The sequence below is a fragment of the Enterococcus xiangfangensis genome (assembly GCF_005405365.1).
In the GTDB taxonomy this organism is placed as follows: domain Bacteria; phylum Bacillota; class Bacilli; order Lactobacillales; family Enterococcaceae; genus Enterococcus_A; species Enterococcus_A xiangfangensis.
This window is the reverse complement of sequence record NZ_BJDX01000010.1, coordinates 1-56,642: the sequence shown is the minus strand read 5'-3', so window position 1 is coordinate 56,642 and position 56,642 is coordinate 1. Positions and strand designations below refer to the sequence as shown.

The window sequence follows — 56,642 nt, the reverse complement described above, 5'->3', positions numbered from 1 at the left end:
GTCATTCCTAATTTGATGAATCAGTTGCGCCAAGTTTACCCGCGGATTATTCAAGTTGAACGCGCAAACGGGTTTGAGACTGCGGTGTCTACTCGTTTAAAAGCCGAAAACATCAAAGAAAAATCACCAATCGCTTTAACGGAAGACTTTTTTACCGAAGTAGCCCAAACCGACTTAACGACGCAACAGAAGAAATGGATCGAAATGGGATTACAGACGAGTTTGCAACAAGGGGGTGCTAGTTGATGCTTCCTAAAAAAATCATTATGGATAATTTTGGCCCATTTTTGCATGAAGAAGTTGATTTTGAAGAGATGTCAGAAGCGCCGTTGTTTTTAATCAGCGGAAAGACCGGGGCAGGAAAAACGACGATCTTTGATGCGATTACATTTGCCTTATACGGAGATGCATCCGGTGGGGTTCGTTCTTCAAATGAGATTCGGTCTTCTTTTGCTGAACCAACGGAAGAAACTAGAATTCAATTTCTTTTTGAACACCAGGGTAGAAATTATTCAATCGAACGTTGGCCGAAACAGACCTTAGCGAAGAAAAATGGAAAAGGCGAGACGACCAAAAATCAAAAAGTCCAATTGAGCATTTTTGATGATACTGGTCAAGAAGCTGAAGCGTATACAAAAGTCGATGCGGTGAATGAAGTGATCTATCAAATCCTGCATTTGCAAAAAGATCAATTCCGCCAGATCGTGATGCTGCCACAAGGAGAGTTTCGGACATTTTTAAATGCGAACAGCACAGAAAAAGAAACCGTCTTGCGCAGTTTATTCGGAACTAGTTTCTATCGCAATTTTACCGAACGTTTGAAGTTTCAAAAAATCGAATTGGAAAAATCTGTCGGTGACTTGACGACGCGAATCGACCAACTTTTTCAGCAAGTAGCCGCTGAAAAAGGGGCCACGTATGAGGAATCCTTAAAACTTGCCCAGTCCTATTTGATAACAGAAGAACAGACTTTACAGACAAATAGAGCTGAACTTTTGGAAAAACAAGCTGTACAAAAAGAGTTACAGCAGCAAGTGCAACAAGCGCAAGAACTTTCTGAACGTTTTTTACAAGCGCAAGCAACTCAGCAGCAGTTGCAGCAATTAAAAGAAAATTTGCCGGAACAAACAGAAAAGAAAAAACAGTTGGCTCGGGAAAAAGCCATTGAAAATTTGCGGCCGCTTTATGAGCGTGTACAGGAACTAGCAATGCTTCAAACGCAGCAAGACCTGTCAATTGTTGAACAGCAGCGCCAGTCAGCAGAGTTGGAACAACGATATGTGGACTGTCAAAAACAGGAAAAAGAATTTGAACAACAACGTTCCGACCAGCAGGCGCAGGAAAAGGAATTGCAAAGCTTAGAATCATTTTTACCGCTAGTAAAAAGAAAAGCAGAACTGGAGCAACAACAAGCTGAGTTGATGCTCAAACAAACGCATTATCAAACACAGTCAGCTAAAATCAGCGAGCGTCTGCAAACGGCTGAAAAGCAACAGCAATTATTGGCAAGCAGACTGAATTCGGAACAAAGTTGGCAAGATCGCCGGTATAAAGAATTGCAGCTGAAACAACAAGTAGAACAATTACAAACATTGGACAAACAGATCTTTGATCAGCAAGAAGCGGAAGAAAATCAGCAGATCAAATTGGCTCAGCTAGTTGAACAGGCCAGCCAGATTAGTAATCAACTAACCGGTGAAACGGCTGAGTATAAGAAATTGAAGAGCCGTTGGGCAGCCGCCGAGATCGCCCGCTTAAGTATGGATCTGCTTCCCGGCGAACCGTGTCCGGTTTGCGGCTCAAAAGAACATCCTGAGCCGGCGCCTCACAGTGTGTTGGCACTAGAGGACATAAGTCAATTACAGGCTACCCTTGAGACACAGGAAGCTCGAATCAAACAATTGGAACTGCTGCGCGAACAGACAGAGGCCCGCTATGAAGTTGCTATAAAAAATTTTGATGATGCGCAAAGTGAGCGAGTCCGTGCACAAGAAACATTTAACCAGCAGCTCATTCAACTTCAAACAGACATCCAAGCAGATTATCAGCAAGAAGTTGCGGCTGAATTAGCAGAGTTAATCAATTTCCTTATCGTTTGTCAAAAAGAAACAACTGAAGCGTTAGCCGAGATCGCCGAGGCGAGACAGTCATTGGAATTATTGACAGTAGAAATTGCTAAGGATCAAGCGGAGAAAAAAGAACTCGAGACTAGTGGGATGAATCTGACAGAGGAACTGCAACTAGTCGTCGGGCGTTTGACTAGTATCAAAGAACAGACAGCCGATTGGCAATTGCCACAATTAGAAAAACGAATCGCTGAATTGAACCAAGCATTAGAAAAATATCAAGAGCAGTTGTATGCGCACCAAACAGTGACCAAAGAGCTGGAACAGCAACAAATTCGTCTGCAAGAACAACAGCGCGTTTTAACAAAACAACAGCAAGAAACAGCTGAGAATTTGGGGAAATATCAAACGTCGCTGGAAGAAAAATTGTTAGAATCTGGCTTGGTATTTGATCAATTACAAGCACCATCAGCAGATCTTTTGTTATTAGAAAAAGAAATTGCAGAGTTTGATCAACAGCTTTTGATTTTAACAGATCGCCATAAACGTTTGCTTACAGCAATAGAAGATCAGGAAAAACCAGAAACAGAACCGTTGCAGCAACGATTGGCAGAGTGTGAGGCAGAAGTTGTTCAATTGCAGCAACACTATTATGCAAAAGAGAACCAGCTACAGCAACAACGTGAATTGATTGGAGCAATCACAACACTGCAAGAAAAAAGCCAAGAGCAGCTTGCTGAACTGAGTCAGATGATCCAGTTGTATCAAACGATGAACGGTGACAACCCGCAAAAAATCAGTTTGGAACGTTATGTCTTGCAGTGGTATTTAGCAGAAGTGTTGCAAAGTGCCAATCAACAATTGAATCAGCTGACAAAAGGCCGCTATCGGTTTGAACTGGAACATGAAGCCGGTCGTTCCAAAGGCAATACTGGATTAGAAATAAATGTTTATGACGACAATGCCGGTGCAAGCCGCAGTAGTCATACATTGTCCGGTGGTGAAAGTTTTATTGCGGCGCTATCGTTGGCATTAGGGTTGGCTGAAGTCATCCAAAATCAAGCTGGTGGGATTGCGATTGAGACATTGTTCATTGACGAAGGATTTGGCTCATTGGATGAAGAAGCGCTGGAGATGGCGATGGAAGCATTAGAAGGAATCGAAAATGCTGGACGCATGATCGGTATTATCAGCCATGTAAGAGAATTGAAAGAACGTATTCCGCAACAAATTATTGTGGAGACTAGCGGAACGGGTCGCAGCAGCATTCGTTATCAGCTAGAAGGATGGAGTGAAACGTAAATGAGATGGAGTATTCCAGAAAAAGTGATCGAACGCGGCAGAACGTATTTAAAAGAAGGACGGGTCTTATCTGTTGAGGCAGATCTAGCGCGACGTGTTTGGCACGGTGAAGTATTAGGTAGTGAACTTTATCTGGTTGATTTAGACGGTAGCGGAAAAGAAAATGATATTTGTGCGTGTCCTTATTGGGAAGAACATAGTTATTGTAAACATACTGTCGCAGTTGAGTTGTACTTGCGGGAGAAAGGTTTGTCGCGGGTAATTAAACCAGAGACAGTCTTACCGAAAAAAATGGAGAGCAGTGTTTCTTTCGCAGATCTATTGAACCAAGGTTTTTCACGTTTAGAAAAAGAATCTGAGCCGCTGCAATCTTTATTTGTTGAATTTGTCGTTGAAGCGATCCCGACAAATCCGTATCATCCCGAGTTAGATGTCTTAGCGGTCTCATTAAGAATTGGCAGTAATTTAACTAAGCGCAGTTATATCGTAAAAAATTTATATGATTTCCTACACGCCTATCAAACAGATTCAGCTTATAGCGTCAATAAACAATATCGTTTCCAAATCGAGGCTGGAGCATTTGATCCGAAGTGTCGTGATTTGATTGAAGATTTAGTAGGAGTCAGCGAGACGTATCAGTTATTAGGAAAAGCCGGGCTACAAGTCAAAGGCAAGTTGGATAAACGTTACCTTCTATTACCTGTCCATCGGATTCAAGAATTGTTAGAAGGCATGGAAAAAACGGGGCAATTGAGTGTCAAACTAGGTGAAAAGACTTATTCCGAGGTTCATGAAGGCCAAGAACTGCCGGTATCCTTTGCGTTAGAAAAACGGGGCGAAAATGATTTTGCACTAACAATCGAAGACGGGTTTACTAACTACTATAGTAATTATTTCTTGGGGTTTGTGGAAAATTCTTACTATTTGATGACTCGCGAACAGCAAGATACGTACATCACATTGAAACAGCTGATGAAGCGCTTGAAAGAACCTGTGATCGCTTATGAGCAGCGCCAGTTGTCACAATTATTTACAGAAGTTTTTCCGTACTTAAGAAAGATCGGCCGAGTAAAAATTACTGAGGATGTCGCGGAAATCATGAAAGAAGAACCATTGCGGGCAGTGGTGATTTTTCGAAAAATCAAAGGAATGATCAAAGCTGAAGCAGAATTTCATTATGGGAATGCTTATTTTTCTACTAATGAGACCCATCAGCCTAAGTTACCAAACAATGTCGAAATTTTGCGCGATCGAAAAAAAGAAAAAGAGATTCTGGATCTATTTGATACATACCGTTATCAAAAAATCGATACCGGCTTTGAAAAGAAACTGCCGGTCAAAGATAATCTTTATTATTTTTTCAAAGTTGAAGTGGAAGAGTTTAGAAAATATGCCGAAGTTCGTATGGGTAAAAAACTACGTCAATTATTCTTAGACGGCGAAGAGTTTCAGCCAACCATTGAAGTGGATCAATCAGGTTCATGGTTGGATATCAAATTCGATGTTACCGGGATCGAAGATAATGAGATTGATCAAGTTTTGAATAGCTTATTGCGAAAAGATCGTTTTTATACATTAGACAATGGAGAAGTTCTGTCTTTTGACTCGGAGGCTTTCCAACAAACGAGTGAAATGATCGGTCAATTACGGGAAAAAATCAGTGCAAAAGACGGCTTAATCCGTTTGCCGAAGAGTCAAGGAATAGCGTTAGAACAGCGCTTGAAAGACAATCCGCAAGCGCAATTTAGCGAAAGTTTCACTGCGATGGTGCAAGATCTGACGCATCCAGAAGATTATCAAGTCACTTTACCGACGGATCTGCAAGCCACATTGCGGCCATATCAAGCAGAGGGATTTCGTTGGTTGAAGATGTTGAGCGATTATGGATTTGGCGGAATTTTAGCGGATGAGATGGGGCTAGGTAAAACAATCCAAGTTATCACCTTTTTGTTAGCTGAAAAAGCACAGCGGCCAATCAAAGCTTTGATCGTGACACCGGCAAGTCTTGTTTATAACTGGCAAGCGGAGATCAAAAAGTTTGCACCAAGTTTGCATTCGATCGTCATTTCAGGGAATCGAAGCGAACGAGAGCAACAACTTGCTGATGCTGAAGAAATCGTAATAACTTCTTATGCTAGTTTGCGCCAAGATATTTCATTACACGAAAACGTAGGATATCAGTATATGATTTTGGATGAGGCGCAAATGGTGAAAAATGCCTCTACAAAAACATCTAGTGCACTGCGTAATTTATCGATTCCGCATCGAATCGCTTTGAGTGGGACACCGATCGAAAATAATCTAGAAGAATTATGGTCATTGTTCCAAACTGTTATGCCAGGCTTTTTCCCACCAATTGGCCGCTTTCGTCAAATGGCGGTTCCAGAAATCGCCAAGATGATCCAGCCCTTTGTTTTACGACGGGATAAAAACACTGTCTTGCAAGAATTGCCAGAACGGATCGAATCCAATGTGTTAAGCAGCTTGACAGAAGAACAAAAGACCGTGTATTTAGCCTATCTTAAACGGATGCGTCAAGAAGTCGATCAAATGGACTCTGCAACATTCCGTAAACAACGAGTGAGTATTTTAGCGGGGCTTACGCGGCTGCGTCAAATTTGTGATGATCCGCGGCTGTTCATAGAAGGGTATGAAGGCGGCTCAGGAAAATTGGAGCAAGTAAAAGATCTAGTCCGAGCAGCAAAAGAAAATGGACGACGCGTATTACTATTCTCTCAATTCACTAGCATGCTTTCTATTATGGAAGAAGAATTTGCAGAAAATGGCATTTCGAGTTTCTATTTACGCGGCAGTACAAAGGTTTCTGAACGCTTAAAAATGGTCGATGCTTTCAATGCAGGTGAAAAAGATGTCTTCTTGATTTCGTTAAAAGCCGGTGGAACCGGTTTGAATTTAACTGGGGCCGATACTGTCATTCTTTATGATTTGTGGTGGAATCCAGCAGTGGAAGAACAAGCAGCCGGTCGAGCACATCGAATCGGTCAGAAAAAAGTTGTAGAAGTATGGCGGATGATCGCTGAAGGAACAATTGAAGAGCGAATGAATCAATTACAGCAAGAAAAACGCGAATTATTCCAAAAAGTGATCCAAGGCAATGAAGAACAAACTAATAAATTGACCGAAGAAGATATTCGGATGATTTTGAGTATAGGGGAATAAAAAAGTTTGCAGCGCTTAGCGTTGCAAACTTTTTTTTGTGATGAAGGCGTTGTTCAATTCTTTAAAACTTGTGAGTTCGTCATCATAAATTGCTGTTTGATCACTTGGGATCATTCGTCTTTGATGATTGAACCACCAAACAGACCAGCCGGCAGCTTTTGCGCCGAGTACATCGTTATCAAAACTATCACCCACGTATAAAAGCGAATCAGGCGTCAAGTTCAATTTTGCTTCCATTAAACGAAAAATACCAGGATCCGGTTTTTGGATCTGTACGCCATCAGAGATGATGATATTTTCTTGATCGATCCAATTGGTCAGTTGTAAGGCGTTGATTTTATCTGTTTGCCGATTTACGGGTCCATTAGTAATGATTCCGATCGGAGTTCCTTGTTGATTCAAATAATCTAGCGAAGCACTGATTTCGGCTGGCAGGACGATCGATTGCAGCGCACGATCATAGGCTCCTTGAAATGCATCCAACTCAGAATCGGCCGGGACAAAATCAAAATCAGCAAATGCAAGTCGGATTCTTTCATAGCGCATTTTTGCTAAAGACCATTCGCCGGTGATCGATTTTAAGTAATGCAAATCACTGTAGTGACGAAAGCTGATGAATAATGTATTCATTTTTGTTTGCGGGAAAGTTGGAAATAAGGCAGTAATTGCGGCAGCAAACGGCGCCTGTTGTTCATATAAGGTATCATCTAAATCAAATACAATTCCTTGAATCAATCGACTCACTCCTAAATTTTGACTAGTTTTATTATAGCAAAAATCTACTGGTTTTGATGAAATCAAATGAAAAATGTATCATCTAAGGTATCACTTGTTATGTTATGTAGGATTTAATTTATTGAAAAAAACATGATTCTTAATCAATCAAAAATATTCTTAAGGAGAAAAATAATGATTGGAAGGGTGAAAATCGGTAAAAAAAGAGTGTTTTAATTTTATTTAATGAACGAATTTATTTTTTATTTTTTTGGCTAATTGAAAACTGTATCTATTCTCAGAAAGTTGTCTCAGCAAAACAGCTAGTACAGGAAAACGATGGCGAACATAAAATAAAATAACTATAAAAAGCTGATTGCAATATTTCAAGTGTTGTTCTATTTTAAAATAATTCTAAAAAGAGCTTGATATATAAAGTTTTATATATGGTTTTTCTGTTTTTACAAAAAAATATTGTTCCATTTTGAGAAGATAAAAAAATTCAAAAAAAAATAAAATCGATTGTTTGTTAAAAATGAAACAAAAAATAGTACAGATATACGATGTGTTATATCACATTATTAAATGAAAAATATGCCACTGTTTTCTCATCTTAAAACAGCCGAAGTGTCGTGATAGCTTATATTTGGTCGCTTTAGATTAAATAACGTTAATATTTGTAAAAAAAAAGCAAGACAGCTCTTTTTTTTGTTACCTTTTTTTTGTATAATAGAAACAGATAGCAGGAAGTGGTAATTACCTGTTACAAAAAAATTGAGAGTCAAGAAAAGGAGTGATATGTATGTTAACGCTATATACTTCCCCTAGTTGTACATCATGTCGGAAAGCACGTGCTTGGCTGCAGGAACATGAGATTCCTTATGTTGAACGTAATATCTTTTCTGAGCCATTGAATATTGATGAGTTGAAGGCCATCTTACAAATGACTGAAGACGGAACGGAAGAAATCATTTCGACTCGTTCAAAAGTTTTCCAAAAGTTGAATATGGATTTAGATGAATTGTCACTGAAAGAATTATTGGATTTAGTTAAAGAGAACCCTGGATTGTTGCGTCGTCCGATTATGATAGATGAGAAACGTTTGCAAGTTGGTTTCAACGAAGATGAAATTCGTCGATTCTTACCACGTGACGTTCGCCAATATGAATTACGTCAAGCCCAATTGATGGCTGGATTATAAAAGTAGTGCCCCGCTGAGTCGGGGTATTTTTTTGTCTGCCGTTATTGATTCATGGAAAGTGAACGCTAGTTAGGATTCAAAAAGGCCAGTATATTTTTTTTCACTCGATGAGTTAGAGAAAACAGGTGAAATGGAAGATTTTTCATTGATAGAAACTGATTTGTTGCTTTTATTTATAGTTTTCAATAAAATTCAACGGCTTTCTTTACTTTTAGAAGTAATCAGTTACAATGAACATATAATCTATCTTTAAAGTGAGGTGTGCCAATATGGAGATGGAACACATCAATGAGAATACGATCCGAGTTATTATTGAGAATGAAGATCTAGCTGAACGTGGAATTACTTTCTTAGATTTACTAGGAAACCATCGCGAGATCGAATCTTTCTTTTACAGTATCTTAGAAGAAGTCGATATTGAAGATGAGTTCAAAAGCAGTGAAGCAGTTACTTTTCAAGTGCTTCCCAAAAATGACGGTTTAGAACTATTTATCAGTAAAAATCTGACGCCAGAAGATCTTAATAAGATGAATGATTCTGCCGAGTTCGAGTCAAATGATTTTGATCAATTGATTCGTCAACAAATCTTAGCCAACTCTGAAAGTCTGGATGACAGCGGAGAAGCAAGCCGTTTACGCGTTTTTCAGTTAGGTAGTTTTGAAGATATGATCGAATTAGCAAGCTATCACTTTTTAGATGATGCCTGGTGTGATTTGTATCTATTAAATGAGACGTACTATTTGCAGGTTTACTTTGATCCTGAAACGTTTGGTGAGTATACGCTTTCCGATGTTACAGCAGAGATTTTAGAGTATGCGCAAGATTCTTCTGTATCTACAGAAATGTTGGAAGAATACGGGAAACTTTTAATGAAGCAAGATGCGATTGAGACGACTCGTTTGTATTTCAATTAAAAAATTTAACTAAAGTATCTTTCAGAAAAATAGTTGTTGAAAGATGCTGAAGGTCTGCGGCTCAAGTCGCAGACCTTTTTTCATTAAAAAATCAGATCAAAGATAATGAATAAAAATTTTTTTCAGCTGAGAAATTGCGTATCTTTTTTTGAGGTGAAAAAAATGTTGTTTGCTTACACGGAGGAAAAAAAGCTAATCACGGCTTCAGCGCGGCGTGATGAAAAGAACTGTTTTTGTCCGGATTGCGGCGAGCCAGTGATTTGTAAAGCGGGAAAAATAAAGATTCCACATTTTGCTCATATTAGCGGGTCTAATTGTTTTGGTTTGAGTGAAGGCGAAACACAGGAACATTTACAGTTGAAACAACTGTTTTTAGACTGGGGCAGCCGTTTTGAATGCGGTTGGAAAATGGAAGAACCGCTAGCTGATCTGGCACAGCGACCAGATTTATTGCAAGGAAATTTGGCTGTAGAAATCCAATGTTCCGTGATAAATGGTTCGCGCTTGGCTAAACGGATCAATGGTTATAAGCAAAAAGGGTATCAAAATTGGTGGCTGTTGGGGCAGAAATTATGGCCGGCAGATCGGCTGACACACTTGCAACGGCAATTTTGTTCATTCGATCAAGTAAAAGGGATCCATTTATGGTTGTTGGAAAAAGATCAGCTTCGACTGCTTTATCATATTTATGAAGGGGAGCAGTTTAGTTATCGAGAAACTTGCTGGCCTAGTTATTCACAGTCGCTAAATGAAATTTTTCAGTCGACTGTTTTTGAACGGCCAATCCCGCTTTTTCCTACTATTGAGAAAAGAAATAGCTGGAAGTTGGCGTTGAGTATGAAGTTAGTTCAAAAAAATCCCAAAATTCGGGGATTGCAGCACTACTTCTATCAGGAGCACCGTCACCTGTTGTTTTTGCCTGAGTGGATGTATTTCCCCAGTCGCTATTTCTTTTTTTATCAAGAAGATCTCTTGGTCTTCCGTTATTTGTTTCAAAAAGAGGCAAAGAATGCTTCGCTTATTTTCCAAAAATTTTTAGCCTATCGTGCCGAAAATCAAAAAGAATGGATCTTTCATCAGGTGGATCAGCAAGAGATTTTAGAAAGACTTTATCTTGAAGCGATTTTTTGTCAAAAAAAAGCTAAAATTTCAGCGATCCGCTGAGCTTTTAAAAATACTTTTTCCTAAATTGTGGTAAGATTGAGATTGAAAATCAATGCGGTATTTGTTCGACATTTGTGGGAGAGCAACGACTGCCAGGAGAGTTATGCTTAAAAAGCAAACGAGTAAGGAGTGTTTTTATGAGTGAAGCAAAACAATTGCCAAAACGCCAAGAAGTACCGGCTGAATTGACTTGGGACTTGACTAAAATTTTTGCAGATGATGCTGCGTTTGAAGAAAAATTTCAAGCGTTGTCTAAAGAATTAACAGAAGTCGATACGGTCAAAGGCAGCTTGGGACAAGGAGCAGCAGAATTTTTAGCTGCGATCGAATATGTGTTAGATATTTATCGCAAAGCAGAAGTAATTTATGTTTACGCCCATTTAAAAAATGATGAGGATACTGCCAATACAGGCAATCAAGCACTTTATGCGCGAGCATCCAGTTTAATCGCTCAAGTTAGCGAAGCTGTTAGCTGGTTTGAACCAGAAATGTTGCAACTGTCAGATCAAGAGATTCAAGACTTTTTTGAAGCAGAACCTAAACTAGCTTTGTATCGTCATTTTGTTGAACAAATTATTTCTGAAAGAGCACATATTTTACCAGCCGAACAAGAAGCGTTACTAGCAGGGGCTAGTGAGATCTTCGGCAGCTCAGCGGATACTTTTTCTGTTATGAATAATGCAGATTTGAAATTTCCTGTAGTCAAAAATGAAGCCGGCGAAGATGTCCAATTGACGCATGGTGTTTATGGTCAGTTACTAGAAAGCACGGATCGTACCGTTCGCAAGCAAGCATTTCAGGCTTTGTACACCGTTTATCATCAATTCCGCAATACATTTGCGTCAACATTGAGCACCCATATTAAAGGCCATAATTATAAAGCAAAAGTCCGCGGGTATCGATCAGCGCGCGAAGCGGCATTAAGCGGGAACCATATCCCAGAAGACGTTTATGAAACACTGACGTTAGTAGTCAATCAATACTTACCGCTGCTGCATCGTTATGTAGAATTACGAAAAGAATTGCTGGGAGTAGAAGAACTTCACATGTATGATCTATACACACCGCTTTTGGCTGCTTCACCGATAAAATTCACTTACGAAGAAGCACAAGAAAAAGTTCTCGCTGCGTTGAGCCCATTAGGTGAAGAATACTTAGAAGTTGTAAAGAAAGCTTTTGCAGAGCGTTGGATCGATGTTGTTGAAAATCAAGGCAAACGCAGCGGTGCATATTCTTCCGGAGCCTATGACACCCAACCCTATATTTTATTGAATTGGCACGATCGACTAGATGAACTTTATACATTGGTTCATGAGATGGGACACAGCGTCCATAGTTATTTCACACGTCATTCTCAACCGTATGTCTATGGTGATTATTCGATTTTCTTAGCTGAGATCGCCTCGACGACGAATGAAAATTTGTTAACAAGTTATTTGCTAGAAACAGAAAAAGATCCCGAAGTTCAAGTTTATATCATCAATCATTATTTGGATGGTTTCAAAGGGACGATTTTCCGCCAAACACAGTTTGCAGAATTTGAACATTTTATTCATACTGAAGATGCAGCGGGTAATCCGTTGACTAGCGAACATTTGAGTGAGTTCTATAGCGAATTGAATGCGAAATATTATGGTCCTATCGTAGTAAACGATGAAGAAATCAAAGATGAATGGTCAAGAATTCCGCATTTTTACTACAACTATTATGTCTATCAATATGCAACTGGTTTTTCAGTGGCAAGTGCGTTAGCAAAAAGAATCGTTGAAGGGGAGCCTGAGGCATTAGAGAAATACTTGACTTACTTAAAATCAGGCAGCAGCGATTATCCAATTGAAGTTATGAAAAAAGCTGGCGTCGATATGACCCAGCCAACTTATATCGAAGATGCGATGGAAATTTTTGCTCGTCGGTTAGATGAATTAGAAGAGTTAGTAGGCAAATTAAAGAACTAGCAAAATAAGGTTATGATAGGTAGGGTGGCTTCAAGAAACAAGAAGGGATTTCTAAAAATTATTTTCAAATTTTTGTGAGATGTCGGCATCTTTTCGAAGAAGCTGCTTCTTACCGTTTATTCGGAAAAAGGGAGCGTGACAAGACTTTTGTCACGCTCCCTTTTATTTTTTAGATGTGGAAACATCGTGTAAAATGCGATCGATGAGAATCCCAAGTGCTGTCGTATCTTCTGTCAGCGTTAGAAAAAGGCTGGAAATATCTTTAAACCAGTGACAAATGATGATCAAACTCAGAGCGCCTGAATGACGCATTTTTATTTTGCAGCTCTAAAAAGGCGAGCAATGATTCTTTTGTATTGTAGGTGTCTAAAATATGATGAATCATGTCGCACCCTTCAATGAGAATTCCTGTGTCACACCCTTCACCATAATTATAAATCACCGCTGAAGGATGAGAGGTAATCTTCATTTCATGGGCAATTTGCTGATCGGCTAAGAATGCTTCTTGAACAAAGTCCGAGTGGCGATCTTCTAAAAACATTTCTAAATCGCCGCCGACCTTATTGAAAAGCTGAATAGCTAATTTTTTTGAATAAGGTTGTTTTTGTTCACCAACGACTTTTTGCAGCTCAATCAGGAAGTCGCGCCCACGTTTTTTTCCTTGCAAATGAGCGGCTTTGGCATCGAGTGTCGCAGAATGAATTTCTTGGGATAATTCTGTTCGTAATTGAGTATCTTTTTCCGATACACCCAGCCGATTCATGAACTCTGAAACTGTCTGTAAATTCATAATAGGGATCAGACGCAGCTGGATATTTATATCGTAGGCTTTGATTAAATCAATGATTCGTCGTTCAATCGATAAACAACTTTTGCCAATTGGATTAACAAACAAATAAATCTCTATCACTGGAATCCCTCCGTCTTTTTATCCCGTTTCTGTTGTGCAGCGACGGCACGAACAATTTTATTTTGTGTTTTTCGATAAGGCAGCTGAAATTTTTTCAGCAATTGTTTAAATTCAGCTTCACCATAACTAGCATCGGCAACTTCTATTTCCAATTCAAAGTCATGCTGGTCACTGTACCAGCTTTCATCTAAAGCTAGTTTTCCTTCTGGGATCATGAACTCGACTCTTTTCGTCGTCAATTGTCCAATCAACTGCAAGTCAGTTAAGGAAATAGCCAGATTGCGCAGTTGCGCTAATATTTCTGTAGCCTGGGAGGTGAATTGATTATTTTGCAACGCTTGCTCTGTATCAGCAAGGGTGAGTGTGTCGGTGATTTCTAAAAGACCGATCGTTTGGGGAACTTTTAAAGTTGCTTCCGCTTTTTCGGCAAAGCGGCGAATTCTTAGTCCCATACCATGTTGTTTCAGTTGGAAATCGGCGGTATCGAAATAGAGATTCGTCTGTATGACAAATTGATCGTTCGTAATCGTATAGTAATGTAACAAGTGTTCGTAGTCATCATTTGTTAGCATACTCTTGAATTCGATTTCAATTTCTTTACTCAAATTTATTCTACTCCTGATCTTAAAAAACTTCTAATATTAGGTATCCTTACATAAAATGTGTTAAATAGTCAAACAATTAGAATTGAATTTGTGAAAATGTTAGCGTCTTGTAATATTTGTTAAGAGACAAAAATATGACATTTTTTTCTATCGAAATGAAAGTTTATGATAAGATAAGTAAGGAATGGAAATAGAAGCGGGGGATCTATAATGGAGAGAGACTGGGATACATTTCTTGCGCCTTATGAATTGGCAGTAGCTGAGTTAAAAATAAAATTACGCGGATTACGCAAACAATATCGAACGAGTGGAGAACATGTTCCGATTGAATTTGTGACCGGACGTGTTAAACCTGTAGAAAGCATCACCAACAAGGCAGAACTGCGGGGGATCCCGTTGAATCGGCTAGAAGACGAGATGTCTGATATGGCGGGAATGCGCATCATGTGTCAGTTTGTGGAAGATATTCCGCTAGTCGTAGAAATTTTACGGCGGCGAAATGATATGAAGATCATTCAAGAACGAGACTACATTACAAACCGAAAAGCCAGCGGCTATCGTTCATATCACTTAGTTATCGAATACCCTGTCCAAATGTTGGAAGGCGAAAAAAAATTACTCGCAGAAATCCAAATTCGGACATTGTCGATGAATTTTTGGGCGACTATTGAACATTCGATGAATTATAAATATAAAGGACAAATTCCTGAAGAGATCCAAAGACGTTTATTCCGTGCTGCTGAGGCGGCCTATCAATTGGACGAAGAAATGTCCAGCATTCGCGGTGAAATTCAAGAAGCGCAGCATGTATTTAATCGCAAGGAACAAAAGAAAGAAGTGGGAAAGCATGACTCTAAGGATCGGAATCATCCATAATCAAGAAGAAAAATCAATTCTAGTATTGCAACGCTTGCGGGCGTTATTAGCGGATAAAGACGATTTGGAAATCGTTGAACGGGATCCGGAACTTGTGATCACGATTGGTGGAGATGGGACATTGCTATCGGCTTTTCATCGGTACAATCATCGCTTGAATGAAGTCCGCTTTTTGGGAGTTCATACCGGTCATTTAGGCTTTTACACCGATTGGCGGGATTATGAGTTGCCAGAACTAGTTAATAGTTTGAGCGGCGAACAAGGAAAAAGTGTCAGTTATCCGTTGTTAGATGTCATTTTGACTACTCGAAGCGGTGATCAGCGGCATTTTTTAGCCTTGAATGAATCAACGATCCGCAAGGGCAGCCGTACGATGGTGGCGGATGTGTACATTAAAGAAGAATTGTTCGAACGCTTTCGCGGTGACGGCTTAGCAATCTCTACCCCAACCGGCTCGACAGCGTATAATAAGAGTGTCGGTGGAGCAGTCGTTCATCCAAGCATCAATGCGATGCAATTAGCAGAGATTGCTTCATTAAATAATCGCGTTTTTCGAACATTGGGTTCACCAAGTATCATTGGTTCTCATGAATGGATTGATGTTCGCTTAAAAAGCAATGAGGAACATTTGATTACGATCGATCAACTTGATATCATTCGAAAGGATATCGTATCGATTAAATATAGAATCGCTGATGAACGGATTCATTTCGCTTCTTATCGGCATATGCATTTCTGGCATCGGGTAAAAGATGCCTTTATTCGAGAGGATTAATTTTTGTGGAATTTAAATGGACTTATCAGGAGCAGGAAAGTTTGCTCGTACGGACGTTTCTAAAACGCCAAGGCATTTCAAAAAAATTACTAGCTAAAATTAAATTCAAGGGCGGGAAAATTTTAGTAAATGGGACCGAACAAAACGTCTTGTTTTCTTTAAAATCCCATGATATGGTAACTGTTGTGATTCCAGATGAAGAACCGCATGAGACGTTGTTAGCAGATGATGTGCCTCTCGAGGTTGTCTTTGAAGATGCGCACGTATTAGTAGTTAATAAACCAGCTGGGATTGCTTCTATCCCAGCGCAGTATCATCCGCGGGGAACGATGGCTAATCGTGTCAAAGCTTACTATGTAGCTAAAGATTATACCAACCAAGTAGTCCACGTCGTGACGCGTTTGGATCGTGATACTTCGGGTTTGATGTTGTTTGCTAAACATGGTTTTGCCCACGCGAAGTTAGATCAGAGTCTGCAAAAAAAACAGTTTATCAAAAAATATCAGGCGTTAGTCTCTGGTGAAGTAGCCGCATTAGAAAAACACGGAAATATTTCTTTACCCATCGGTCGTGATCTATCCTCATTATTAAAGCGTCAAGTGATCGAAACGGGTCAAAATGCCGAGACTGAATATTGGTTGAAAAAAAGGAATCAATCATGTGCGTTAGTGGATGTTCAATTACACACTGGCCGGACTCATCAAATTCGGGTACATTTTTCAGCAATCGGCTGCCCTTTGTTAGGCGATGATCTGTATGCCGGTGCAATGAATTTAGGAATCGAGCGGCAAGCGCTACATTGTTACTCGCTGACATTTCCGCATCCGTTTACTGGCGAAGACTTATCTTTTGAACTACCGCTAGCTGTTGATATGGAAAAAGTTGCCGAATCTATCTAGAGAAATCAAAAGACAAGCACTGATGCGAATTTTCAAAGTTGTTAGTAATAGAAAAAGGTTTAGTCAAAAAGTGAATTCAAAAATTGACTGCTGCTGATCAAAAAGATATTGAAATGAGCAGCATTGTTTTTTTGTGCAAAATAATTTATCAAAATGAGTGAGGTGAGATTGATGGATGAGAACCAAGAAGAACTAGAAAAACATTTCCAACAATTACGGGAGGAACTGGATCAGAATGATTTGCAGGCGTTTCGTGATCACTTTTTGGAGATGCATTTTTATGATCAAGGACAATTTTATCAATCTCTGAACCAAGAAGAACGGCAGCTCATGTATTCATACCTGTCGCCTAAAGAGTTGGCGGACATGTTTGATGTCATTGAAGAAGATGATGATTACGTTGATGAGTATTTGACTGAGATGCGTCCGCAATACGCTGCTGATATGTTGTCTGAGATGTATACAGATAACGCGGTGGATTTGCTAAATGAGCTGGATAAAAAACCAGTAGCGAAATACTTGAGCTTGATGGATTCTGAGCACGCCAATGAGATCCGCGACCTGCTTCATTATGAAGATGATACGGCTGGGTCTTTGATGACGACAGAGTTTGTTTCAATCGTGGCAAATCAAACCGTTCGTTCTGCCATGTATGTTTTGAAAAAGGAAGCTCAAATCGCGGAGACAATCTATTATACTTATGTCGTAAATGATGACAATCAGTTAGTAGGAGTTATCTCACTGCGTGATTTGATCATCAATGATGACGATACGATGGTCTCTGAAGTGATGAGCGAGCGGGTAATCTCAGTTCACGTGGGCGATGATCAAGAAGATGTCGCACAAACATTTCGTGACTATGACTTCCTTGCTTTGCCTGTAACAGACTATGAAGATCATTTGTTGGGAATCGTGACTGTCGATGATATCATCGATGTAATCGATGATGAAGCGGCTAGTGATTATTCCGGTTTAGCGGGGGTTAATGTCGATGAAGTCGATGAGAATCCTGTCAAAGCAGCTTCAAGACGGTTGCCGTGGCTGATTACGTTGCTGTTTTTAGGAATGACGACTGCGACATTAATCAATCATTACGAAGCGCTTGTTAGTAAAGCAAGCATTTTAGCGGTTTTTATCTCACTGATTACAGGAACTGCGGGTAATGCTGGGACCCAATCATTAGCGGTTGCCGTGCGGCGCTTAGCGATTTCTGATGACAGTGAGAAAAATTTTGGCAAGCTAGTTCTCGGTGAAATTTTGACTGGGTTAGTGACGGGTTTCGTGACAGGTATAACGATTTTTATTATTGTCGGTATTTGGAAACATAATTTTATTTTAGGCTTTGTGATTGGTGCAGCGATGATGGCAGCAATTACAGTAGCGACATTGGCCGGCAGCTGGATCCCGATGGTCATGGAGCGCTTAGGATTTGACCCGGCGGTCGCCAGCGGTCCATTTATCACCACGTTGAGTGATTTGACCAGTGTTCTGATTTATTTCAATATTGCCAGTCTCTTTATGGAACGGTTTATTGGACAATGATTGCTGATTTAAAAGACATATGCTGAAAGTAGTGAAAAATTTTGAAAAATGCTTATGCCATTATTATTCGTAATGGATTGATTTTATTGGTTCGCCGGCCAGGAATGCCTGTTTGGGATTTGCCGGGAGGTGCTCTGCTTCCAAATGAAAAGGAACGAGAGGGGATGCAGCGCTTGATCAAGGAATTGCTTTCTTTTGATAGTACTGTTGAAGATCTGATTGGTATTTATACAAAAGAGTATCACGAAGAAATCACGTATGTGTATAAAGTACAAGAAACGGTTTCGCAAAGCAGGATGGAATCGCAAGATTATGGTGCCTTCAATTTTTTTGATATCCATAATCTGCCGCTGAATATTTTCCCCGATCGGCATCGCCAAATCAAGGATTATTTGACGGGGCGTTATCCAGTTCGGTGGCGTTTTAGACAAAACCGCTGGCTTGCTCGAATCGAAAAATTTATCACTAAAAAAGGAGGGCTGTGACAAGCAATTGTCACAGCCCTTCGAGTGTAAAAAAGATCTTAATACAGTTTTTATTACTGCGCTACGATTTTTGTACCATGCAGTTCGTTTACCCCTAATGTTTGAGCGATTCGTTCGGCGTTTTCTGCGGTAATTCCTCCACCAGGCAAAATAATGATACGACCAGCTGCGTAGTCGATTAATTCTTTCAAGTGCGGCAAGGTTTCATCGATCGTGGCAGATGCTGGGCCACCATGAGTAAGAATTCGGTCGATCCCAAGACGAGCAAACCAATCGATCGTTTTAAACTGGTCTTCTTTTGAAAGTTCATCAAATGCCATGTGGAAGGTCGTCATCAAGCCTGCACTGTTGCCTAATAACATTTCCAGTGCTTCTTCATCGACTTCATTATTTTCTGTCAAACAGCCAAACACAACGCCGTCAGTTCCGGCATTTTTAGCATGAATCAAATCATTTTCCATGATTTTTAGTTCAATGTCGTTATAGACAAAATCTCCGCCGCGCGGTCGGATCATAGTCATGACAGGGATATGTTTTTCACCAGCAAAGGCTAAGACTTCTTCGATTACTCCCATGCTAGGGGTCGTACCACCGACAGCTAAGTTGTCGCATAGTTCAATCCGGCCGGCTCCTGCTTGGATCGCTTTTGGGATATCCGTATAATTTTCCGCACAAAATTCTTTAATCAAGATTCAATCCTCCAGTTTTTTTAAATCAATAGTTAAGGCAAAACGGTCTTCAATCAGAAAAATAGACAGCTCAGTGTTTGTCCAAAGCAATGTTTCAGATATGAATTTTCAGTATAAACCGTTGTATCAAACTTCAAGTGTCGCCTCGCATCTAGTTTAGCATATCTCGGTGATAGTAGGAATAGCAGAACTGTGCTATGATAATCAGCAAAAAGGAAGTGAAAAAATGCTTAAAAAAATTGAGCGGAGTGCTTTGTTTTTAGCAGAGCAGCATGAGCTGTTCAGTTGTCCAAAATGCCGCCATGAAATGATCCAACAAGAAAAAAGTTTGATTTGCGTGAACGGTCATCGCTTTGATTTGTCGAAAAAAGGTACGTTATATTTTTTAGATCACCAAATCAAGACGGACTATGACAATCAGATGTTCACGCCACGGGGACGAATGATCCGTTCAGGTATGTATCAGCCAGTCATCGAAAAAATTACTCAGCTGATTCAGACAGGGAATTTATTAGATATAGGCTGCGGCGAAGGCAGCTTCTTACAACAAATTACCCAATTAAAGAAAAATCCAGTGACGATTGGCTTTGATATTGCTAAAGAAGGGATTTACTTGGCTAGTAATCAACCAATCGAGGCTTTTTGGTGTGTCGCAGATTTAACAAACTTGCCGTTTGCTGATCAATCCTTTGATACAATCTTAAATATTTTTTCACCTTCACATTATCGTGAGTTCAAGCGTGTGTTGAAACCGGATGGGTGTGTGATCAAAGTTGTTCCGCAAACCGGATATTTGCAAGAATTGCGTGCAATCTACCATCCTGATGGCAAAGCATATTCGAATGAAGCAGTCATTCAGCGGTTTTCAGAAGAGATGACGATTGACCAGCGGGAACGAGTAACTTATGAGTTTGAGATTCCGGCAGAAAATCGTTTGGATCTGTTAGAGATGTCGCCGTTAGAATGGCAAGTCCCTGCGGAAGTTAAAGCGAATTTAGCGCAAGATCCTTTGAGGAAAATAACAATTGATGTCGAAATATTAAAAGGATATTAGAGTAATCGCTTTCATTCGGATTCATGAAAACAGAAGGTTGCATTTGTTACTTGGTGATGTTATAGTACTAACAAGTTGTTTTTCATTGGTTTTTATCAGGTTCCTGTTCTGATAAAAGTTAGTGAAAAGTGCTTCACTAACGTAGTGACTCGCCGTGCTAGACACCGAGTTGGTACGTTTTTTTTTTGTTTAAAAGCAGTTTTATGAAAATAAATCTTAAATCAGAACGAGGGAACTATCATGACAAACCATATCGTATTATTTGAACCACAGATTCCTGCTAATACAGGAAATATCGCACGGACTTGTGCGGCGACCAATTCACCGCTGCATTTGATTGAACCTCTAGGCTTTTCCACTGATGACAAACATTTGAAACGGGCGGGTCTTGATTATTGGAATGACGTGAACATCACTTATCATCAAGATTTGGCAGCCTTTTTAGAGTATTTAGGCAATCAACCGTTGCACTTGATTACAAAATTTGCCAATGCAACGTATTCAGAAATTGATTATACTGAAGGTGATCATTTCTTTATGTTTGGAAAAGAGACAACGGGACTGCCGGAAGAATTTATGCGGGAAAACGAAGAAAAGTGTTTACGTATTCCAATGAATGATGAACATGTTCGTTCATTGAATCTTTCCAATACCGTTGCATTAGTCGTTTATGAAGCACTGCGCCAACAAGATTTCCCACAGTTGGATTTGACGCATCATTATGAACACGATAAATTAGACTAAATAAAGGACTTGGAGAGAAAATTTTATGAAACTTTACTTTACGCGTCACGGCAAGACTCGTTGGAATCAAGAGAAACGTTTCCAAGGGATGATGGGGGATTCTCCGTTGTTGCCGGAAAGTTTAGCGGCGATCAAAGCTTTAGGAAATGAATTGAAAGACATTCCTTTTGAAAAAATTTATACCAGTAGTTTGAAGCGGGCGTATCTGACTGCTGAAGGAATCAATAAACAGCTGGTGCAGCCGGCTGAGATCGTTCGTTCAGAAGACTTGCGAGAACTTGGCTTAGGAACTTTAGAAGGACAGCTGATCCCAGTGATCATGGAACGTTATCCAGAGGATATGGTAAATTTGCGGCATCACTTGGACTTGTACGATCCAACTCCTTTTGAGGGGGAAAAAATTGAAGATATGTTGAAGCGAATCAATGACTTAGTAGAAAAAGCGGTAGCTGAAGCTCAAACTGGACCGCTACTTTTCGTTGGGCATGGGGCCGCATTGACTGCGGCAGTTCAAGCATTGACAGGCAAATCTTTAGGTGAACTGCGCGCGATGGGTGGGTTGTTCAATAACAGCTTGACCATTTTAGAAGCGGACAATAAACCACCGTATAAATTGATCCAATGGAACGACGTCAGCTTTTTAGAAGGAATTGGGCCTAAACCTGATTCATTGCTTTAGTCAGCACTGACTATTTTAGAAAGGAGGAGCGGCAAAATGCCAGATGAACAGTTATATATTGTAGGGACTTTAAAAGTAATCTTTTTTCAAAACCCCAGCAATTTTTACAAAGTTATGCTGATCAAAATCAGTGAGACGAACAGCGATTATCTTGAACAGGAAATTGTTGTCACTGGTAGTTTTGGTGATATGCAAGAAGATGAAGATTATCGTTTCTTGGGGCATTTTGTAGAGCATCCTCGATACGGCAAACAATTTTTAGTTGAAAGCTATGAGCAGGCGCATCCGACTTCGGCCAATGGTTTGATCAATTATCTTTCAAGTGAGAAGTTTCCAGGTATTGGGAAAAAAACGGCTGAAAAAATCATTGAAGTTTTAGGTGAAGAAGCGATTGATCAGATCATGGAAAATCCTGCTGTATTAGCCAAAATTCCTAACTTGAATCCTAAAAAACAAAAAGTAATCGTCGATACTATTCGTCAGAATCATGGAATGGAACAGATCATCGTTGGGTTGAGCCGTTACGGCTTTGGTAGTCAACTTTCATTTGCTATTTTTCAAACTTATCGAAATGAAGCATTAGAAGTGATCGCAGAAAACCCTTACCAATTGGTCGAAGATATTGAAGGAATTGGGTTTAAAAAGGCTGATAGTTTAGCCGAGCAGTTGGGAATCAAAGCAGACAGCCCACAACGGATACGAGCGGCAATTTTTCATCAAGTCAATGAAGATGCCAATCAAAGCGGCGATACTTATGTCGAAGCACAACAGCTGTTGACAGAAGTCTTGCAGCTTTTAGAGACCACACGGCCGGTTGAAATTGCACCGGATCAGATCGCTACTATGATCATCCAACTGGTGGAAGAAGAAAAAATCCAACAAGAAGCGACGAAAATTTATGAAAATACCTTGTTTTATAGTGAATGGGGAATCGCCGCTTCGATCGAACGGTTATTGGCACGAAAAAAAGAAATCAATTATCCGCAAGAGACGATTGCAAAAAAATTACGTATGATCGAGAAACAATTAAAGATCACTTATGGCGACTCGCAAGATCAAGCAATCAAGGAAGCAATTCGTTCGCCGCTATTTATTTTGACAGGTGGACCCGGAACCGGAAAAACTACAGTTATCAATGGAATTGTTAAATTATTTGCCGAATTAAATGATTTGTCGTTAGATCCGAAAGATTATACAAACGCGATTTTTCCGATTCTTTTGGCGGCACCGACAGGACGCGCCGCAAAACGGATGAATGAAACAACCGGATTGCCGGCTAGTACGATCCATCGATTGTTAGGGTTAAATGCAAATGATGATACACCGGATATCGAGGCTAAGGAATTGGATGGTGGGTTACTGATCGTTGATGAGATGTCAATGGTCGATACCTGGTTAGCAAATACGTTGTTAAAATCAATTCCGGATAATATGCAAGTGATTTTTGTCGGTGATAAAGATCAGCTGCCTTCAGTTGGTCCAGGACAAGTTTTCCATGATTTATTGCAGATCGAAGATATTCCTAAGATGGAGTTGACGGATATTTACCGCCAAGGGGATGGTTCATCGATTATTCCATTGGCTCACGAAATCAAAGACGGCAAACTGCCAAAAGATTTCCATCAAAATCAAAAGGATCGCTCATTTATTGCTTGTCACGCTTTTCAAATGGAAGAGGTCATCAAACAAGTCGTCGAACGGGCAAAGAAAAAAGGATTCACTGCACAAGACGTCCAAGTATTGGCACCGATGTACCGTGGGCCGGCGGGGATTGATGCCATCAATAAAATGATGCAGGAAATTTTTAATCCCAACGATGGACGTAAAAAAGAAGTTCAGTGGAACGATGTTGTCTATCGAATCGGGGATAAAGTTTTGCAGCTGGTCAATAATCCGGAACTGAATGTTTTTAACGGCGATATGGGAATGATCGTCGGAATCATTCCGGCAAAAGAATCAGAGGATAAAGTAGATGAGCTGGTTATTCAATTTGACAGCAATGAAGTCAGTTATAAACGTTCAGAGTGGAATAAGATCAAACTTTCTTACTGCTGTTCGATCCACAAGGCACAAGGCAGCGAGTTCAAGATGGTGCTTTTGCCAATGGTTAAACAGTATTCGCGAATGCTGCAGCGCAATTTGCTATATACAGCAGTGACTCGGAGCAAGGATCTGCTAATTTTATTAGGAGAAGAAGAAGCATTTCAAGTCTGTGTTGATCGAGAATCTGCTGTTCGAAAGACTACGTTGATTGAACGTATCACGACAAAAGGTGCAGAAATTGCTCCAGTTCCGCCAAAAAAAGAACCCTTTAAGAATTTTGAAGAGAAAGCACAACCAGCAATAAATGAACCGACTATTTTAACGCCAAAATTAATCGCGGCTCAAACCATTGATCCAATGATCGGAATGGAAGAGACCACCCCGCTGATGTTTATGTAAGGAAAAAAATCAGCCAAGATACTATGCCAAAAAAGAATTTTTCAACTTAGGCAGATAGTTGAGCATATAGATAAACCGATCAATATCGAAAAAAAGGACCGAAAAATAAATCCGTAGATTTATTTTTCGGTCCTTTTGTCTGCATACCAAATGTATTGTGTTGCAGTAGAGAAATTCATATCAAAAGATCGTTCTCCCATGCTTTCGCCATCAGCCTGTCCATATTGTGGGATAACAGAAACTATCCGGATCCGACTGCTAGTGTAATGTTGATAATGCTTATTTTGGGTATGCTTTTTTTGTAAAAGTTGAATCAAGAAACGTAAGATTGCAGGTAAATTGGGTTTTTCCACAACGACTAGATCAATCATGTCTTTTTTTGGATCAGCCATCGGTGCAATTGCAATGCCGCCGCCAAAATAAGGAACATTCGTAGTCGTGCATAAAAAAGTCCGCTCAAAATTCAAAGTCTTACCATTCAACTCAACAAGAATTGGGAACGTTTTTTGGGTAAAAATTGCTTTTACCAAGTGTAAGGCATAAGAAGCAGATCCTAATCGATACTTGTTCAAGAGTTTTTTTGAAGAAGAGGCATTTGTTGCTGCGACGATCAAGGCATCCAGGCCAATACCGACATTGTTCAAAACAACACCTCGTTCTTCACGAATCTTTTCTTCGTAACGGAATGTATTAATCGGTTGGGGCTTTTCTGCTGAAATAATCTGTTCAAACGCTTTTTCTGGATCACGGGACAAACCGATGCCGCGGGCAAAATCATTTCCCGAACCAGCAGGAATATAACTGACAGGAAGCTGCCGATCCAACGCGTAGAATTGATTGACGACCTCATGCAATGTCCCATCTCCACCAATCACCACCAATAGGTGAAATGAACGATCAACATGCTCTTGTTCGCTAGTTGCTGACCAAGGACTTAGCAAATCAATAATCCGCTCAACAATCACCCGTTCATCGCCGGGATTTTCTGTGTAATAAGGGGTATATATGTAATCACCGTTATCAAGTAACTGAATAATTGTTTCTGCTGTTTTTGCTGCATTGCCGCTACCGGCTGCAGGATTGATTAAAATATGATAATGAAACTTCATGACCTCTATCCTTTCAAAAAACGATTATAACAGAGTGAGAAGAGGAACAGTAGAATATTGGATCATTTTTTTTATAAATAATAAATGGAAGTAATCGTGGGCTTACGGTCTCTTGTCGATAACTAACCCGCCTTTTAAGCCAGTTAGCTTAAGAAATAAAGCGGCTGGCTTAAAAGGCGGGTTGTTAGTTTATCTTCAGAGCTGTTGGATAATCAAAAGGAGCCATTATGATTTTTTTGTTTTTTGGATAAACCAATCAATAATTTTTTTATCATAATTTGTGGCTTCGAAGTCTTTGTTGATGATAACGGGCTGGTTCTGTTCGATCTGTACAACAAGTTTTCCCCACAGATAAAGAGAGGCATGTGTATCTGTGTGTTTGATTTTGTATTTTTCAATCAACGGTGCACGAGTGCTGCAGCACCCGTAATTTCCGGGAGTCCATCGATCTTTGATGACTGCTTCACCGTCTTGTTGTGCCTGGCTGTATAGTTGTTCTAATTCATTATCGATCCCTAACATGACTGATCGCCTTTCTTTCCATAAAATCAATTTGATAAAACAATTGTATCACCTAAAGCCTAAAAAATTCAATTTTGCCAAACTTGATCGACCGGTTGACTTACTTATTAAAACAACGTATGCTTTAATGGATTTACAGCGGTTCATCAACCATCCCGCTTTAAAAAAACTCGGAGAAAGAAGGAATATTCATGAATATGGTCGAAAGAAGTCGGGTCAATGTTGTAGTGACAAATGGAATCATCATGGCGCTTTATTTGGCTTTGACAATTTTAGTTTCACCGGTAGCATCTGGGGCTATCCAATTTCGAATCTCAGAAAGTTTGAATCATCTTGTCGTTTTTAACCGAAAATATCTATGGGGAATCTTTGGCGGAGTCGTCGTTTATAACGCAATCTTTGGTATGGGGTGGCTCGATGTTGTTTTTGGCGGCGGGCAGACGCTTTTAGCATTGGCTTTAACGGCGTTAGTGCAAAATACTATTAAAAATGTAAAGATTCGTTTAGCTCTGAATGTTGTATTTTTCAGCGTAAGTATGTTTTTGATCGCGCTGATGTTGAATTTAACAGCACAGCTGCCATTTTGGCCGACGTATGGTTGGACAGCATTGAGTGAAGCAATCATTATGACGATCTCAGCACCGATCATGTACTATTTAAATACACGATTAAATTTTGCAAAACAAATATAAAAATGGCGGTCCTAATACTATAGGATCGCCATTTTTTTAATCATGTAACGTTAGTGATTCGACTTCTTGGATCTCAAAATGTTTGCGTTCAAGATAATCGATGATTTGATTCAACTTGTTTTCATCCACACCCGCAGGTAAAGTGAATAGGGTGCGGCGGCCTTTGAAATCTTTGCCGACATCTAACGTGATACAACTTGCGATGGGAGTAAACTTGGAGATGATCTTAGCCATCGCTGCTAGATCACCTCGTTTTCCAGCTGAAACGATCGTTAATACGTAACTGCCGGTTTGGATATTCCAAGATTGCGACAGCATGTTCAATAACGTACTGTGCGTCAGGATACCATAGAAATGATGATTCTCATCTAAAACGGTAATATAGGGCAATTCTTTGATCGTAAAAAAGATTTTAAAGAACGAAGTGTCTAGTGAAATAAATTTTGTTGCATTTTTCAGCAAATGGGTGACTGGCAGGTCCATGTCGCCGCCATTGGCTTTGTGTCGGTAAATATGCATCTTGTAAATATTGCCTCGGAAAATTTGATTACTTTCATCAAGGATCGGAACACAACGGAAGCCGGTACCTTCTAAAATGTCCAATGCTTCTTGTAATGTCGTTGATTCATTGATCGTCGTCAAATTCTCTTTGGGGTAAATAAGACTTTTTAATAACATCCAATAACCCTCCAATAAAGCTATTCATTCTTTCATCATATTATCATATTCTATTGGAGAAAGAAATTTATTTTAGAAACAATTCCAAGCATATAACCATTTATTAAAGAAAAGGGACGAGGATGAAAGGAAGATTGACAGGAAAAAGGATAGATGATAATGTAAGTCTGTGACTTTGCGAAAGTATCGATTCTACCTTTTACAAATGACAGTTCTTGAGCTGTAGCGAAGGTCTTGGATCAAAAAAAGCAAGCGCCAAGTTATATAGTATGAATTTCAGTTTTATTATAAAAATTCTATCAGAATTAGGAGTAGATCGCTATGGCAGCAAAAAAAGCGGCTCTGGCCTGTATGGTCTGTGGTTCGAGAAATTACACGAAATCAGTAAGTGAAGGCAAACGCGGTGAGCGTTTAGAGATCAATAAGTTTTGTAAACATTGTAATCAATACACGTTACATAAAGAAACAAAATAACTACCGAACTAGGGGGAGAATCGATTGAATTTTTTACGTAGTGTAAAAGAAGAAATGAAGATCGTCACATGGCCTTCGAGAAAACAATTGCGCCATGATTCGCTTGTTGTAATCGAAACGGCGATTATTTTTGCCTTGATGTTTTTCATCATGGATACAGCAATTCAAGCGCTGATCAATTTGGTCATTCGCTAGTAGCCAATTCGAAAAAAGCGTGTTATACTGTTTGAGAGAAAAAACCTTGGGATTGCTGAGGTTTTTTTATTTTAGAACGAGGAGCCGATGACGAAAATGGAATCTTTTGAAAAACAATGGTATGTGCTGCATACTTATTCCGGCTATGAAAACAAAGTAAAAGCGAACTTAGAATCACGTGCACAAAGTATGCGAATGGAAGACTATATCTTTCGAGTAGTTGTCCCTGAAGAAACTGAAACAGAGGTCAAAGGCGGCAAAGAGAAAGAAATCGTCCACAAAACATTTCCTGGCTATGTATTAGTAGAAATGGTCATGACAGATGACTCTTGGTATGTTGTTCGTAATACACCAGGTGTGACAGGATTCGTTGGCTCTCATGGCGCCGGAAGCAAACCAGCACCATTGATGCCAGAAGAAATCAATCATATCTTGCGTTCATTAGGAATGAGTACTCGTCAACACGAGCTTGAAGTTGAAGTAGGCGAAACAGTGAAAATTATTGAAGGTGCCTTTGCAGGACTTGAAGGTGTGATCACTGAAATCGATGAAGAGCGTGATAAGATCAAAGCTAACATCGATATGTTCGGTCGTGAAACAAGTACAGAATTAGACTTTGATCAAGTTGATAAAATTTAATTTACTAAGCTGAAGCTGCTGCTTCAGCTTTTTTTGACTAGTACTGCTGGCGAAGTTTTTAGAAGAAGGTAGGAAATGGCAAGATGAAAAAAATAGTTATGGGTCTTTTTGTGATAATGGCCATTTTTACACTGGCTGGTTGCGGCAAAGGGCAGGTAAAAGCGGCAAAACATGTCGAGGAAGCAAAAACAACCAAAGTCAGCGAAGACATCAATCACAGTTCAGTGCCGACAGTTTTTATCCACGGTTATGGCGGTACAATCAATTCTTTTGGCGGAATGATCCAACGTTTAACTGACGAAGGAAAAACGAAAAGAGAATTGTTGATCACTGTGCAAACAGATGGCAGCTTGCAAGTTGACGGTCAATTAAGTAAACAAAAAGACAATCCTAGTGTTCAAGTGTTGTTTGCGGCTAATAAAGACAATGAATGGAATCAAACGGAATGGGTCTATACTGTCTTAAACTATTTAAAACAACAAGGAGTCGAACAAATCAACTTAGTCGGTCATTCGATGGGCGGCGTCAGTTCATTGCGCTATTTGACTACTTATGGACAACCAAATGATGCGCCAGTCATCAATAAGTTTATTGCTATTGGCGCTCCGTTCAATGATTTTACTGACACGGCGAATGAACAATCAATCGAAGAACTGTTGCAAAATGGACCTTCCTCACAAGCAAGCCGTTATCTAGATTATAATAATGGAATAGAAAATGTACCGAACAAGTTGCCAATTTTATTATTAGCTGGGAAATTAAGTGAAGATACCACTTCTGATGGTACCGTCTCGTTATCGAGTGCGTTAGCAACGTATTCGTTATTAAAAAATCATGGGAATCCGATCGAATACCAGATTTTTACAGGAGCCAATGCGCAACACAGTCAGCTCCACGAAAATCTAAAAGTTGATCAAGCAGTTGCCGATTTTTTATGGAAATAGCTATCTTTGATGTTACGGTTCTATAAAAAAATACCTAATTGTTCGATAAATAGTCTAGCTATTCTTTCACTAATTTGGAAGACAAATCACTTGCTTACTTTTTGTAAGAGTATTATGATAGTCCATGTAATCAAAGGAAAGAAGGAATTGTCATGGCTTATCAAACAAGTAATGAAGAACATCCAATCGACATCGTAAACATCGCTTCATTAGAAGGACGCGTCAAAGAACGTATGGATAAAGGTGCGTTCGGTTATATTCGCGGCGGTTCTGAAGACGAATGGACAATGAAAGAAAATACAACTTCATTTAATCATAAAACAATCATGCCTCGTGTATTACGCGGCGTCGATCATGCTGATTTAAGTACGAAATTATGGGATATTGATCTAGATACTCCAATTATTCAAGCACCATCTGCTGCACAAGGCTTGGCGCATGAAAAAGGCGAGGCAGATACAGCGAAAGGTGTTGCTGCAGCTGGTTCAATTTTCTCGATCAGTACGTATGCAAATACAACAGTTGAAGATGCGGCGGCTGCCGCTCCCAATGCTCCGCAATTTTTCCAATTGTATATGAGCAAAGATGACGGCTTCAATGAATTTATTTTAGAAAAAGCGGTGAAAGCTGGAGCGAAAGCAATCATCTTGACGGCTGATTCAACGCTTGGTGGGTATCGCGAAGAAGATGTCATCAATAACTTCCAATTCCCACTACCAATGCCGAACTTAGCGGCTTACAGCGAAAAAAGTGCGAGTGGCGATGGTGAAGGAAAAGGGATCGGAGAAATCTATGCAGCGGCTAAACAAGGTTTGGTTCCTGAAGATATCAAGAAAATCAAAGATTTAACAAACTTACCAGTTTTTGTTAAAGGAATCCAATCCCCAGAAGATGCCGAAGTTGCGATTGCTGCTGGAGCAGATGGTATTTGGATCTCAAATCATGGCGGTCGTCAATTGGATGGTGGACCTGCATCATTCGACGTATTGCCAATGATCGCGGGTGTCGTAAACAAACGTGTCCCAATCGTCTTTGACAGCGGCGTACGGCGTGGTGAACATGTCTTTAAGGCTTTAGCTAGCGGAGCAGACTTAGTTGCCATTGGTCGACCAGTTATTTACGGATTAAATCTAGGCGGGGCAGAAGGGGTAAAATCAGTCTTTGATCATTTGAACAAAGAACTTTCTATCACCATGCAACTTGCTGGAACGAAGACGATCGATGAAGTAAAAAATACAAAGTTATCCTAAATAAGAATAAAAAAACCGTCAAGAGAATTTTTCTTGACGGTTTTTTGCTGTAGAGCAGAATAAAATTTTTTGATCTATTTAGACGGTCGCTTTTTCTGGTTCACCAAAAACTTGTTTTTGCAGGCGTAGTCCAGTTGGTGTCGTTGCGACACCGCCTTCAGCCGTTTCTTTGAAGATTTGTGGCATTGCGCGGCCAACTTTGTACATCGCTTCAACCACTTCATCTGGTGGAATCACGCTGCGAATACCAGCTAGCGCCATATCTGCTGAGATGAATGCTTGAGACGCGCCCATTGCATTCCGTTTGACACAAGGCACTTCGACCAATCCAGCTACAGGATCGCAAATCAAGCCCATAACGTTTTTCAAAGTAATCGCTAAGGCATTAGAAGCCATTTCTGGCGTTCCGCCATTTGCTGCAACTAAAGCTGCGGCTGACATTGCACTGGCTGAACCAACTTCGGCTTGACAGCCGCCTTCAGCACCAGAAATGGATGCGTTGTTAGCCATCACTAGACCAAAGGCACCTGCGGTAAATAGAAAATCAATTTGTTCTTCATGGCTAAGATTCAATTTTTCACGAGCTGCCATTAAAACACCGGGTAAAACACCGGCACTCCCAGCAGTAGGTGTAGCACAGACTAAGCCCATCTTAGCATTGACTTCATTGACAGCGATTCCGTTGCGAACAGCAGTCAAAATCGTTTCGCCGCTCATGAATTTTCCGCTTTCAATATAATCATTCATTCGTTTAGCGTCGCCGCCAGTGATCTTAGTAACTGAAGTGACGCCTTTAACGCCTTCTTCGATCGAATTTTCCATTACTTCTAAATTACGTTCCATCAACGCAATGATTTCTTCGCGGTTGCGGTCAGTCAATTCCATTTCAGTCGCGATCATCAATTCGCCTACTGAAGGATAATCCTTGGCTTGTTCAACAAGTTCTTGGATCGAGTAAAACATGACAATTCCTCCTCATTCGTATTCATGTAAGAATCTTTTTATTAAAAAGTTTTCTGATAAAGTCATTTCATTATCTTTTGGTGGATAGGATTGCTTTGAGTGAGCAAATAGCGAAAGAGAAATCGCTGCCTATTTGAAGTAGGTGACACTCACTACATCATCTTCTTGTTTGATCTCATTTCGTAGACCTTCTGGATCTTCCGGTGTGTCGTCAATCTCTAAAAGAACGATTCCATTTTCGCCTTTCGTTTGACGAGTCATAGTGACTTTCCCAATATTCAGTCCGTGTTTCATAAAGATTGCAGAAACGCGTGATAGCAGACCAGGGACGTCTTTGTTAATAATGATGTAAGTCGGATTCCCCAGTGCCAGCGAAATGCTGTAACCGTTCAATTCTGTGATTTGAATATTTCCGCCACCAATTGAAACACCTGTAATCGTCATTTCAAAATTGTCTTTAATCATTCGCAAAGTAACCGTGTTAGGGTGATCAGCGATTTCTTTTTTAGGTACGAATAAAACTTCCATTCCTTGTTCATGAGCGATTTTCAATGAATCGGATAAATGCGGATCGTCTGGTTCCATTCCTAAAATACCGCCCACTAAAGCGATGTCTGTTCCGTGTCCACGATAGGTTTTGGCAAACGATTCATATAAATCAAATTCGACTGAGTCAGGTCGTTCTCCAAAAATCATTCGGCACACTTTTCCAATCCGCGCTGCGCCAGCAGTATGCGAGCTACTTGGTCCAACCATTACTGGTCCAATAATGTCAAAAACACTTCGATATTTTAAAACTTCCATTATTTTAACCCTCCTTAATTTATCCGATGAAAAGTCTCATCAAGTCGACCATAGTGTAACATATCCGCTTTCTGAAAATAGCTAGATTAATAATTTATTTTGTTATTCTCATAGTAGTTAAAGAGATTGTGAAGCGTTTTATTATTGTCAAAAAATTTCAACAGTAAGGAATTCAGCTTGCGTTTTAATAAATAATCTGCTATGATACCAAAGTGTGTCTTTGTACACACTGTTTTAAGTGGGAGGAGAAATTTTGATCTCCAATTAACCACATCACGGACTCAAGGAGGTTTGTCTCGTGGCAAAAAAAGTAGAAAAATTAGTTAAATTGCAAATTCCTGCAGGGAAAGCAACACCAGCTCCCCCAGTAGGTCCTGCACTAGGTCAAGCGGGTATCAACATCATGGGATTCACAAAAGAATTCAATGCTCGTACAGCTGATCAAGCAGGTTTGATCATTCCAGTTGTGATCTCTGTATATGAAGACCGTTCATTTACATTCGTCACAAAAACACCACCGGCTGCAGTATTATTGAAAAAAGCAGCTAAGATCGAAAAAGGTTCAGGCGAACCAAACAAAACTAAAGTTGCAAAAGTTACTAGCGATCAAGTAAAAGAAATCGCTGAGTTGAAAATGCCAGACCTAAACGCTGCTAACGTTGAATCAGCAATGCGCATGGTTGAAGGAACTGCACGAAGCATGGGTATCACTGTCGAATAATTTATCGACGAACCCAAGAAAGTAGCTTCTCAGTTGGCTCCCTATCTAAAGATATGGAACACGTGGGAGGTTCTACCGTTATAACCACATCAAGGAGGAAACAAAATGGCTAAAAAGAGCAAAAAAATGCAAGATGCATTAAAAAAAGTTGATACTACTAAAGCTTACCCAGTTGGAGAAGCAGTAGCACTAGCAAAAGAAATTAACTTCGCAAAATTTGACGCAACGGTTGAAGTTGCATACAAATTAAACGTAGATCCTAAAAAAGCAGACCAACAAATCCGTGGAGCTGTCGTGCTTCCAAACGGAACTGGTAAAACACAAACTGTTTTAGTCTTTGCTAAAGGCGATAAAGCAAAAGAAGCAGAAGCTGCTGGCGCTGATTTCGTTGGCGACGACGACATGGTTGCAAAAATCCAAGGCGGATGGTTCGACTTTGACGTTGTTGTAGCAACACCAGATATGATGGCTACAGTTGGTAAATTAGGTCGTGTGCTTGGACCAAAAGGTTTGATGCCTAACCCTAAAACTGGTACGGTAACAATGGATGTTACTAAAGCTGTTGAAGAAGTTAAAGCTGGTAAAGTAACTTACCGTGTTGACAAAGCTGGTAACGTTCATGTACCAATCGGTAAAGTATCATTCGACGATGCTAAATTGGTTGAAAACTTTAACACAATCAACGAAACTTTAGTAAAAGCAAAACCTGCAACTGCTAAAGGTCAATACATCAAAAACATTTCATTAACAACAACATTTGGACCTGGTATCCATGTTGAACAAACTGCTATCTAATTTAATTTAGAAAGTACTTGACTCGATTAGCTTATCTATGGTAAGTTAATCGAGGTTAATTATTAACTGTACCGAAGACAGTAGGTGACGCAAGTCTTAATTTCCTACCGAGGACGTTTATTGAGAACATTCAATAGTCCCTCTATGTCTACGGTGGCATGGAGTTTTTTGTTGTCTCAACACCGTAATTGGCGAGTCTTTTCTCGACAGGATGTTGAACAATACTGGTCGACTGCAGGGAGAGACGTTTCCTTTTAAAAGAAACAAACTACCCGCTGCTCTTTCAGGATTCAAGAAACTCTTCCATCAAAATCAGGAGGTGAAATATATAATGAGTGAAGTAGCAATCGCTAAAAAAGCCGCTATCGTTGATGAAGTCACTGAAAAATTCAGCGCAGCAGCTTCAGCTGTTATCGTCGATTACCGTGGTTTAACTGTAGAACAAGTGACTGAATTACGTAAACAATTACGCGACGCTAACGTTGAAATGAAAGTTATCAAAAATTCTATCTTGGTTCGTGCCGCTGAAAAAGCTGGCTTGAACGGATTAGAAGAAGTATTCTCAGGACCAACTGCTGTTGCATTTAGTAATGAGGATGTAGTTGCCCCAGCTAAAATTATCGATGAATTCGCTAAAACAGCTGAAAAACTAGAAATCAAAGGCGGGATCATTGAAGGAAAAGTAGCTTCTATCGAAGAAATTACTGCTCTTGCAAAACTACCGAACCGCGATGGACTTCTTTCTATGCTATTATCTGTCCTTCAAGCGCCAGTCCGCAACGTGGCTTACGCTGTGAAAGCAGTCGCAGAAAAAGAAGAAGTAGCTTAATCGCTGCATAAAATAAAAACTAAAAAAACTTACCTAAACGGAGGAAATTTAAAATGGCATTGAACATTGAAAACATTGTCGAAGAACTTAAAGGCGCGACAATCTTAGAATTAAACGACTTAGTTAAAGCTATCGAAGACGAATTTGGCGTAACTGCTGCTGCTCCTGTAGCTGCTGTTGCTGGCGGAGCTGCTGCTGGCGCTGCTGAAGAACAAACAGAATTTACAGTTGAATTAACAGCTGTAGGTGACCAAAAAGTTAAAGTTATCAAAGCAGTTCGTGAAGCAACTGGCCTAGGCTTGAAAGAAGCTAAAGCTGTAGTTGATGGCGCTCCTGCACCAGTTAAAGAAGATGTATCTAAAGAAGACGCTGAAGCATTAAAAGCTGCTTTAGAAGAAGTTGGCGCATCTGTAACATTAAAATAATTTTTGCAAATTATTTAGAGACTAGAAACCTTGTTAAATCAGGGCTTCTAGTCTTTTTTTATTTTATAAAAATAAAATTGAATAGGCTTTTGAATAGGTTTTTGCTTAATTAGCCATAAATAGAGCAAACTTTTCACCAGTATTCGTAGCCATTTTAGGTGTGACTTTAGCATAAATGTTCATTGTGGTTTGAACATCTTTATGGCCTAGTCTTCCTTGAACTTCTTTCATACTTGCACCAGATTCAAAGAGTAGGCTGCAATGAGTGAATCGGAAGCCATGAGCTGTGATTTTTTGCATATCCTCATGACGATTATAAAAGTTCCTTAGCCAGCCATTGACTAGGGAAGGGCGAATAGCTTTGTTTTGGTTATTACTAAATATTAGCTGGTCTTTCTTATTAGTATTAAAGCCAAGCTTGAAATACCATTCTCGCTGTTCCTTTTGCCATTCTTGGATTAGCTGCATAGTTACTGGATCTAAGTTGATCGTACGGTAAGAGTTTTTAGTTTTAGGGGATTGTATAATGATCTCACTATCTTCATTGACTGCAACTGTACGGCCTACTGTTAGCTCATGCTTTAAGAAGTTAATATCTGAATACTGCAAAGCGAGAGCTTCACTTTTTCTTAACCCTGTATAAGCTAAGAGATGAAAGAACACATATTTCATTTGATCGCCCTCAGACTCATAAAGAGAAAGAAATGCCTGTAACTGCTGCTTAGTGTAGAAGTTGACTGGTTTATCTTTCTCTTTTTGTCGTGGTGTCTGTGTCTTTTTCATTGGATTAGTGGTGATTAGTTCTAAAGAGACCGCATAATCAAGCACTAAGTTTAATTTCATCTTAAAACCTTTATATCCTCGATACTCCTCATACCAACCATCCAAAACTTTTTGGCAATAAGCCACGGTAATTTTATCAAGTCTCATCTTTTTGAAACGTGGCAAGATATATAAATCAAATACAGTGATTGTAGCCGCTACTGTGGAAGGCTTAACTTTGTTGCGATACTTAGGTAGCCAGTCTTCATAAAGTTGTTCAAAGGTCATTATTTTATTTTGTACGAAGCCATGTTCTTCGATTTCAAGCAATAGCTTGTTAAGCGCTAAAGTACATTCTTTCTTGGTAGCGAAGCCACGCCTTGTGGTATAGCGCTGCTTGCCTGTAATTTCATCTACACCTAAGTAAGTTTGAAACTGCCAGGCCTTTTGTCCGTTTTTCTTAGTGTAATTTGTAATTGTTGCCATTGTGTTTTCTCCTATCTAGCCAGGGCAAGCGAGATATGTATGGAGAGTCGTTCTTATAATATGTTTAATGATTGAGTGAATATTTTTATTGATTGATAATGAAATCAATTTGGTTTTCTTCGGTTGCTTTTTATACCTTTGATTAAAATCGTAAGCGCTTCTTTTTCTGTCTCAGATAGAGGTTCACCAGCGACTGTAAAGTACCAATCGGGTTTCTTAGAATAGACTTCTTCTAATTTAATAAACTGGTCTTCAACGCTATCTAAGGTTTTTAAAAGAAAATTATTTAAAGTTTTTACGGCGCTTTGGTCTAGGTCTAGTTGTTCAACAAGTTGTTGTGCTCCTTCGGATATTGATTCTAGAGAATCTTTTTCATTGGCTTCATTTAACCTTTTCAAAAGTTTGTCTTCTTCTATAGAACCAATATAACCAGTATCCGAAAAGGCCAAGCCATGTACTAAATTTTTAATTGCTTCCTTTGTAGGTGTTCTTCGTCCGTTTTCCAATTGTGAAATATAAGGTTGAGATACACCCGAATGCTTCTGCAATTGAACCATAGTTACTCCAAGTTCTTTACGAATTTTTCGCAACTCTTCTCCAAAATTGTTCACTTAACCTCCACTTCCTTCCGTATATAGTATCGCAAAAATAAGGAACGAAATCAATAATTTTATTATTATTGTTGCAATATTGCAAAGAATATTTTATAATAAATTTAGCAATATTGCTAAATAAAAAATATTAAGGAGAATATGATGAAGGCGAATTTAGAAATCAGAAATAAAATTGAGTCAAATCGTTTATTGTATTGGGAAGTTGCCGATAAGATTCCGATTGCTCAAAGTAACTTATCAGTATGGCTACGCACTGAAATGCGCGAAGATCGTAAACAGCGTGTAGAACAGGCAATTGATGAATTGCTAAAAGAACGTAAGGAAAATTAAAGATGAAGTTTTTAACTAAGAATGAGGTGATTAAATGGATCAATCTACACCACCACTGAAAGTTGAGGTATCACATACGCTAAGTAAAGAACAATTGGACAATATTTCTTCTCAAGTGATTCAAACAACCCTAGAAGCATTGGAAGAAGCAAAGCGAACAGTAGGAATCAAACAATTACTAAATAAAAAAGAAGCTTGTAGCTTCCTTGATTGCAGTCCTCAACAACTAGAACTATTTATTTCGAAAGGACTCAAATATCACCGTGTCGGTGAAAGAACCTATTATTTTGATCGTGATGAGATTATGGCTTTTATCAAACAATTTTAAATGCCAGGGCAGGCGAGAAAGGCAATAATCTATTCAAAACACATATTCAATCAGTAGTCATAATAGCCAAATGATTGTTATACCAAGGATTTACTCAAGTAAGAAATTGTATTAGGAATATAAAATTGGAGGAAATCAACATGAATGAAGAACAAAATGCAGCAATTGAAAAAGTATTATCGAGAGTTGTTACAGAAGAAACTGCTAACGAATTAGCTAACTTAGAAGGTAAATCACTAGAAGAAACGTTTGAATGTTTGTATGAACAAATGGAGTACCAAAACTTAATGCAGCAAGAACCAACTGTAAAAAGCGTAGTTCAAGAGCTTTATGAGTTAAGTATAGCTCGTTGGGATGATATTGACCGTGACACTATGCAAGATTTGTTTTATCACCAAGTTGATCAATTAGCAAACTTGCTAGGGATTGAATTGGAGGGTTAAGTACATGAGGGCAAAAGAAAAAGCCATTATCCATAACAGTCTTGGCGGACAGGATAAAGGCAAACAAAATAGTACAAAACTATTAATCTTTTGTCCTTCAATTATAACACATCAATTTATTGGAGGAAACTACGATGAAACATTTAACTAATGACGAACTCTTAAAACAGGCAGAGAAACTAACCGAATGTGCGCAACAAATTAAGGTATTACACCGACTGGCTGAAAACCTGGAATACTCACGAGTCAGCGGGGATCAATTCGCGGTGAATCATCAAATACAAAGCGGGTTGCTGGAAGATATGTGCGATAACCTTCAAATAATTGGTGAAGCTATCCAAGAAATATCTAATACCATTTGTCCAGATTAGGAGGGAATCATTATGAAACGAAACTTAATTATCGCAAGTATATTAATCGGCGGAATTTTCGGCTTATTACCATTAATTGCAAAAATAGCTATCTTTGCAGGATTGGCGTTGTATCTATTTAATGCTTATGACGAGTACGACTATCAATTAAGAACTGGAGGGCATAAGTAGATGTACAAAACAAAACTATTAAACCAACTCGATAGCTTTGAATTAGAGGAAATTAATCAAGGGATCGCTGAACTAGAAAATAATATCGGGAAAACCTACTTTGGAAATTCATTCAATGAAAAACTAACCGTTTTGTATGTACTTAAAAAACATGCAGATCACAAACTAATTTGTCGAGAAATCAACGAGCTAAAAAATCAGATTTTAACCGCATGGTTAAACATTACTGATATACGAGAAGCGAGGGCGAAAACATTTAATACATGGGTAAAGTATCAGAATCAATTAAAAGGTGCTGAATTTGTTCGGGATGGGTTGAAGTACGAGCTCAAACAGTTGCAACTCATGGAGGTGTCCGAATGAGCGTTGATAACTGCGAAACGTATTTAGAAATTCGAAATCGGTTGAGCGATATTGAAGTTCAACCATTAGTCAGATACACGGGTGGTCTTTCGAAACGAGTATATCCTCATCAATGCTTTGATAAAGCTTTTGATTTTATGAAGCGAAATTCTGACCTTGTAGGTGCTATGTACGTTGAAGGCATTTATACAAACTTAAATTTAGATCATGCTTGGGTAGAAATTGGAGGAGTTGTTTTCGATGGAACTATGCAACGCTTCTATGATAAATCACTCTATTATAAAAAACAGTTAGCGGTCAAAATAGTTGAGTATGATTACAAGGGAATGTGGAATGTACTTCTTGAAAAACAACAAAAAGGTTTTAATGAAAAATTTGAGCTAAAAAAATCGGAGTATCTACGAAAGCTGGTGTCCGAATGATTTATATAGGAATATTATCATCTAAAATTTTGGAGCGAGGTGAAAGTGCATGAGTAAAACGTTGCTAGAAAAACAATACGATCCGATAGGAAAACCAACTGGAAAAATTATGCTGATTGATCGTTGGGGATTCAAGGAAATACCGATCGATACACCAATTTTATCTCATGCAGCAACAGTTGGTGCTGGAAATGATATGGATCGAGAAATCACTCTTTCTGTTTTGACTGATGTGAATGGGGATAATAATCCGCAATGGTTGAATTTTGAAGCACAGCAAGTGTGGCTTGTGTTTAACGATCGTTTTAATGAAGATGGCACAAATAAAGCGATATACGCAAGCTAGGAGGTAGTACAAAATTATGGCTAATAGACGAATGTTTTCAAAAGATGTGATTGATTCAGATAGATTTTTAGATATGCCACCAACAACACAAAATTTGTATTTTCATCTAGGTATCCAAGCTGATGATGATGGATTTGTAGCAAGTCCTAAAAAGGTTAAAAGAGCTTCTAGTGCTACGGATGATGATTTAAAGCTTCTTGAAGCCAAAAAGTTCATTATCTCATTCGAAAGTGGAGTAATAGTAATTGCTGATTGGAAATTAAATAATTATATTCAAAAAGATCGGTACACTCCAACAATTCACCTAGAAGAAAAAAAGCACATTAATACTACCGAAAATAGGTCGTATAAATACGTGGATACACCTTGTATACAGAATGTGTCCAACATGGATACACAGTATAGCATAGCAAAGGATAGCATAGATCAGTTAAGTAAAGAAAAGGGTAGGACAGCAGAGGGAAGCATAGAGCAGAGCAGTTTAGATCAGACTAGACTAGAAGAAGATACCTTTTCTTATGCTGAGAATGCTTTGGATGAGTCTAAATCTATTAATTTAAATGACTGTATTGATTTTTATCAATCTGAAATTGGTAGGCTAGGAAATTTTGATGTGAAAACTCTAGAACGATTGTCTAAAGAATATGGCATTGATTTTCTCTATGAGTCTCTTGAAAAGACTGCTTTTAGAGGGGATGTGGCTTCTCCTTTGGCTTACGTTACTACTTTATTAAAAGAATGGAGACGTAAAGGTTTCACTGATATAAGTGATATTACAAATGAACAAGAAGAGTTCAACGAACAATTTGAAGAAGACCTTCCATTTTAAGGACTGTTTAAGGCAGAGTCAACAAAACATGTTGGTAAAGGAGAGATAGCATGAAGGATATTGATTATCAAGTTTTGAAACTTATTCCAAGTTCAGAGAAACGAATCACTACTAGAGAAATTAGTAAACTATTGAGAATAAGTGAACGCCAAGTATTTTCTTCTACAGAACGATTGAAAAAAGCTGGTGTACCTATTGTTTCAGAACGTATCGGAAATAAAGGGATGTTCATTGCACGAACAGAAGAAGAACGTCAAATAGGGTTAACAAGCTTTAGAAGTCAGATCAGAGCAATGGAGGAACGTTTAAAGCAAGTCGAGAACGCTAGACTTGAGACATGGAACTATGATCTTAAAGACCCACAATGGAGAAAGAGAGCCACAGGAACGCAACGTGTAAAATTAAATGGTAAAGAGTTTACGTTGAATTTTGAACTTTCCGGAGACGATACAACAAAAGGTTATGCCACAATACCGGATGAGTTTTTTGTAGAAATTGAGAAGATGAAAAATAAAGATGGGAGAGTTGTAAATGGATAAAGTGTACATTGATAACAATAAAAAAGCGGTGGCTGTTGAGTTGCCCAAATATGGGGAAGTATCCTTGCTGATAAAAGATGGGAAAGTAGTAAAGTATGACGTCATTTCTTCACACTTATTAGGTGAAAAAAAGAGATAAAACAGCATTAAAACAACAGTTAAATGTATGAAATTTGTTGTAAATGTGCTATAATAAGGCAAGTTGAATAACAGTATCTTACTAGGAAGAACCAGAGGATATGAGATGAAACGCAATCTATTGCGAATTGTCTTGTGTCCTCTTTTTTATGTCAACAAATAATCTGAAAATCCAACAGACGATGATCCACGACAATCGTTTTTATTCAGGAATTTACTTATAAAGGAGGATTAAAAATGGCTGAATTAAATATAAGGCAAGATCGTTTTTTGAAAGCTTTGCTAGAATGTGCTTCTATCGATGAAGCATGCAAAAAAACTGGAATTAATAGATCAACAGGCTACAAGTATCTAAAAGATAAAGAATTTATGGACGAATACCGAGGTTTGCGGCGTGATGCAATGCAGCAAGTTACTGCTAGGCTGCAAAAAGCGTCAGAGGAAGCGGTAGCAGTCCTAAAAGAAATAATGAACAATACAGAATCACCACCAGCTTCACGAGTAACTAGCGCTAAGAATGTGCTTGATGTGGCCTATCGTAGCTTAGAGCTTGATGATTATCAGAAAGAAATCGAGGAAATCAAGTCAATCATTGGGAGGGGGCAAGATGAGTAACCTCAAAAATGAAATAGCAAGATTGAAGAAAATTGTCGGACAGGCTTCACCGCAAGACGTTGTTTTCATGATTAATGGTGAAGATGAGGCAGAGGAGTTTGTGCTTGTGGACGGTCAGAAGATGGCGTATGAGGACTTCTTAGCTAAGTATCCCGGTTACAAGCCGGAATCCTTTGAGATAGAGATGGGGGAATGGCATGAACCTTAGAAATGAAATCTCAAGCTTGAAGAAGGTTGTAGCGAATGAATTTTTGCATACTAACCAGAAAGAAATGCTAATAAGTGTGTACTTAGATAGTCTAGAAGATTGGATAACTAACCCAACAGCACAAGTTATGCCGTTTTCAAAATTTGAAACAGCATTTCATCAGTTAGATCAAGAAGAAAAAGTTCAAGTGGCGTTGGAATACCGGCAAACTGGGACAGTTAAACAAATAGGGGGATTTGAAAAATGAAAGAATTGAAAAGTTCGAAATTGGTAATTGATTACATTGAAACCGCAGTTCGATTGAGCAATAAGTATGCCCAAGATATGGATAACATGAAGAAAAAACTTGCTGATGACCTTCTCACAGGCAAGGGCTTCGAGCTAAAAAAAGCGAACTTAGAAAATGAACTACTTACTACAATGGAAAATAAAAAGAAGGCAATCGTGCAACAGATTGAAAGTGATCGTGCTGGAATCAAAGCCATTGTAGATAAAAGTAAAACAAGTTTAACGCCGGAAGATATCGAAGTTTTGAATTTCTTGGGCAGCATGGAGACCGTAACGGCTGAAGATTTAACACCGTATCAGCTTCAATACCAAGATACACCACTTGCACTGAAACGTATTGGAGAAATCGCTAAGCAAAAGGATTTATTCTTGCCTGAATTAACCAATAAATATGAAGAAGCAGAAAAATTATTTTCGAGCTTAGAGAAAGTGATGAAAGATTTTTCCACTACCTACAATGTAACGACTACTACAAGCGAAGTAGCAATTTCTTATAAAGCGATGGCCGGAGCTTTTGTTGATAACATTAACGATAAGACAAAGACAGTAAATGAATTATTTGGCTTTCAATCTATGGGTAATGCGGTAGAGAGTGCAGCAAGCTTTATAGAAGAATTTGATAAAGAAAATGAACCTAGTTTTCAAGATCAACTACGGGAGATTGTTTCAGCTTATCAGCAATAAATCATTTAGGAGGCTGCTTATCGGTGGCCTCTTTACATAATATTTAGGGGGCTTGCCTTGTGGACGTGATGGACGAGTTGGTAATTAAGGAATACTTCAACCTGGGTAGAACAATCGAACGCCTAAAGAACCGTAGAGACAGCCTTCACCGGGAGTTTTACCAGCAGTCCATGACAACCCGTCTCGAATATAACGCCCTGGGCATTGTATCAAGAGGCTTCCGTCCTGATAGCGAAGTAGTCAACCTATATGACCGTATAGACGTTGTGGAGCGTAGAATAGAGCGCAACAGCTACCGTTTAAAGCACTTCAGCGCCTATCTAAAGCGTTTGCCTAGCAGTGAAGTATATGGCCTGAAAAGGAAGTATATGGGCTACCACGAGGCGTATATAAAAGAGGAGACTTTGCAAAAAATTCTTACTGAGATTGGCGAGATCGAAACGGCTGTTTGTTTTCGTGAAGGGATTGAACCAGAGCCGGAGCAGGTTCGGTTGTGCGGTGATGTGATAGCAGATATTTATAATATGGCGGAGGTGTTCGCATTATGAACATTTGGCAAACAAAACATTATTTGAGGCTATGGCAAGGCTTTGCGGAGCTTTCCGGCGAGTTGACTGAGTGGGACACCAAGGCGGCAACTGTGTTTTTCAACGCTTTGAAACAGGTAGACGAGGCTGATGTAAAACTCTTATCTGATAAGTATGTCACGCATATTAAACGGCGAGTAATCAGTCAGCAGTATGGCAAGCCGTTTAGTGCTGAACCAGGGACAGATAAGGCAATGGCTGACCTATACGGTATTGAACCGCATGAGTATAGACAGAGACGGGTTGAAGCAGAAGCAAGGCTAGAAACGCAAATAAAGGGCATTACAGACGTGTACAACGAAAAACAAATAGCAAGATTGCCAGAGTTCAATCTAAAAATGGGCAAGCTGTATCTGAAAAGCTATGAGCCTTCCTTCCTAGGGATCATACGTGATGAAGTGGTATTTACACTAGACCCAAGCAAGGCGAAAATTTTCAAACAAGGTGATGAAGTTGCAGCGGAATTTATGCGATTCCTGAAACTAGAGAAGTGTGAAGTAGACCGCAATAGCGTTGGAATGTCGCTTATTGTCGATTGCAAGCTATTATAGAAAATGAATAATAAAAAAACCGCCCACGAATGAGCGGCTGCCTTGCCCTGGTTAATTGAGATTTTTTGAATATGCTTTTGAATATGTTCGAAGATACTTTGACGTTTTTTCAGTTAGTCTTATATCTTATGAAATAGCATTAAATAGGGAATAACTATGTCGTGTTTCTTCCTATTATAATGTATGTGTTGTAACATTAAAATAATTTTTACGAATTATTTAGAGACTAGAAACCTTGTTCAATCAAGGTCTCTAGTCTTTTTTTATTTGGACCGGTGATCGTCATCCAATCTGTCCGATATAATAATAAACAGCAAAAAAATCTGAACAAGTTTCCATTGTTCAGATTAGTAAAGTTCACTTTTTTATTGGATAACTTCGATCATGACGTCTGTTTGATCAGCGGGAACGTTTCCAGCGTAATTCGGTGTTGCTAAGGATAGTCCGCCATCCCGATTATGAAAGAGATAGAGGTCGCCGGATTGGTTATGGGAATTTATCGCACCAGAAATCTGTGAGCCGATTGAAAGTGCGGTGCTTACCTTTACTTTGCGAATGTCAGTTGTATTGGCTGAAAAAATTCGAATCATTTTAGCAGAGATGTTTTGCATCGTGAGACTATAGACCGCTTCTTGGTCAGTTCCTGAGTTAAATGTGATCTGATTGGTATTTGTGTTGATGTTGATCGATTCAGGCACGTTCATCCCGTCAAAGTAAAAAGTTGCATAGCCGCCGAATTCGCTACTGGAAACAAAATCTTGCTGCTGTTCTGTGGCAGCTGAAGTATTGGAGGAGACTATTTCGGTATTTGATTGACTACTTATTGAGGATTGAGGATTACTTGATACGATAGTATTTGATCGTGTTGAGCTGATGGTGACTGAATCACTAGAAGTTTTTTTATCTGAATTTTGAGATGTAGTACGCGAGCAACCAACGAGTAAAAAGGCCGCAGCTAGACAGATTATAAAGAATTTTTTCAACGAGGATCCCTCCTTTTACTACCGATTATAGCAAAAAAACGAAAATTTGTAATCGGTTGCACAAAGTTTTGGTCTTTACTGGAAAAATTTTTTCTTTTTATTGGAAACGCCTTCTTTTATGAGCAGAATCTTTGTATTATTAAATAATAATAAGTAGACTAATAATTAAGAAGAAAAGGAGTGAGAAAATTTGAAAAAATTATACGAAACAGCAATGATCAACCATGGTGGACGTGACGGAGAGGTCCAAGCACCAAACGGTAGTATGAAAATGAAAATTGAAGCGCCTTCTATTCATGCAGAAGGAACAAATCCAGAACAATTATTTGCGGCAGGCTATGCATCTTGTTTTAACGGTGCCGTTCATCATATGTTAGAAGAACACAAACTTGAGTCAGATTCAGAAGTTAAAGCACGTGTATCTTTATTCCAATTAGACGATGGTGGTTATAAAATCGGAGTGATTTTAGAAGTATCATTACCAGGTGTAGAAAAAGCAGAAGCACAAAAAATTGTTGAAGAAGCACATGAATTCTGTCCATATTCAAAAGCAACTAAAGGAAATATTGACGTTGATGTTGAATTAGTCTAACAAGTTGATCCCTCGTGATTTTGAGGGATTTTTTTAATCGGTGAATCCGCAAAAATGTCCGATCACTTCAAAATAAGAAGTGATCGGACATTTTTATGCTTGTTCAGTTAACGGATCTGTTTGTTTTTTACGGTAGCTGAAAAAGATTACCAAATAGAGACCAGCGGTGAAGATCGTCACTCCGATGGGGTTATTCATCAGAATACCGATGAAGATCAATCCAAGGACTAAGATCACTAATCCACTGAAGAAACGCTCGCTGTTTTTGCCTTTTCTCAGCGCTAGAACAAATGCCGCTACGCTGATCAATAGCCAAGTAAGCAAAACAGAATAAGATAAAGAGCCGACTAGGTAATTAAAAAGCTGATTGCCTAGGAAGTAAGATAGGACAACGCCAAGATAAAGTGTACCGGTACAGAATAAAACGGCTCGCTGTGGAACTTGATGTTTGTTTAAAACCGCCAGTTTAGAAGTAAAACCGGTGTTTTCACGTACTCGGAAATACAACGTTCTAGACGAAGCGTATACGCCAGAATTGATGGAAGAAAACAGTGCTAGTACGATGACAAAGTTAACGATATCCGTTGCAAAAGGAATGTGCATTTTTTGGAAGACCATTACAAAAGGACTAGCAGTCGTTGCTGCCAAAGCATCCCAGCGATAAATGATCAAAAGTAAGGTCATAGGTACGATATAAAATGCAATGATCCTTCCCATAACGCCTTTGATTGCTTTAGGAATTGCGGTTTTAGGATCTTCTGCCTCACTGACTGTAATGGCAATCAATTCAGAGCCACCATAAGAGTAAATCACGACTAAAAGCGAATTAACTAGTCCTTTCAAACCGTGAGGAGCAAAGCCGCCGTGACTATTCATCCGGGCAAATGTATCAAGAAATCCGATTTTAAAGATCTCGTGACCGACCAGATAGGCGCTAAAAATAATTAAAATGATAATTACAGCGATTTTGATAAAGGCTAGCCAATACTCTGTTTCTGCGAATAAACGAACGGAGTATAAGTTGATCAATGTGGTTAAAAATGCTAAGGCTAACACGAAGACCCAAGATGGGACGTTGGGAAACCATAACTGCATAAAACTTGCAGCGGCGACCGCTTCAGCAATAATGTTGACCATCCATAGCGACCAGTACAACCAATCAATAAAATCTGCTGTTCGTTCGCCTAGAAAAGGCTTGATGATCCCGGACAACCCATGAGCGTTATCCCCACTTAATACCAAGCGTCCTAAGCCGTTCATAACAATAAAAAGTACTAAACCGCCGAGTAAAAAGGCGAGAATAACGGAAGGCCCAGCAATCCCGATCGCTTCGCCGCTACCTTTGAATAGTCCGGCACCAATCGCGCCGCCGAGCGCCAACATCATAATATGGCGCGAAGTCATTTGTTTTTGTAGCTTGTTTTCCATAAAGTTCCTCGTTTCTCAAAATAGATAGAATAATTTGTAGATTTTAAATATTCAGATAATTATCCGTCTATAATACCAAAATATTCAGACAATTCTATTTTGATGAAAGAAATTTCATTTTATTTTCATTCTAAAAAAATAATCGATTAGTATTTATCTCTAACGATAAATATTTTGTTTCAAAAAGAGGGAATTTTCGGATGTTTAACCGATTGGGAAAATTATTAGAATGAATTTTAGAGAGCCAGCAGTGTTGGTAATTAATCCAAAATGATTTTTAAGCAAAATAATAGGAAAAATTGAAGATTATTTGTAAAATAAAGGTGTGATTATTTCATATAGAAAGAAGGAGAGGCAAATGAGTTGGTTGTGGACATTGATTATCGGTGCAGTAATCGGCGCGGTTGCAGGGGCAATCACTAAAAAAGGCGGATCAATGGGATGGATTGCAAACATTGTCGCTGGTTTAGTTGGTGCGGCGATCGGTCAAGCGTTGCTTGGTTCTTGGGGACCTAGCTTAGCGGGGATGGCGTTAATTCCGTCTATTATCGGTGCAGTAATTGTCGTTGTGGTAGTTTCCTTCTTTATTGGAAGGAAATAACTAATCTTTTTTCAGTTGATATAGAGGTGCTCTTGGTATAAAGCAAGCGGATCAATAAATTTCGTTTTCCTTTATTGAGACCATCAACATTCAGCCGCAGTTGGCTACACAAGGTATTCAATTGGAAGAGTATTTTTGTATTCTGCTCTTTAGAATTCTTGTCTTAAATCAGCTGCGGCTGATTTTTTTTATTCAACGATATATTTTGCTTCTTTTTTAGTAAATCAAAAATGCGAGAAACACGCTCAGCTTCTATAGATGGAAATATAAAATCTCAGGCGTCACTCGAAACCGTAGCGGAGGACCAGTCGTCCCTAAGCCAGTGTTGACAACTAAACTTGTTTGGGGCGTTAATCGATAAATTCCTTGATCATAGAGTTTTGAGCCAAAATTTTTGTAAGGAAAAAGCGGAAATCGAATTTGCCCACCGTGACTATGGCCGGCTAAAATCAAATCAAAGTGCTCAAGTTTTGGTAAATGTTTGATTTGATCGGGTTCATGGATCATTAGAATAGAGAAGTCGGCTTTTTCCGGCTGTGTGCTGTAATCGGGTCGCCCCATTTGACCATCATCAATTCCTGTCAGACTTAATTGATCGACGAGTCTGCTTTGATTGGTTAATAAAATAAAGCCGCCAGCGGTCAACATATCACTAACCGCTTCATGGCCATCACGGCGATAATCATGATTGCCTAAAATCGCAAATTTCCCCTTTGGTGCGTTGATCCGAGCTAATTGCTGGCTGACGGCTGCTGAGTCATGTGTTTGCCAATAGCGCTCATTTTCAATCAAATCGCCGGTAAACAAGACAATATCCGGTATTGCTTGATTTAATCTAGCAATGATTGAATCAAACCGTTTGGGTTTATAAAAAGCCGAGAAGTGGCTGTCACTAATTTGCGCGATCGTCAGTCCATCATTGGTCCCCGTTTGGATGGATAGTTTTGTATCTTTTGTGAGTTTAAAATGTTTCTCAGTCAATTGATAAGTCAAGTAGCGGCAATAGAGTAGAAAGGCGATTACGAGTACGCTTAAAAATAAGAACATCTATACCACTTTCTTTCTGATTTTTTGCCAGTATAGCCAAAAAAGCGACCTGCCGCAAGTTGGGCAGATCACTTTTAACATGAACTTAAATCGTACGGACCGTTTCTCTTTGAATCAAATGATGCGGTACGACTAATTGAACACCGCTGGATTGCTGCTGATTGATTTGTTCCAGCAATTTTTGTGTCCCTAAACGACCAAGGTCAGAAATATCAATGTCGATCGTTGTTAAATAAGGATGGACTAATGTCGCAAAAATTGAATTGTTAAAACTGATGACCGATAGATCGTCTGGAACGGCGTAGCCATGCAAAGTTGCTAATTGGATCATCCGCAAGGCAAAAATATCGTCGATCACGACCAAGGCCGTCGCGCCTGTTTCCTTGATCACTTCAGGAAATTGTGTGTAATCTTCCGGTTGAAGCATCGTTAAAGGCGGCTGGGTAGGCAAGCCTTGCAGCATCATCGCTTCTTGATACCCAAAGTAGCGTTCAAAGAAAATAACTTCTTGATTAACATTTGAGACGAACAAAATATTTTTATGCCCTTTAGCAATCAAATGCTCTGTTGCTTGCTTGCCTAATAACTGATTGTCATTGTCAACATAAACGATGTCTGTCTCTCTTTTGGCTGGACGGCCGATCAGGGTAAACGGAACCTGATTTTGATAAAGATATTCTGCAACAGGATCATCTTTTTCGGAATAGGCCAAAATGAATCCATCAACTTGTTTTTGGCGGTGCATCCGAGTGACGTTTTCCAATAAAGTCTCACTATTATTGGCAGAGGCAACAGCAGTTGTTACTTGCGACTCGGCGGCTGTTTCATTTATCGCATTCAATAGTTCCAAATAAAGGGGATTCCCCAGACGTTCACGCGAATCTAATGGAGGCAAGATCACCCCCAAAGAATTTGCTCGTTGCTTACCGAGGTTTCGGGCAGTGATATTGGGGAAATAACCCATCTCATCCATAATCTTGCGCACGCGTTGTTTTGTTTCAACAGAGATGCTAGGGTGATCGTTAATCACGCGGGAAACGGTAGAAGGAGAGACTTTTGCTTTTTTTGCTACGTCTTTAACTGTTGTCACGATTTTTCGCTCTCCTTTCTTAATTAATTATCCCATTGTTTTTCTAGAAATGCTAAGGTCAACTCTGCTGTCGATCCTACTAAAGGAATGTCACTGCCTAATTGCTCCGCCTCTCCGACACCGACAGGTAAGGCACCGCTAGCTTTAATGGCACGAATGCCTGCTTGAGCATCCTCGATTCCGATGCACTCTGCCGGTTTTAGGCCAACAATTTCTGCCGCTAAAATAAAAATATCTGGTGCGGGTTTTCCTGCTTTAACGGCAGCAGGATCAGCGATTCCGTCAAAGTAAGGGGTCAGTTCCATTTGTTTTAATAAAAATGGGCCGTTTTTGCTGGCTGATGCTAAAGCAATCTTGATATCCGCTTGTTTCAAAGTTTTTAACAAATCTAAAATTCCTGGATAGACATCTTTTGGCGAAACAGCTTGGATCATTTCGACATAATTATCATTTTTTGTTTTAGCCAGTTGGTTAAATTCTGTTTCAGAAAAATCATTTTCGCGATTGCCATGTGCGAGGATGAGCCGCAAAGAATCTTCACGGCTGACCCCTTTTAATTTCTCGTTAAATTGTCGATCAATTGTAATCCCCAGTTCATCAGCTAATTTTTTCCATGCTAGGTAATGGTACTCAGCAGTATCGGTGATCACACCATCTAAATCAAATAAAACTCCTTTAAACATTTGACGCCTCCTTTTTCAGTGGAACCGTCATTGAATCACTTAAAGTAATTTCTTCTCCATAAAGCATCATAGCTAAGGCGGGACCATCTTTCAAGTCAATTTGAACTTCTTTTTGGTTCACGCTCACAGCTAACAGACGGCCGCGATAATTGATATGGAAAGAATAGTCTTCCCAATCAGTTGGCAACAGTGGTGCAAAGCTCAATGTACCCGTGCTTGTTTTCATTTGGGCGAACCCTTGAACGATCGTTAACCAGCTGCCGGTCATGGAAGTGATGTGCAATCCGTCATCGGTGTCGTTGTTGTAATTGTCTAGATCTAAGCGGGCCGTTCGTTGATACATTTCCATAGATTTATCTGTCAGACCTAATTCAGCAGCTAAAATTGCATGAATAGAAGGAGAAAGAGATGATTCATGGACAGTCATCGGTTCATAAAATTCAAAGTTTTTACGTTTTTCTTCTTCGGTAAACTGATCGCCAAAGAAATAAATTCCCTGTAAAACATCTGCTTGTTTGATAAAGCAAGAGCGCAAGATCTTATCCCATGACCAATTTTGGTTTAATGGACGATCTGCTGGATCAAGGTTAGAAGTCGGCATTAGATCTTTGTCTAAGAATGTATCGTGTTGAACAAAAATGCCTAGTTCTTCATCCGTCGGGTAGTACATATGTTCAATGATATCTTGCCACTTTGCTTGTTCCTCTGCAGAAATCGAAATGGTTGCTTGTGCTTGGTACTTTTCATAATTTTCCAAAGTATAGGATAAAACCCAAGCAGCTAAGTAATTCGTATACCAGTTATTATTAATATTATTTTCGTATTCATTGGGTCCAGTCACGCCGTGAATCATATATTTTTGTTGACGTTTTGAATAATGGACCCGATCTGCCCAGAAGCGTGCAATTTCTGTTAAAACTTCTAGACCTTCTTTTTGAATATACGTTTCATCACCTGTATAAGTTGTGTAATTGTAAATCGCATGAGCGATGGCGCCGTTACGATGAATCTCTTCAAAAGTGATTTCCCATTCATTATGGCATTCAACACCAGTGAAAGTCACCATTGGATATAAAGCACCGTTCAATCCTTGTTGTGCAGCATTGTGCTGTGCTTGCGGCAATTGATTGTGGCGATATTTCAACAGGTTTTTTGTGACATTTGGATCAGAGATTCCTAAATACATTGGGACAGCATAGGCTTCTGTGTCCCAGTAAGTCGCACCGCCGTATTTTTCGCCGGTAAAGCCTTTTGGTCCGATGTTCAAACGTTCGTCCTCACCGTAATAAGTTGAGAACAATTGGAAAATATTAAAACGAATCCCTTGTTGCGCTTCATCATCCCCGCCGATCAAAACATCGGCCAAAGCCCAGCGTTTTGCCCAAGCTGCATTTTGTTCTGCCAATAACTCTTCGTAAGAAGTGTTGTACTCAGCTAACAAAGCAACGGCCTTTTCGCCTTGTTCTGATTCAGGAATATCCCGGCTAGTCAAGATAACTACTCGCTTTTCCAATTGAATCGATTGGTCCGCTTTTAAATCATACGTAAATGTTTCAGCAACTTCTAAAGTGTCTTCTTGCTGCAATCCAGTCACAGAACTAAGGTGTTGCATCGCTCCAGTTACTGAAAACTGTTCGATTCCGAAATTGTTTGGAATGGTTTGTGTCGTTAAGAAACTGATATTTTTTTGCTGACCACGCATCTTTTCCAACCAGAACATTTCTTCATAATTGCTATCTTCATTGTGGACATTGCTGTCTAACTTAGAAACTATTTTCAATTTTGCGTCGCCGGCTAAACTTTCAGCAGTAAGCCGAATCACAGCTAGTTCTTGCTTGACGACACTTAAAAAACGTTCAAAGGTAAAACGAATCTTTGCTTGATCAATCGTTACTACAAATGAGCGGGTGAGAACACCGTTTTGCATATTCAATTCTAAATCAAAATCCTCAAACTCGGTGACTGCTAGATCAATTTCTTGCTCATTGACGAATAGTTTCATCTGAATAAAATCAAGTGCGTTGATCACTTTGCCGAAATATTCAGGATATCCGTTTTTCCACCAACCGACACGAGTTTTGTCAGGATACCAAATACCTGCAAGATATGTTCCCTGATGGTGATCACCGCTGTAGCTTTCCTCAAAATTGCCGCGCATACCCATATATCCATTCCCAATACTGGTCAAAGATTCCTGCAGTCGACGATTCCTTTTGTCTAACTTCGTGGTTCTGATTTTCCAAGGGTCGATTTCAAAAAGACGCTGAACTTTTTTCATGATTGTCCTCCTTAAGGTCGTAACTCTTCATATAGAAAATATTTTTTGTTCATTAGCAACCAGCGAATTGATTGATCTGCTGTTGTTCTAAAGTAACGCGAGCAGGATTAGTGATCAATTTGTCAGCTATGAACTTTCTTAGCTCCATAATAAACGCAACCGGTTGCGCAAGTCAAGCATTAATCTATTTTTCTAGTTTTATTACTAGTTGTCTTGTTTTTACAAAATAAAAAATAAATTAGTTGAAAGAGTTTACAAAAATAAATGATGAGTATATAATGCAATTTAGCGAAACCGATTGCGTGGAATGTTCGCAAGAAAAATTAGGAGGAACAAATATGAAAGGGATCAAAAAGATTTTTAGTTTTGAATTTTGGCAAAAATTCGGGAAGGCTTTGATGGTGGTGATTGCAGTCATGCCGGCTGCCGGGCTGATGATCAGTATCGGAAAGTCATTACCATTGATCAACGAAAATCTAGGGTGGTTAGTCACGACCGGCGGAGTTGTTGAAAACATTGGTTGGGCCATCATCGGGAACTTGCATTTGCTTTTTGCATTAGCAATTGGCGGAAGTTGGGCAAAAGAACGTGCGGGCGGTGCATTTGCTGCTGGGCTATCATTTATTTTAATTAATCGAATCACCGGTGCGATCTTTAGCGTAAGTTCTGACATGTTAGCTGATCCTGCGGCAGTGACCCATACACTATTTGGGCAAAAGATCATGGTCGATGGATACTTTACCAGTGTGCTGGAAGCACCAGCATTGAATATGGGAGTATTTGTAGGAATCATCGCCGGGTTCGTCGGTGCGACAGCTTACAACAAATACTATAATTTCCGGAAATTACCGGAAGTGTTGACTTTCTTTAATGGAAAACGCTTCGTTCCTTTCGTAGTGATCCTGCGTTCAGTAATCGTAGCATTAGTTTTGGCGCTTGTTTGGCCAGTTATCCAAACGGGAATCAATGATTTTGGTAAATGGATTGCAAATTCTCAAGACACAGCACCAATTTTGGCACCGTTCTTATATGGAACATTGGAACGTCTACTCTTGCCATTTGGGCTACACCATATGTTGACCATTCCAATGAACTACACGCAATTAGGTGGTACTTATGAAATATTGACTGGCGCACAGGCTGGAAGTCAAGTTTTTGGACAAGATCCATTATGGTTGGCTTGGGCAACTGACTTAGTTAACTTAAAAAATGGCGGAGACGCAGCACAATATCATCAAGTGTTGACACAATGGACACCAGCACGTTTCAAAGTTGGACAAATGATTGGGTCGACCGGAATCTTAATGGGATTGACTTTGGCGATGTATCGCAATGTTGATCCTGATAAAAAGAAAAAATACAAATCAATGTTCCTTTCTGCTGCAGTAGCTGTCTTTTTAACTGGGGTAACTGAACCGTTAGAATTTATGTTTATGTTTGTGGCCGTACCGTTGTATGCTTGCTATGCGGTCATTCAAGGTGCCGCTTTTGCAATGGCGGACTTGATCAATTTGCGGGTCCACTCATTCGGGAATATTGAGTTATTGACTCGGGTACCGATGGCATTGCGTGCGGGACTAGGCAATGACTTGCTTAATTTCGTATTGACCAGTATTGCATTCGGCGTATTCACGTATTTCTTCGCAAACTTCATGATCAAAAAATTCAATTATGCAACACCAGGGCGAAATGGTAATTATGAAGTGGATAATGAAGAAACGAATACAACGGCAAACGGAACTGTTTCAGCTGACTCGCAAATTGTAGACATTATCAATCTTTTAGGCGGTCCGCAAAATATCACTGATGTTGACGCATGTATGACACGCTTGCGGGTAACGGTAGCAGATAAAACGGCTGTCGGAAGTGAAGAAAATTGGAAAAAAGCTGGAGCAATGGGACTTTTAGTTAAAGACAATGGGGTGCAAGCAGTTTATGGACCAAAAGCCGATATCCTAAAATCAGATATTCAAGATCTATTAGACTCAGGCGCAACAATACCAGCAAGTAATTTTCAAGAGAATGCAATAAAACCAGAAGTGCCATCATCGTTCAAAGGACTGCATGCAGAATTTGTCGCTCCAGCCAATGGCGAACTGATTCCGATTGATAAAGTACAAGACGAAGTATTCTCACAAAAAATGATGGGTGAAGGATTTGCAGTTGTACCAGAAAATGGTGAGATTGCCAGCCCAGTTTCAGGAACGATCGTTTCAGTCTTTCCGACAAAACATGCAATCGGCATCAAAACAGCTGATGATATTGAAGTATTGCTTCACATGGGAATCGATACAGTGGACCTAGGTGGAGAAGCGTTTGAAATCAAAGTTGCTGAAGGCGAGCAAGTGAAAGCCGGCAAAGTTGTAGCAGTCGCTGACTTAGCTAAAATTGAAAAAGCAGGAAAAATGACAACGATGATCGTTGTATTTACAAATGGTGACAAAATTGAAAATTACCATTATGATAAAACAGGACTTGTTTCTCGCGGAGAAGCAATTGGAACAATCGATTATTAAAGCGAGGCGGAAGCAATCAAAGTACTAACATTGAATACGCATAGTTGGATGGAAGAAAAAGATCAACAACAGATCGAAGTGTTGGCTAATAAAATTGCTAAAGAAGAATTTGATTTGATCGGCTTGCAAGAAGTAAACCAGCTTCTTGCGAGCCCGTTAGCCAAAACTGACCAATATTTCCAACCGACAACAGATCAGCAGCCGATTCATCAAGACAATTTTCTGTTTTGTTTAATAGAACAGTTGAAAAAATTAGGCTGCTATTATTATTGGAGTTGGGCTTATAACCACATTGGGTATGACATCTATCATGAAGGGATCGGTCTATTATCGAAGACGCCGATCAAAGCCGAGAGCCAGGTGGTATCTGAAAGTTCTGATCCAGCAGATTATCATACAAGAAAAGCGATGATCGGCGAAACAACGATTGCGGGAGAAAAAGTCATCGCAGTGAGCGGTCACTTCTCGTGGTGGCAGACAGCAGATAAAACTTTTGCATATGAGTGGCATAAGTTAGAAAAAATTTTAGCTGAACAACAAGCGGCGCTGGTTGTTATGGGAGATTTTAACAACGATGCCGATGCAAGCGGTGAAGGTTATGAGTTAGTTCGTGAAAGTTCGCTAGATTTACAAGATGCTTTTGCTGTTGCTAAAATTAAATCTGGCGAATATACCGTAGAAAAACAGATCGACGGTTGGGATACAAATGCTGAAAAATTGCGGATTGATTATATTTTTACTTCTAAAAATTTTAAGATAGAAAGTTATCAAGTTGTTTTTGACGATAAAAATGAGCCTGTAATTAGTGATCATTATGGTGTAGCAGTAACGATGGATTAGCAATTTGCTAGTCCATTTTCTGTTTTGTTGAAAAAATATTGAAAAGTGTTTGACATTATTTTTCAATATGATATTATCAATAACGTTGCTGAAACAAGTTGATATGACAACGAAAAATAATTATTGACAAGTATTTTGTTAAATGGTATTATTTCGAGGTTGTCAATTGTGTTTCAAAACTTCTTTCACAAAATTGAAAAAAGTTATTGACATTCACTCAGCAAGCTGTTAAGATATAAAAGTTGCTGAAACAAAGCGACAAACAATGTAGAC

The 56,642-nt window shown here is 39.3% G+C and carries 65 protein-coding genes and 1 other annotated feature (1 of these 66 running past the window's edge); of the genes, 48 read left to right on the top strand and 17 right to left on the bottom strand.

Annotation, left to right across the window (positions count from 1 at the left end):
• The 3 genes in view from FFM68_RS11040 to FFM68_RS11030 are tightly spaced (each overlapping or abutting the next) and all read left to right on the top strand, a layout consistent with a single transcriptional unit that may run on beyond the window.
• Positions 1-246, top strand: the final stretch of a protein-coding gene (locus tag FFM68_RS11040) for an exonuclease SbcCD subunit D (RefSeq protein ID WP_137619366.1). Its footprint begins 888 nt before the window's first position; only the last 246 of its 1,134 coding nucleotides appear in the window; its start codon lies off the left edge, out of view; the stop codon is at positions 244-246.
• Positions 246-3,368: an SbcC/MukB-like Walker B domain-containing protein gene (locus FFM68_RS11035; RefSeq protein ID WP_137619365.1), complete on the top strand. Its 3,123-nt coding sequence runs from the start codon at positions 246-248 to the stop codon at positions 3,366-3,368. Before FFM68_RS11040 ends, FFM68_RS11035 begins: the two co-directional genes overlap by 1 nt.
• Positions 3,369-6,548, top strand: a complete 3,180-nt coding sequence (locus FFM68_RS11030; RefSeq protein ID WP_137619364.1) for a DEAD/DEAH box helicase — start codon at positions 3,369-3,371, stop codon at positions 6,546-6,548.
• 15 nt (positions 6,549-6,563) lie between these two features.
• Here FFM68_RS11030 and FFM68_RS11025 read toward each other — a convergent pair whose 3' ends face one another.
• A complete protein-coding gene (locus tag FFM68_RS11025) occupies positions 6,564-7,292 on the bottom strand; it encodes an HAD family hydrolase (protein ID WP_244925818.1) in 729 nt (242 codons plus the stop codon).
• A 772-nt stretch (positions 7,293-8,064) separates the two neighbouring features.
• On the opposite strand from FFM68_RS11025, the gene spxA reads away from it, so the two are divergent.
• From spxA to pepF, 4 genes are all read left to right on the top strand, one after another.
• Positions 8,065-8,463 (top strand): transcriptional regulator SpxA, encoded by a 399-nt coding sequence (gene spxA, locus FFM68_RS11020; RefSeq protein WP_010739854.1) that lies wholly within the window; start codon positions 8,065-8,067, stop codon positions 8,461-8,463.
• Between the two features lie 269 nt (positions 8,464-8,732).
• Entirely contained in the window at positions 8,733-9,377 is a 645-nt protein-coding gene (locus tag FFM68_RS11015) for an adaptor protein MecA (protein WP_137619363.1), read from the top strand.
• A gap of 162 nt (positions 9,378-9,539) precedes the next feature.
• Positions 9,540-10,541 (top strand): competence protein CoiA, encoded by a 1,002-nt coding sequence (locus tag FFM68_RS11010; protein ID WP_137619362.1) that lies wholly within the window; start codon positions 9,540-9,542, stop codon positions 10,539-10,541.
• A gap of 137 nt (positions 10,542-10,678) precedes the next feature.
• Entirely contained in the window at positions 10,679-12,496 is a 1,818-nt protein-coding gene (gene pepF / locus FFM68_RS11005) for an oligoendopeptidase F (RefSeq protein ID WP_137619361.1), read from the top strand.
• A gap of 262 nt (positions 12,497-12,758) precedes the next feature.
• Here the strand turns inward: pepF and FFM68_RS11000 are convergent, their stop codons facing one another.
• On the bottom strand, positions 12,759-13,406 hold the full coding sequence (locus tag FFM68_RS11000) for a DsbA family protein (protein WP_137619360.1): 648 nt from the start codon (positions 13,404-13,406) through the stop codon (positions 12,759-12,761).
• Positions 13,403-14,011 (bottom strand): CYTH domain-containing protein, encoded by a 609-nt coding sequence (locus tag FFM68_RS10995; RefSeq protein WP_137619359.1) that lies wholly within the window; start codon positions 14,009-14,011, stop codon positions 13,403-13,405. The genes FFM68_RS11000 and FFM68_RS10995 overlap by 4 nt, the downstream gene beginning before the upstream one ends.
• A 210-nt stretch (positions 14,012-14,221) precedes the next feature.
• On the opposite strand from FFM68_RS10995, the gene yjbM reads away from it, so the two are divergent.
• The 5 genes from yjbM to FFM68_RS10970 all read left to right on the top strand — a co-directional run bounded on the left by yjbM (position 14,222) and on the right by FFM68_RS10970 (position 18,588).
• Positions 14,222-14,887, top strand: a complete 666-nt coding sequence (gene yjbM / locus FFM68_RS10990; protein ID WP_137619358.1) for a GTP diphosphokinase — start codon at positions 14,222-14,224, stop codon at positions 14,885-14,887.
• On the top strand, positions 14,859-15,662 hold the full coding sequence (locus tag FFM68_RS10985; RefSeq protein WP_137619357.1) for an NAD kinase: 804 nt from the start codon (positions 14,859-14,861) through the stop codon (positions 15,660-15,662). The genes yjbM and FFM68_RS10985 overlap by 29 nt, the downstream gene beginning before the upstream one ends.
• 5 nt (positions 15,663-15,667) lie before the next feature.
• Positions 15,668-16,561 (top strand): RluA family pseudouridine synthase, encoded by an 894-nt coding sequence (locus FFM68_RS10980; protein ID WP_137619356.1) that lies wholly within the window; start codon positions 15,668-15,670, stop codon positions 16,559-16,561.
• Positions 16,562-16,732: 171 nt separating this feature from the next.
• Positions 16,733-18,103 (top strand): magnesium transporter, encoded by a 1,371-nt coding sequence (gene mgtE, locus FFM68_RS10975; RefSeq protein ID WP_137619440.1) that lies wholly within the window; start codon positions 16,733-16,735, stop codon positions 18,101-18,103.
• A 41-nt stretch (positions 18,104-18,144) separates the two neighbouring features.
• The gene (locus FFM68_RS10970) at positions 18,145-18,588 is read left to right on the top strand and encodes an NUDIX hydrolase (RefSeq protein WP_137619355.1); all 444 of its coding nucleotides are present in this window, start codon (positions 18,145-18,147) and stop codon (positions 18,586-18,588) included.
• 53 nt (positions 18,589-18,641) lie between these two features.
• On the opposite strand, the gene FFM68_RS10965 is transcribed toward FFM68_RS10970, so the two are convergent.
• Positions 18,642-19,277, bottom strand: a complete 636-nt coding sequence (locus FFM68_RS10965; protein WP_137619354.1) for a copper homeostasis protein CutC — start codon at positions 19,275-19,277, stop codon at positions 18,642-18,644.
• Between the two features lie 226 nt (positions 19,278-19,503).
• On the opposite strand from FFM68_RS10965, the gene FFM68_RS10960 reads away from it, so the two are divergent.
• The 4 genes from FFM68_RS10960 (at position 19,504) to recD2 (ending at position 24,196) form a co-directional block, all read left to right on the top strand.
• Positions 19,504-20,331, top strand: coding sequence for a methyltransferase domain-containing protein (locus tag FFM68_RS10960; RefSeq protein WP_137619353.1), 828 nt, complete (start codon positions 19,504-19,506; stop codon positions 20,329-20,331).
• 240 nt (positions 20,332-20,571) lie between these two features.
• Positions 20,572-21,075: a tRNA (uridine(34)/cytosine(34)/5-carboxymethylaminomethyluridine(34)-2'-O)-methyltransferase TrmL gene (trmL, locus tag FFM68_RS10955; RefSeq protein WP_137619352.1), complete on the top strand. Its 504-nt coding sequence runs from the start codon at positions 20,572-20,574 to the stop codon at positions 21,073-21,075.
• Positions 21,076-21,100: 25 nt separating this feature from the next.
• On the top strand, positions 21,101-21,754 hold the full coding sequence (locus FFM68_RS10950; protein WP_137619351.1) for a histidine phosphatase family protein: 654 nt from the start codon (positions 21,101-21,103) through the stop codon (positions 21,752-21,754).
• Positions 21,755-21,790: 36 nt separating this feature from the next.
• A complete protein-coding gene (gene recD2, locus FFM68_RS10945) occupies positions 21,791-24,196 on the top strand; it encodes an SF1B family DNA helicase RecD2 (RefSeq protein ID WP_137619350.1) in 2,406 nt (801 codons plus the stop codon).
• 119 nt (positions 24,197-24,315) lie between these two features.
• Here recD2 and FFM68_RS10940 read toward each other — a convergent pair whose 3' ends face one another.
• Together FFM68_RS10940 and FFM68_RS10935 are read right to left on the bottom strand one after the other, a co-directional pair.
• Positions 24,316-25,305, bottom strand: a complete 990-nt coding sequence (locus tag FFM68_RS10940) for a diacylglycerol/lipid kinase family protein (RefSeq protein WP_137619349.1) — start codon at positions 25,303-25,305, stop codon at positions 24,316-24,318.
• A gap of 225 nt (positions 25,306-25,530) precedes the next feature.
• On the bottom strand, positions 25,531-25,827 hold the full coding sequence (locus tag FFM68_RS10935) for a hypothetical protein (protein ID WP_137619348.1): 297 nt from the start codon (positions 25,825-25,827) through the stop codon (positions 25,531-25,533).
• 191 nt (positions 25,828-26,018) lie between these two features.
• Here FFM68_RS10935 and FFM68_RS10930 point away from each other — a divergent pair, with 191 nt between their 5' ends.
• Positions 26,019-26,519 carry a QueT transporter family protein gene (locus tag FFM68_RS10930; protein WP_137619347.1) on the top strand — a complete coding sequence of 167 codons (501 nt, stop codon included), beginning with the start codon at positions 26,019-26,021 and terminating at the stop codon, positions 26,517-26,519.
• Positions 26,520-26,555: 36 nt separating this feature from the next.
• Here the strand turns inward: FFM68_RS10930 and cbpA are convergent, their stop codons facing one another.
• Positions 26,556-27,197, bottom strand: coding sequence for a cyclic di-AMP binding protein CbpA (gene cbpA, locus FFM68_RS10925; RefSeq protein WP_137610023.1), 642 nt, complete (start codon positions 27,195-27,197; stop codon positions 26,556-26,558).
• 321 nt (positions 27,198-27,518) lie between these two features.
• On the opposite strand from cbpA, the gene rpmG reads away from it, so the two are divergent.
• The 5 genes from rpmG (at position 27,519) to FFM68_RS10900 (ending at position 30,699) form a co-directional block, all read left to right on the top strand.
• Positions 27,519-27,671 carry a 50S ribosomal protein L33 gene (rpmG, locus tag FFM68_RS10920; RefSeq protein WP_137619346.1) on the top strand — a complete coding sequence of 51 codons (153 nt, stop codon included), beginning with the start codon at positions 27,519-27,521 and terminating at the stop codon, positions 27,669-27,671.
• 24 nt (positions 27,672-27,695) lie between these two features.
• Complete coding sequence (gene secE, locus FFM68_RS10915) at positions 27,696-27,866, top strand: preprotein translocase subunit SecE (protein ID WP_137619345.1); 171 nt, start codon at positions 27,696-27,698, stop codon at positions 27,864-27,866.
• A gap of 96 nt (positions 27,867-27,962) precedes the next feature.
• On the top strand, positions 27,963-28,505 hold the full coding sequence (nusG, locus tag FFM68_RS10910; RefSeq protein ID WP_137603902.1) for a transcription termination/antitermination protein NusG: 543 nt from the start codon (positions 27,963-27,965) through the stop codon (positions 28,503-28,505).
• Between the two features lie 83 nt (positions 28,506-28,588).
• A complete protein-coding gene (locus FFM68_RS10905; protein ID WP_137619344.1) occupies positions 28,589-29,449 on the top strand; it encodes an alpha/beta hydrolase in 861 nt (286 codons plus the stop codon).
• 152 nt (positions 29,450-29,601) lie between these two features.
• Complete coding sequence (locus FFM68_RS10900; RefSeq protein WP_137619343.1) at positions 29,602-30,699, top strand: lactate oxidase; 1,098 nt, start codon at positions 29,602-29,604, stop codon at positions 30,697-30,699.
• A 78-nt stretch (positions 30,700-30,777) separates the two neighbouring features.
• Here the strand turns inward: FFM68_RS10900 and sdaAA are convergent, their stop codons facing one another.
• Positions 30,778-31,662 (bottom strand): L-serine ammonia-lyase, iron-sulfur-dependent, subunit alpha, encoded by an 885-nt coding sequence (gene sdaAA, locus FFM68_RS10895; RefSeq protein ID WP_137610018.1) that lies wholly within the window; start codon positions 31,660-31,662, stop codon positions 30,778-30,780.
• A 129-nt stretch (positions 31,663-31,791) separates the two neighbouring features.
• Positions 31,792-32,466: an L-serine ammonia-lyase, iron-sulfur-dependent subunit beta gene (sdaAB, locus tag FFM68_RS10890; RefSeq protein ID WP_137619342.1), complete on the bottom strand. Its 675-nt coding sequence runs from the start codon at positions 32,464-32,466 to the stop codon at positions 31,792-31,794.
• Positions 32,467-32,764: 298 nt separating this feature from the next.
• Here sdaAB and rplK point away from each other — a divergent pair, with 298 nt between their 5' ends.
• The 4 genes from rplK (at position 32,765) to rplL (ending at position 35,236) form a co-directional block, all read left to right on the top strand.
• Entirely contained in the window at positions 32,765-33,187 is a 423-nt protein-coding gene (gene rplK, locus FFM68_RS10885; protein WP_137610016.1) for a 50S ribosomal protein L11, read from the top strand.
• A 105-nt stretch (positions 33,188-33,292) separates the two neighbouring features.
• The gene (gene rplA / locus FFM68_RS10880; protein WP_137619341.1) at positions 33,293-33,982 is read left to right on the top strand and encodes a 50S ribosomal protein L1; all 690 of its coding nucleotides are present in this window, start codon (positions 33,293-33,295) and stop codon (positions 33,980-33,982) included.
• Between the two features lie 53 nt (positions 33,983-34,035).
• Positions 34,036-34,162: a sequence feature (ribosomal protein L10 leader region), on the top strand.
• 151 nt (positions 34,163-34,313) lie between these two features.
• Positions 34,314-34,811, top strand: coding sequence for a 50S ribosomal protein L10 (gene rplJ, locus FFM68_RS10875; RefSeq protein ID WP_137619340.1), 498 nt, complete (start codon positions 34,314-34,316; stop codon positions 34,809-34,811).
• A 53-nt stretch (positions 34,812-34,864) separates the two neighbouring features.
• A complete protein-coding gene (gene rplL / locus FFM68_RS10870; RefSeq protein ID WP_010746467.1) occupies positions 34,865-35,236 on the top strand; it encodes a 50S ribosomal protein L7/L12 in 372 nt (123 codons plus the stop codon).
• A gap of 105 nt (positions 35,237-35,341) precedes the next feature.
• Here the strand turns inward: rplL and FFM68_RS10865 are convergent, their stop codons facing one another.
• A complete protein-coding gene (locus FFM68_RS10865; protein WP_137619339.1) occupies positions 35,342-36,484 on the bottom strand; it encodes a site-specific integrase in 1,143 nt (380 codons plus the stop codon).
• A gap of 104 nt (positions 36,485-36,588) precedes the next feature.
• On the bottom strand, positions 36,589-37,095 hold the full coding sequence (locus FFM68_RS10860) for a helix-turn-helix domain-containing protein (RefSeq protein ID WP_137619338.1): 507 nt from the start codon (positions 37,093-37,095) through the stop codon (positions 36,589-36,591).
• A 144-nt stretch (positions 37,096-37,239) separates the two neighbouring features.
• On the opposite strand from FFM68_RS10860, the gene FFM68_RS10855 reads away from it, so the two are divergent.
• The 18 genes from FFM68_RS10855 to FFM68_RS10785 all read left to right on the top strand — a co-directional run bounded on the left by FFM68_RS10855 (position 37,240) and on the right by FFM68_RS10785 (position 44,311).
• A complete protein-coding gene (locus FFM68_RS10855) occupies positions 37,240-37,428 on the top strand; it encodes a hypothetical protein (RefSeq protein ID WP_137619337.1) in 189 nt (62 codons plus the stop codon).
• A gap of 34 nt (positions 37,429-37,462) precedes the next feature.
• On the top strand, positions 37,463-37,756 hold the full coding sequence (locus FFM68_RS10850) for a helix-turn-helix transcriptional regulator (RefSeq protein ID WP_137619336.1): 294 nt from the start codon (positions 37,463-37,465) through the stop codon (positions 37,754-37,756).
• Positions 37,757-37,896: 140 nt separating this feature from the next.
• The gene (locus tag FFM68_RS10845; RefSeq protein WP_137610009.1) at positions 37,897-38,199 is read left to right on the top strand and encodes a hypothetical protein; all 303 of its coding nucleotides are present in this window, start codon (positions 37,897-37,899) and stop codon (positions 38,197-38,199) included.
• A 4-nt stretch (positions 38,200-38,203) separates the two neighbouring features.
• Positions 38,204-38,350: a hypothetical protein gene (locus tag FFM68_RS13135; protein ID WP_167483488.1), complete on the top strand. Its 147-nt coding sequence runs from the start codon at positions 38,204-38,206 to the stop codon at positions 38,348-38,350.
• Positions 38,334-38,570, top strand: coding sequence for a hypothetical protein (locus FFM68_RS10840; protein WP_137610008.1), 237 nt, complete (start codon positions 38,334-38,336; stop codon positions 38,568-38,570). Before FFM68_RS13135 ends, FFM68_RS10840 begins: the two co-directional genes overlap by 17 nt.
• Positions 38,571-38,582: 12 nt before the next feature.
• Complete coding sequence (locus tag FFM68_RS13130) at positions 38,583-38,741, top strand: hypothetical protein (RefSeq protein ID WP_167483487.1); 159 nt, start codon at positions 38,583-38,585, stop codon at positions 38,739-38,741.
• Complete coding sequence (locus tag FFM68_RS10835; protein WP_137610007.1) at positions 38,742-39,104, top strand: hypothetical protein; 363 nt, start codon at positions 38,742-38,744, stop codon at positions 39,102-39,104.
• Positions 39,101-39,526, top strand: a complete 426-nt coding sequence (locus FFM68_RS10830) for a hypothetical protein (RefSeq protein WP_137610006.1) — start codon at positions 39,101-39,103, stop codon at positions 39,524-39,526. Before FFM68_RS10835 ends, FFM68_RS10830 begins: the two co-directional genes overlap by 4 nt.
• Before the next feature lie 49 nt (positions 39,527-39,575).
• On the top strand, positions 39,576-39,872 hold the full coding sequence (locus FFM68_RS10825; RefSeq protein WP_137610005.1) for a hypothetical protein: 297 nt from the start codon (positions 39,576-39,578) through the stop codon (positions 39,870-39,872).
• A gap of 16 nt (positions 39,873-39,888) precedes the next feature.
• A complete protein-coding gene (locus tag FFM68_RS13175; RefSeq protein ID WP_174784516.1) occupies positions 39,889-40,701 on the top strand; it encodes a YggL 50S ribosome-binding family protein in 813 nt (270 codons plus the stop codon).
• 50 nt (positions 40,702-40,751) lie between these two features.
• Positions 40,752-41,240: a helix-turn-helix domain-containing protein gene (locus FFM68_RS10815; protein ID WP_137610004.1), complete on the top strand. Its 489-nt coding sequence runs from the start codon at positions 40,752-40,754 to the stop codon at positions 41,238-41,240.
• Positions 41,233-41,379 (top strand): hypothetical protein, encoded by a 147-nt coding sequence (locus FFM68_RS13125; protein WP_167483486.1) that lies wholly within the window; start codon positions 41,233-41,235, stop codon positions 41,377-41,379. Before FFM68_RS10815 ends, FFM68_RS13125 begins: the two co-directional genes overlap by 8 nt.
• Positions 41,380-41,615: 236 nt before the next feature.
• Positions 41,616-41,993 (top strand): phage replication protein, encoded by a 378-nt coding sequence (locus tag FFM68_RS10810; protein WP_137610003.1) that lies wholly within the window; start codon positions 41,616-41,618, stop codon positions 41,991-41,993.
• Entirely contained in the window at positions 41,986-42,201 is a 216-nt protein-coding gene (locus FFM68_RS10805) for a hypothetical protein (protein ID WP_137610002.1), read from the top strand. Before FFM68_RS10810 ends, FFM68_RS10805 begins: the two co-directional genes overlap by 8 nt.
• Complete coding sequence (locus tag FFM68_RS10800) at positions 42,191-42,448, top strand: hypothetical protein (RefSeq protein WP_137610001.1); 258 nt, start codon at positions 42,191-42,193, stop codon at positions 42,446-42,448. The genes FFM68_RS10805 and FFM68_RS10800 overlap by 11 nt, the downstream gene beginning before the upstream one ends.
• Complete coding sequence (locus FFM68_RS10795) at positions 42,445-43,173, top strand: hypothetical protein (RefSeq protein ID WP_137619335.1); 729 nt, start codon at positions 42,445-42,447, stop codon at positions 43,171-43,173. Before FFM68_RS10800 ends, FFM68_RS10795 begins: the two co-directional genes overlap by 4 nt.
• A 59-nt stretch (positions 43,174-43,232) precedes the next feature.
• Entirely contained in the window at positions 43,233-43,721 is a 489-nt protein-coding gene (locus tag FFM68_RS10790) for a hypothetical protein (RefSeq protein WP_137609999.1), read from the top strand.
• Positions 43,718-44,311, top strand: coding sequence for a hypothetical protein (locus FFM68_RS10785; RefSeq protein WP_137609998.1), 594 nt, complete (start codon positions 43,718-43,720; stop codon positions 44,309-44,311). The genes FFM68_RS10790 and FFM68_RS10785 overlap by 4 nt, the downstream gene beginning before the upstream one ends.
• A 365-nt stretch (positions 44,312-44,676) precedes the next feature.
• Here FFM68_RS10785 and FFM68_RS10780 read toward each other — a convergent pair whose 3' ends face one another.
• Positions 44,677-45,294 (bottom strand): hypothetical protein, encoded by a 618-nt coding sequence (locus FFM68_RS10780; protein WP_137619334.1) that lies wholly within the window; start codon positions 45,292-45,294, stop codon positions 44,677-44,679.
• A 190-nt stretch (positions 45,295-45,484) separates the two neighbouring features.
• Between FFM68_RS10780 and FFM68_RS10775 the strand changes: the two genes are divergently transcribed.
• On the top strand, positions 45,485-45,886 hold the full coding sequence (locus tag FFM68_RS10775) for an organic hydroperoxide resistance protein (protein WP_137609996.1): 402 nt from the start codon (positions 45,485-45,487) through the stop codon (positions 45,884-45,886).
• Positions 45,887-45,979: 93 nt separating this feature from the next.
• Here the strand turns inward: FFM68_RS10775 and FFM68_RS10770 are convergent, their stop codons facing one another.
• Positions 45,980-47,314, bottom strand: a complete 1,335-nt coding sequence (locus tag FFM68_RS10770) for an amino acid permease (RefSeq protein WP_137619333.1) — start codon at positions 47,312-47,314, stop codon at positions 45,980-45,982.
• A 358-nt stretch (positions 47,315-47,672) separates the two neighbouring features.
• On the opposite strand from FFM68_RS10770, the gene FFM68_RS10765 reads away from it, so the two are divergent.
• Positions 47,673-47,915 (top strand): GlsB/YeaQ/YmgE family stress response membrane protein, encoded by a 243-nt coding sequence (locus FFM68_RS10765; RefSeq protein ID WP_137619332.1) that lies wholly within the window; start codon positions 47,673-47,675, stop codon positions 47,913-47,915.
• Between the two features lie 252 nt (positions 47,916-48,167).
• Here the strand turns inward: FFM68_RS10765 and FFM68_RS10760 are convergent, their stop codons facing one another.
• The 4 genes from FFM68_RS10760 to mdxK all read right to left on the bottom strand — a co-directional run bounded on the left by FFM68_RS10760 (position 48,168) and on the right by mdxK (position 53,013).
• Complete coding sequence (locus FFM68_RS10760; RefSeq protein WP_137619331.1) at positions 48,168-48,962, bottom strand: metallophosphoesterase; 795 nt, start codon at positions 48,960-48,962, stop codon at positions 48,168-48,170.
• Positions 48,963-49,047: 85 nt separating this feature from the next.
• Positions 49,048-50,055 (bottom strand): LacI family DNA-binding transcriptional regulator, encoded by a 1,008-nt coding sequence (locus tag FFM68_RS10755; RefSeq protein ID WP_137619330.1) that lies wholly within the window; start codon positions 50,053-50,055, stop codon positions 49,048-49,050.
• A gap of 20 nt (positions 50,056-50,075) precedes the next feature.
• A complete protein-coding gene (gene pgmB / locus FFM68_RS10750) occupies positions 50,076-50,735 on the bottom strand; it encodes a beta-phosphoglucomutase (RefSeq protein WP_137619329.1) in 660 nt (219 codons plus the stop codon).
• Positions 50,728-53,013 carry a maltose phosphorylase MdxK gene (mdxK, locus tag FFM68_RS10745; RefSeq protein WP_137619328.1) on the bottom strand — a complete coding sequence of 762 codons (2,286 nt, stop codon included), beginning with the start codon at positions 53,011-53,013 and terminating at the stop codon, positions 50,728-50,730. The genes pgmB and mdxK overlap by 8 nt, the downstream gene beginning before the upstream one ends.
• Before the next feature lie 338 nt (positions 53,014-53,351).
• Here mdxK and FFM68_RS10740 point away from each other — a divergent pair, with 338 nt between their 5' ends.
• Both FFM68_RS10740 and FFM68_RS10735 read left to right on the top strand, forming a co-directional pair.
• Positions 53,352-55,529 carry a PTS transporter subunit IIBC gene (locus tag FFM68_RS10740; RefSeq protein WP_137619327.1) on the top strand — a complete coding sequence of 726 codons (2,178 nt, stop codon included), beginning with the start codon at positions 53,352-53,354 and terminating at the stop codon, positions 55,527-55,529.
• A 15-nt stretch (positions 55,530-55,544) separates the two neighbouring features.
• A complete protein-coding gene (locus tag FFM68_RS10735) occupies positions 55,545-56,369 on the top strand; it encodes an endonuclease/exonuclease/phosphatase family protein (protein WP_137619326.1) in 825 nt (274 codons plus the stop codon).
• The last annotated feature ends 273 nt before the right edge of the window (positions 56,370-56,642 follow it).

Bases quoted from the DNA above. Each gene is read 5' to 3' on its own strand.
- FFM68_RS11035 (WP_137619365.1), top strand. From the start codon at position 246: ATGCTTCCTAAAAAAATCATTATGGATAATTTTGGCCCATTTTTGCAT.
- FFM68_RS11030 (WP_137619364.1), top strand. From the start codon at position 3,369: ATGAGATGGAGTATTCCAGAAAAAGTGATCGAACGCGGCAGAACGTAT.
- spxA (WP_010739854.1), top strand. From the start codon at position 8,065: ATGTTAACGCTATATACTTCCCCTAGTTGTACATCATGTCGGAAAGCA.
- FFM68_RS11015 (WP_137619363.1), top strand. From the start codon at position 8,733: ATGGAGATGGAACACATCAATGAGAATACGATCCGAGTTATTATTGAG.
- FFM68_RS11010 (WP_137619362.1), top strand. From the start codon at position 9,540: ATGTTGTTTGCTTACACGGAGGAAAAAAAGCTAATCACGGCTTCAGCG.
- pepF (WP_137619361.1), top strand. From the start codon at position 10,679: ATGAGTGAAGCAAAACAATTGCCAAAACGCCAAGAAGTACCGGCTGAA.
- yjbM (WP_137619358.1), top strand. From the start codon at position 14,222: ATGGAGAGAGACTGGGATACATTTCTTGCGCCTTATGAATTGGCAGTA.
- FFM68_RS10985 (WP_137619357.1), top strand. From the start codon at position 14,859: ATGACTCTAAGGATCGGAATCATCCATAATCAAGAAGAAAAATCAATT.
- mgtE (WP_137619440.1), top strand. From the start codon at position 16,733: ATGGATGAGAACCAAGAAGAACTAGAAAAACATTTCCAACAATTACGG.
- FFM68_RS10960 (WP_137619353.1), top strand. From the start codon at position 19,504: ATGCTTAAAAAAATTGAGCGGAGTGCTTTGTTTTTAGCAGAGCAGCAT.
- trmL (WP_137619352.1), top strand. From the start codon at position 20,572: ATGACAAACCATATCGTATTATTTGAACCACAGATTCCTGCTAATACA.
- FFM68_RS10950 (WP_137619351.1), top strand. From the start codon at position 21,101: ATGAAACTTTACTTTACGCGTCACGGCAAGACTCGTTGGAATCAAGAG.
- recD2 (WP_137619350.1), top strand. From the start codon at position 21,791: ATGCCAGATGAACAGTTATATATTGTAGGGACTTTAAAAGTAATCTTT.
- FFM68_RS10940 (WP_137619349.1), bottom strand. From the start codon at position 25,305: ATGAAGTTTCATTATCATATTTTAATCAATCCTGCAGCCGGTAGCGGC.
- FFM68_RS10935 (WP_137619348.1), bottom strand. From the start codon at position 25,827: ATGTTAGGGATCGATAATGAATTAGAACAACTATACAGCCAGGCACAA.
- FFM68_RS10930 (WP_137619347.1), top strand. From the start codon at position 26,019: ATGAATATGGTCGAAAGAAGTCGGGTCAATGTTGTAGTGACAAATGGA.
- cbpA (WP_137610023.1), bottom strand. From the start codon at position 27,197: ATGTTATTAAAAAGTCTTATTTACCCCAAAGAGAATTTGACGACGATC.
- rpmG (WP_137619346.1), top strand. From the start codon at position 27,519: ATGGCAGCAAAAAAAGCGGCTCTGGCCTGTATGGTCTGTGGTTCGAGA.
- nusG (WP_137603902.1), top strand. From the start codon at position 27,963: ATGGAATCTTTTGAAAAACAATGGTATGTGCTGCATACTTATTCCGGC.
- FFM68_RS10905 (WP_137619344.1), top strand. From the start codon at position 28,589: ATGAAAAAAATAGTTATGGGTCTTTTTGTGATAATGGCCATTTTTACA.
- FFM68_RS10900 (WP_137619343.1), top strand. From the start codon at position 29,602: ATGGCTTATCAAACAAGTAATGAAGAACATCCAATCGACATCGTAAAC.
- sdaAA (WP_137610018.1), bottom strand. From the start codon at position 31,662: ATGTTTTACTCGATCCAAGAACTTGTTGAACAAGCCAAGGATTATCCT.
- sdaAB (WP_137619342.1), bottom strand. From the start codon at position 32,466: ATGGAAGTTTTAAAATATCGAAGTGTTTTTGACATTATTGGACCAGTA.
- rplA (WP_137619341.1), top strand. From the start codon at position 33,293: ATGGCTAAAAAGAGCAAAAAAATGCAAGATGCATTAAAAAAAGTTGAT.
- rplJ (WP_137619340.1), top strand. From the start codon at position 34,314: ATGAGTGAAGTAGCAATCGCTAAAAAAGCCGCTATCGTTGATGAAGTC.
- rplL (WP_010746467.1), top strand. From the start codon at position 34,865: ATGGCATTGAACATTGAAAACATTGTCGAAGAACTTAAAGGCGCGACA.
- FFM68_RS10865 (WP_137619339.1), bottom strand. From the start codon at position 36,484: ATGGCAACAATTACAAATTACACTAAGAAAAACGGACAAAAGGCCTGG.
- FFM68_RS10855 (WP_137619337.1), top strand. From the start codon at position 37,240: ATGAAGGCGAATTTAGAAATCAGAAATAAAATTGAGTCAAATCGTTTA.
- FFM68_RS10850 (WP_137619336.1), top strand. From the start codon at position 37,463: ATGGATCAATCTACACCACCACTGAAAGTTGAGGTATCACATACGCTA.
- FFM68_RS10845 (WP_137610009.1), top strand. From the start codon at position 37,897: ATGAATGAAGAACAAAATGCAGCAATTGAAAAAGTATTATCGAGAGTT.
- FFM68_RS13135 (WP_167483488.1), top strand. From the start codon at position 38,204: ATGAGGGCAAAAGAAAAAGCCATTATCCATAACAGTCTTGGCGGACAG.
- FFM68_RS10840 (WP_137610008.1), top strand. From the start codon at position 38,334: ATGAAACATTTAACTAATGACGAACTCTTAAAACAGGCAGAGAAACTA.
- FFM68_RS13130 (WP_167483487.1), top strand. From the start codon at position 38,583: ATGAAACGAAACTTAATTATCGCAAGTATATTAATCGGCGGAATTTTC.
- FFM68_RS10835 (WP_137610007.1), top strand. From the start codon at position 38,742: ATGTACAAAACAAAACTATTAAACCAACTCGATAGCTTTGAATTAGAG.
- FFM68_RS10830 (WP_137610006.1), top strand. From the start codon at position 39,101: ATGAGCGTTGATAACTGCGAAACGTATTTAGAAATTCGAAATCGGTTG.
- FFM68_RS10825 (WP_137610005.1), top strand. From the start codon at position 39,576: ATGAGTAAAACGTTGCTAGAAAAACAATACGATCCGATAGGAAAACCA.
- FFM68_RS13175 (WP_174784516.1), top strand. From the start codon at position 39,889: ATGGCTAATAGACGAATGTTTTCAAAAGATGTGATTGATTCAGATAGA.
- FFM68_RS10815 (WP_137610004.1), top strand. From the start codon at position 40,752: ATGAAGGATATTGATTATCAAGTTTTGAAACTTATTCCAAGTTCAGAG.
- FFM68_RS13125 (WP_167483486.1), top strand. From the start codon at position 41,233: ATGGATAAAGTGTACATTGATAACAATAAAAAAGCGGTGGCTGTTGAG.
- FFM68_RS10810 (WP_137610003.1), top strand. From the start codon at position 41,616: ATGGCTGAATTAAATATAAGGCAAGATCGTTTTTTGAAAGCTTTGCTA.
- FFM68_RS10805 (WP_137610002.1), top strand. From the start codon at position 41,986: ATGAGTAACCTCAAAAATGAAATAGCAAGATTGAAGAAAATTGTCGGA.
- FFM68_RS10800 (WP_137610001.1), top strand. From the start codon at position 42,191: ATGAACCTTAGAAATGAAATCTCAAGCTTGAAGAAGGTTGTAGCGAAT.
- FFM68_RS10795 (WP_137619335.1), top strand. From the start codon at position 42,445: ATGAAAGAATTGAAAAGTTCGAAATTGGTAATTGATTACATTGAAACC.
- FFM68_RS10785 (WP_137609998.1), top strand. From the start codon at position 43,718: ATGAACATTTGGCAAACAAAACATTATTTGAGGCTATGGCAAGGCTTT.
- FFM68_RS10770 (WP_137619333.1), bottom strand. From the start codon at position 47,314: ATGGAAAACAAGCTACAAAAACAAATGACTTCGCGCCATATTATGATG.
- FFM68_RS10765 (WP_137619332.1), top strand. From the start codon at position 47,673: ATGAGTTGGTTGTGGACATTGATTATCGGTGCAGTAATCGGCGCGGTT.
- FFM68_RS10760 (WP_137619331.1), bottom strand. From the start codon at position 48,962: ATGTTCTTATTTTTAAGCGTACTCGTAATCGCCTTTCTACTCTATTGC.
- pgmB (WP_137619329.1), bottom strand. From the start codon at position 50,735: ATGTTTAAAGGAGTTTTATTTGATTTAGATGGTGTGATCACCGATACT.
- mdxK (WP_137619328.1), bottom strand. From the start codon at position 53,013: ATGAAAAAAGTTCAGCGTCTTTTTGAAATCGACCCTTGGAAAATCAGA.
- FFM68_RS10740 (WP_137619327.1), top strand. From the start codon at position 53,352: ATGAAAGGGATCAAAAAGATTTTTAGTTTTGAATTTTGGCAAAAATTC.